Here is a 47,987-nt window from a genome sequence, read left to right as displayed (position 1 = left end):
GTCTACTATATCCCTCTCAATGACTTTTGCCAAACCGCCTAAAGCTCAGTAAATTCAGCAAAGTTCAGGGTTTTGGGGGTTAGAGGCATGCTCTTGCAGGGAGAAGGTAGAGATCAACCTCACTTCTCTTTGCTCATTACTCGCTTCTCTCTAGTTTCCGTCCCCTTGCGGGGAAAAGGTAGGGATCAACGGATCAATGGTCGACGCCATATTGGCATCGGTCAGTAGTCCGGCTGTCGTTTCCGTCCCCTTGCGGGGAAAAGGTAGGGATCAACGACGGGTGGTACCTAGAGGAAGTCGGAGTCCTGGACAAGTTTCCGTCCCCTTGCGGGGAAAAGGTAGGGATCAACTGGGTCTCGCTCCAGACTGAGCTCAATATTTACAAAGGGTTTCCGTCCCCTTGCGGGGAAAAGGTAGGGATCAACTAACGGTCCTATCCCTCCGGTGCAGTATCCATACTGCACAATGTTTCCGTCCCCTTGCGGGGAAAAGGTAGGGATCAACGGTTTCTGGATGATTGAGGACCGCTACGACTGGCATGTGCCGTTTCCGTCCCCTTGCGGGGAAAAGGTAGGGATCAACGGACAATTGAATATGCAAGCTAACCTGTCCGCCATGGACGTTTCCGTCCCCTTGCGGGGAAAAGGTAGGGATCAACCAGACACTGTATTGGCTGATAGAGGAGAGGAATTAGTGTTTCCGTCCCCTTGCGGGGAAAAGGTAGGGATCAACGGAGGCTCTAGGACTTCCGAGACTTGTCTCGCTCGAGATGTTTCCGTCCCCTTGCGGGGAAAAGGTAGGGATCAACGCGTAAGGACAAAACTTCCCAAACCCTCCGTCCTCTGGGTTTCCGTCCCCTTGCGGGGAAAAGGTAGGGATCAACGTTGAGCTCCTCCCCGTATTGGGATAAGGTTGTTCAAAGTTTCCGTCCCCTTGCGGGGAAAAGGTAGGGATCAACGATGCCAAGTCCCCACCTCCAAAGGGGCGAAGTAGCCATGTTTCCGTCCCCTTGCGGGGAAAAGGTAGGGATCAACATTCCCCAAGAGCGCAGAGTCAATGGTGGAAAACTTCGTTTCCGTCCCCTTGCGGGGAAAAGGTAGGGATCAACGCGAGCGCTGCGAGTACATCCGGGATATTGCCCGGATAAGTTTCCGTCCCCTTGCGGGGAAAAGGTAGGGATCAACTTAATTACAGCCAAACAACAGAATAAGTCAATTTGGTAGTTTCCGTCCCCTTGCGGGGAAAAGGTAGGGATCAACAAAAACATGAAGCGGAGTTAACAATCAACGGCCAGTGGTTTCCGTCCCCTTGCGGGGAAAAGGTAGGGATCAACCCTAAATCAATTGGCACGGTTGCAAAGCCCCGGCACGTTTCCGTCCCCTTGCGGGGAAAAGGTAGGGATCAACAAGCTGTCTCTTGCTCAGGTTCAGCAGTTAGAGCAGCTTGTTTCCGTCCCCTTGCGGGGAAAAGGTAGGGATCAACCCCTTTCTGGGCGGTGGCTTGCCACCCCCACCACGTTTCCGTCCCCTTGCGGGGAAAAGGTAGGGATCAACCAGGGAGGTTTGAAGACGTCTTAAAAGAGCTGGGCTTCACGTTTCCGTCCCCTTGCGGGGAAAAGGTAGGGATCAACAAAGGCTGCCACTAAGGCAGCCTTTTTATTTTTAGAGTTTCCGTCCCCTTGCGGGGAAAAGGTAGGGATCAACGCCGGTGCGCTGGCTGCGGTACACCAAGTGGGGATCCGTTTCCGTCCCCTTGCGGGGAAAAGGTAGGGATCAACTCAAACGCGCAGATTTACTGCGTAAGTTCCAAAACGGTTTCCGTCCCCTTGCGGGGAAAAGGTAGGGATCAACGGACTGCCCCGAAATTCCATCGGAATACGACGGGTGGCTAGTTTCCGTCCCCTTGCGGGGAAAAGGTAGGGATCAACGGCACACTTTTCAATAAGGAGTACGACAATGAAAAAACGCGTTTCCGTCCCCTTGCGGGGAAAAGGTAGGGATCAACCCTACGTCACTGCTACATGAAGTACACCCCTTCATGGGGTTTCCGTCCCCTTGCGGGGAAAAGGTAGGGATCAACCCGGTATGAGATATACCGGCGAGTGAAGCGAGGGTGGGTCTGTTTCCGTCCCCTTGCGGGGAAAAGGTAGGGATCAACTGGGATGCTACCTCCTTGAGCTTGGGTAGCAGTATCGTTTCCGTCCCCTTGCGGGGAAAAGGTAGGGATCAACGCTCAGGAGAAGGTCCTGGAGCTGGAGATTGCTCTGGCCCGTGGTTTCCGTCCCCTTGCGGGGAAAAGGTAGGGATCAACAGCTTAGAAGACTCCACCGCTTGCGTCAATAGGCCACGTGTTTCCGTCCCCTTGCGGGGAAAAGGTAGGGATCAACGCTGCATACTTGGCTTACGCAAACGGAATGGCAGAGTATGTTTCCGTCCCCTTGCGGGGAAAAGGTAGGGATCAACGGGAGGATTTACTCCAATCACTTCAATAAATAACTAAAGGTTTCCGTCCCCTTGCGGGGAAAAGGTAGGGATCAACACACCCTACTTCCCCACAATGGCAAGGGACAAAACCCCCCGCAGTTTCCGTCCCCTTGCGGGGAAAAGGTAGGGATCAACGCGTTGTCACCCAGAAGCACGTCGCGGAGCTCCAGCTTGAGTTTCCGTCCCCTTGCGGGGAAAAGGTAGGGATCAACCCCAAAACTAGGATTCGTCATCCTAGAACCCTCCTGTTTCCGTCCCCTTGCGGGGAAAAGGTAGGGATCAACTCAACAAGAAAATCCGCTGCTACATTTACGGTAACAAACGTTTCCGTCCCCTTGCGGGGAAAAGGTAGGGATCAACCTACATGTTGGTGGAATTATTCCACAAAAACTTCCTCGTGTTTCCGTCCCCTTGCGGGGAAAAGGTAGGGATCAACTCGATCACCTCCTCTGCGTCTAGTTCTGGCAGTAGCCCTGTTTCCGTCCCCTTGCGGGGAAAAGGTAGGGATCAACCTTAGTCAACGGACAACACTTCTTTATCTCGTTGCAGGTTTCCGTCCCCTTGCGGGGAAAAGGTAGGGATCAACACGGGATGAGAACTTACACGCACTGGCTAGTGCTCAGGGTTTCCGTCCCCTTGCGGGGAAAAGGTAGGGATCAACGTCATGTCTACTGCTGTATTCTCTCGTATTCCCGCCAAGGTTTCCGTCCCCTTGCGGGGAAAAGGTAGGGATCAACCACCGAAATCCGCCCTGGGCTGACGAACTATACTTCTTGTTTCCGTCCCCTTGCGGGGAAAAGGTAGGGATCAACGCAGAGAACAAATAACATAGATCCTGTCAGTCTAGCGTTTCCGTCCCCTTGCGGGGAAAAGGTAGGGATCAACCAGCAACAACTTGATCACAGAGTTTGACACGGTTGATGATGTGTTTCCGTCCCCTTGCGGGGAAAAGGTAGGGATCAACAGGAACTATCTACACTCCAACGAAAGCACTTCTGTCGTTTCCGTCCCCTTGCGGGGAAAAGGTAGGGATCAACACCTGTGAAGAAGGTCAAAACCGGAGATGGTAGCCGTGAGGCCCTAGTTTCCGTCCCCTTGCGGGGAAAAGGTAGGGATCAACGAGCTGATCGTGCGCGAGGGCGTGGATCTCTTTATCACCCGCCCGTTTCCGTCCCCTTGCGGGGAAAAGGTAGGGATCAACCCTACCCTCGGAAAAGCCTGAATTCATGAGGTTTTCAAGGTGCGTTCGCGAGGGAGTACGGAGATTCCTCGACACAGATATTAACATTGTCCTCGCGGCCAAGCGCAAGCGGGGAAATTGAGCTTGCTACGGCCATTGTGTCACGTTTTTGGGCCAATCGGGGCAAAAGATCTAAAGTTTCCCTTAAAATCTTGTGCCGGCAGAGTCAGGCTGGTGATGGCTCGCCCCGACAGATCGCGCACAAAACTTTACAATTTCGGCCCGGTGGAGCGATCCAACTGTTGCAGGTAGGCGGCGATAACATCAATACCCTCCTGTAAGGGGGCAATTTGGCCGCGGGTAGCCCGGTTGTGCAGTTGTAGAATTGCCCGTTGGTTGCGAATCTTGCCGCGCACAATCACCTTGGCCCACCTCAGCCCCCAGGGGGAGTAGGCCCGCTGATACTGGGCCAGACGGATCTCAGAGTTGGTGGAGAAGGATCCCTGCAGGCGACCGCGAAAACCGCCATCCGCACGCAAAAAAATGGTTTCGATGCCTCGATCCAGCAGTTGGGCCAAAGCTACGCTGGTCAATTGGATCCCGGGCAACACCACCACCAGCTCCACCTCCGCAAGGCGGCAAAGCTGCTCTTGACCACGGCGGCGAATGAGCAGGGTTTGGTTTTGGCAGTGAACCACAGTCCCCGGCTCGGTTAGGTAGAGGGTGGTCATGGGCAGGAAGGTCAAGAAAGCTTCAGGTCGGGGCGATAAAACTGCAGCTCTGCCTGAGCTTCTCGAGCCATCTGTTCCCGGTAGGCCGGGGGAGCGATCACCTCGCCGTTGGGCCGCCAGTCGCGCAGGCGCATGGTGAAATTGGTATCTCCCACCCGCACCCAGGCCCGAAAATAGCGGTCGCTGGCCGGCCTTTGCCGGAGAATGTTCAAAATCTGTTGGCGTTCCTGCACATCCGCCACTGCCTGCTGCACCAAAGCCGGGATCCGCTCGTAGGCAATGGGCTGGAAGGTGGGATGTCGCACTGTGCTTTCCACATAGCGACGGGCAAACTCCGGGGAAAATCGAAGGATCAACAATGCCTTGGGCAGGTAAAAATCGGATCCCCAGGCCTCTTCCCATGCCGCCTGGACTTCCTCTGGGCTGGGCAGCTTCTTTTGCCGTTTGCGGATTGCCAGCTCTGGCGGAATGGAAGGAGCGTCCCAGGGAATCACCGCCAGGCGCTCAGACTGGATCCGATCCAGCCGAAAATTGTGCCAGCCCAGGGATCCTTCGGGGGTGGGAAGCTGGCCAAAGGCTGCCAAATACTTGGCGCGGCGGGCATAGAACAAACAGACTGGGTAAGTGAGAACGTGTCGGATCCCATGTTGGCGGGTGGCGTAGTCAAAACCGATCACCCCTGCTTCTGGGTTGGCCCAAAGGGCTTCTAGCTGGCTTTGATATTCATCCACCCGTTCTTGCTGTTCGTCTGAGAGGATGTACTCAAACCAGACAAAAAGCCGCCGCTGCGAGTGCTGATCGCGCCAGCGGGACGGAGTCCTTTCGCGCCAGCGGGACGGAGCCCTTTGATTTTCCCAGATTTCATCCAGCAAAACCTGCACATCTGGATGTACAAAGGCCACATCGCTGAGGATGTGATAGATCTGTTCCAGTTGATGGCCCGATAAGGTCAAAGCCGATGAAGATACGGGCAGTTGGGGACGATCCCCCGGCGCACGGCAGCGAAAATTATCTCTCCGCCTAGAGTTGGCCTGAATTTGTTGCAGCCAACCCCGGGCAGCCAGGTAATCCAGCTCTTTGCGCAGTGTGCGATGGGTCTTGTGAAAGGGTTGAGCAGATAGCAGCGCTTCCAGATCCGGAACTTCTGCTTTTAAGGCGGCCAATAGGTTGGGATCCTTCAGCCAAAACCTCAAGGGTTTCCAGCAAATGCAGTCAACATCAGGACAGGGTGAAGGGATCCCTTTTGCCAGATCCTGCTTGGGATGCCACGGCGAGAGCAAGCGATCCCGAATGTGGGTATAGCCAAACGTTTCCGGCAGATCCCGCCATCCCTCCTCGCCATACAAGCAATCGAGCAACACCCACAGGCGCACGGCCCGCTCCAGGCGCTCCGCCAACTGCCCGCCGGCCAGCCAGCGCAACACCTCTACCGTCAAAGGCAGCTCAAATCCGCTCATCCGACAGTTCCCTCGGTTTTTGGGTTGACCAGTTGATGGCACTTCAGGCCAGGGATTTTTTTGAAGTAAGGCGCAAACGAGAGCCTGACCACTCTGCCACGATTTGGAATCCCCCACTTCCAATCTCTTCCATACTGAAGTCAACCTGTCTCGTCAAATCTGCCCATGGCTGCTGTGGCACTGCATTTGCTTTCCGGCTGTCTGGCCGCTCGCGCCAGCGGGACGGAGTCCTTTCGCGCCAGCGGGACGGAGTCCTTTCGCGCCAGCGGGACGGAGTCCTTGGACCCTCGAAGATCCCATTCTTCGGAACTGTCTTTTCAGGTCATCGAAATTGAGCTGACCCGACCGGATCGCCTGGTTTTTCCAGAGGATTTGGCTCAGCTTCAGCTGCCTGCCGGGATCAATGCCCAGCTGGGGGTGGTTCTGACGGGGCGGGCCCCCATTTGGCTGTATGGCTGGCTGGTGCATGAGTGCCACTTCACCCGTTGGGTGGCCTGTTATGACCCACGCTTGGGCGCGGTGGTGGTCTCCAGCCATACCCCCGAAGTGCGGGTGGGCCAGGTCATCCCCTGGGTGCAGGGAAGGCCGGGTTCAGAATTGGCAGCGGCGGTGATGGTGGTGGGCCCCCCCGACAGTGGCAAAAGCCGTCTTGCCCGCGCCCTCTTCGAAGCTCTGCTGCCGGAGCATCCCGATATTTATCTGCAACGGGCCCATTGGGATGGGGAAGGCAATTGGACTTTAGACTTGCCACCAGAAGAGGCGAAGATCCTCAAGCACCAGTACCGGGGCTCTTTTACCCCCGAATTTTTCAGCTTCCATGCCCAGGCCATTCTGGCTTTGCGCCGGCAAAAGAGTTTGGTGATTGTGGATGTGGGCGGCAAGGTGGATCCGCAAAAGCAGCCGATCCTGGAAGCCTGCTCCCACTACCTGGTGGTCAGCCGGGATCCCGAGGCTATCCCTCTCTGGCACGAGTTTTGTCGAGACCGGGGCAATTTGCGCTGTGTGGCCATCCTGCACACCTCGCCCGGCCCTCCTCAAGTGCTCAAAGACTCACCTGAGTTGGAAATTCGCTGGGATCCCAACTCTCCTCCCCCCACCGATCGCGCCAGCGGGACGGAGTCCTTACTGCTGCGGGCGGTGCGCCGCCTCATTCACTAGAGCTGCAGGTTCAGAATTGGAGGGGCGGGTCAGCATATATCGCATCCCGGACGCTGGCCGTTTTGGACGAGCGGTTGCACGGCGTTGTGTGCGAGTTCCAAGAGAGGTTTGCGGATCGCCTGACCAGGGGCTGCACCTGATGGCCAAGGTGTGTGGTTTTTGGGTTTTGGGTTGCCTTGTCGCCCTCTCGCTCCGTCAACTGCTCCAGGTTGGATTTACCGGTAAGCCGCCTCTGGGTTGGCTTCATGGCCGTAGAGATAGCTGAGAACCGAGTTGCGCAGGCGGTAGTACTGCGGATCTTCAAGAATCCGCTCGCGATCCCGAGGGCGCGGGAAGGGGATGGTCACGATCTGCCCGATGGTGGCTGCAGGGCCATTGGTCAAAGGACTCCGTCCCGCTGGCGCGATCAGCACCAGGCGGTCGGCCAAAAACAGCGCCTCATCAATGTCGTGGGTAATCATCAAAACCGTGCAGCGATGTTCATCCCAAATGCGCAACAGCTCCTCTTGAAGCTCCTCTTTGGTAATGGCATCCAAGGCCCCGAAGGGTTCATCCAAAATCAGCACTTCTGGACGGATGGCCAACGCACGAGCAATGGCTACCCGCTGTTTCATCCCTCCCGAAATTTGCGAGGGATATTTCTGAGCAGCTTCCCCCAGCCCCACCAAATCCAAATGTTCTTCCACAATTCGATGCTTTTCCGACTGGCTCTTTTGGGGAAATACCGACCGAACGGCCAAATAAACATTTTCATAAACCGTGAGCCAAGGCAACAGGGCATACCCTTGAAACACTACCATGCGCTCCGGGCCAGGAGCTGTAATCGGCTGCCCTTTCAGCTTCACCGAGCCACTGGTGGGCTGGGCAAATCCGGAAACCATATTCAGCAGGGTGGTTTTGCCACAGCCGGAATGCCCAACCAAGCAGACAAACTCTCCCTCGTTCACACTGAGGTTGATATCTCGCAAGACGGGATAATCCCCCTTGGGAGTTGAGTAGGTCTTGCTGACATTCTCAAGGCTTAGGTAGGGTTCTGCGGCTACGTTCGCTGGGGTAGAGGTTGTCAAGAGGGCAGTCATCGTAGGGTGCTCCAACTCATGATTTTCTCACAACGGGGAATGTGCTTTTGCAAGGGCGCCCAAGTGGGTATCTAGAGCAACACAGGACGACGATCTAAGGCAACCTCGGCTACATAAATATCGTGCTTAATCGCCAAACTGTTGAGGTAGGCCAGGGGATCCTCACCATTAAAGGGGATCCCATCGAACAACTGAATGGGCTGCCGCTGGTAAGACACATCCAGCCCCAGCTCGCGGGCTGCCGTGCTGAACACCCCCACCTGACATACCCGCTCTACAATCTCCACCCAGTTGCGGGGGAAGGGCAGATCCCCCCAGCGGGCCATTTGGCTCATCATCCACAGATGCTCGGTGCGGCTGGGACGGTTGCCGGCGCCCAGAAAGAAGCGGTGGTGGGCATATTCCCGCATCGGCCTGTCCAAGTCACAGATTAGGCGCTGGGGATCCCCCAGATGAATGTAGGATGGGTCGGTGCTCAGGTAGGCGCGGCGGCTGAGCAGCTCGCGAATCTCGTCGTGATGGGCCGGGTCTTCACAGTAGCGGCAGGCTTCCAACAGCGCTTTGACCAAGGCAATGTGGGTGTTGGGGTAGGCTCTGGCCCAATCTTCTCGCACCCCCAACACTTTGCCGGGATGGCCCAGCCAAATCTCCAGATCTGTAGCCACCGTAAAGCCACTGCCCTCCAGGGCTGCCCGCAAATTCCAGGGCTCTCCCACACAGTACCCATCGATGTTGCCGGCTGTCAGGTTGGCCACCATCTGGGCCGGGGGCAGCGTTTTCAGCACCACGTCATGATCCGGGTGGATCCCGCCGGCTGCCAGCCAATAGCGCAACAGCAAATTGTGCATAGAGCTGGGATGCACCACCCCAAAGGTAAGCCGACGGCTGGGACTATCCAGAATGTAAGCCTTCAACTGGCTGAGGGTGTGGATCCCTTGCTCATAGAACCGCTTGTGCAAGGTGATAGCATTGCCGTTGCGGGTCAAGGTGAGGGCAGTAACCACCGGCTGAGGCGGGTTATCCCCTCCGCCCAAAGACATCCACACCGGCATACCGGCGGGCATTTGGGCCGCATCCAGATAACCTCCCTGAATGCCGTCTTGGATCCCTCGCCAACTGGTTTCCCGCACCAAATTCACTTCTTCCAAGCCGTGTTTGGCAAAGAACCCTTTTTCTTTGGCCACAGCCAACGGAGCGCAGGCAGTGAGGGGCACAAAGCCGATCTCCAAGTTGATCTTTTCCAAGCCATGCCTGGCCACCACAGTGCTGCGGCGAGCACGCCATTGCTTGATGCGTTTTTGTTGGTTCAAAAAGTAGATGATCTCGCTGCGGTAGCTGTAGTAGCTGGGATGGTTGACCACCTCCAGCCGACGGCGGGGCCGAGGAATGTCAATGGTTAAAATGTTCCCAATTCGGGATCCCGGCCCATTGGTGAGCATGACCACACGATCTGACAGAAGAACCGCTTCGTCCACATCGTGGGTGACCATGAGAGTGGTCATCTGATGTTCTTCGCAGATGCGCATCAACTGCTCTTGCAAGTTCCCGCGCGTGAGCGCATCCAAAGCGCCAAATGGCTCATCCAGCAGCAACACTTTGGGCCGCAAAGCCAGGGCACGGGCAATGGCCACCCGCTGCTTCATCCCCCCGGACAATTGGGCTGGGGGCTTATCTGCGGCATGGCGCAAACCCACCAGATCGATGTGCTCTTCCACGATCTGCTGACGCTCCGCCGGAGAATGGTTTTTAAGAACGGCATTCACCGCCAGCGCAATGTTTTGCCGAACCGTTAGCCAAGGCAAAAGCGAGTAATGCTGAAACACCACCATGCGATCGGGGCCGGGAGCGGTGATGGTATGCCCATCCAAAGCCACGATCCCCCCCGTAGGCAAAGACAGCCCCGCCACCATGTTCAATAGGGTGGATTTGCCACAGCCGGAGTGGCCGATTAAGGAGACAAACTCCCCTCGATGGATTTGCAGATCGATCCCTTTCAGAGCAAGGTATTCCTGCCCTCCGGGCAGAGCAAAAGATTTTTCCACCTGCTCCACACTGACCAATACAGACACAGAAAACCTCCCAACCTATCACCCGTCTAGCCTCAAACCAACCACATACTGACAACACATCCAACACATCATTGGTTGGCTATCTTGTTTTGCAAAACAGACATCAGGCGATCCAAAAGCAATCCCACCGCTCCGATGTAGATGACGGCAACGATGATCTCCGTAACGTAGTTCTGCTGGTAGGCATCCCAGATGAAAAAGCCGATCCCCGGCACACCCGACATCACAATCTCTGCGGCAATAATGGCCAGCCAAGACAGGCCGATGCCGATGCGCAGACCTGTGAACATGTAGGGCAGGGCTGAGGGCAGCAACACCTTAAAAAAGAAGTCCACTTTGGAGAGCTTGAGCACTTTGGAGACGTTGATGTAGTCTTCCGGGATCTGTCTCACCCCCACAGCCGTGTTGATGAGAATGGGCCAAATTGAGGTGATAAAAATAACAAACAGGGCAGCCGGCTCATTGCGTTGCAAAGCAGCCAAGGAAATGGGCACCCAAGCTAAGGGAGCTACCATGCGCAAGAATTGAAAGATGGGATCCAAAGCTCGGTTGATCCACACACTGCTTCCCACCAAAATGCCCAACGTGATGCCCACCAAAGCGGCACTGCAATAGCCGATGGCCACCCTTTGTAGGCTGGCCAAGGTTTGGCGCAGCAGCCCTTGGTCGAGGTCGCTGTTGCGATACAAAGGATGCAGGATCAGATATCGGCTGCGCTCGTCCATCCACACATCCCAAGGCCCCGGCAGCCGAATTAGGTTGGCACTGGCCAAGAGCTGCCAGATGAGCAGGAATCCAACAATACCCACCACAGGGGGGAGAATCTGATCTCGGTACTTCGCCAAATCGAACTTCGCCGTTGCAGATTTTGCCGGAGAAGAAAGTGTCGTCGTCATAGCTCCTAGAGGAGGATAGGGTTTTACAAGGTTCTCTGGTGTTGCGCTTTTGGAACGCCCCGATCGAGGGGTTCTACACCGTGTTGGAGACAGAGCATGAACTGGGATCGGCCTTGCCTTTTCCTTGGAGGGGCAAACACAGGGATTGCAAACTCAACAAAACTCTCACGACAATTAGAAAGCTCAGCGCCCCCACGGCTATCGAGAGAATGAGCTTGTCCCAGCGGGGCTGGGCCGGCCTCTCAAAAGGAGGATCCCTGAAGAGTTCGCGCGGAACGTGAAGTAGAGCCAACATAGCCGATCCTCAACATGGCATTTAAAGTTATTCAAAAAGTGCGAGGCTCATAGCATCCATCAACTTTCCATCGTTTGGGCAGAAAGCTCGGCACCGCTTTTTTCGACCTCGTGGGATCCCACAGGTAGGCAGGATCCCTGTCGCGCGAGAGATTCGAACAAGGAAACGGTAAGCCATGGACTTCCTGCGAAAGAAGGTGAGGAACTTGGCCCAATCAAGCTATTCAGCTAGACCCTTTTGATTTTCAGGCTGTTCAGGTAAGCCTGCGGATCCTGTGGGTCAAACACCACACCGTCAAAGAAACGCTCTGTTCCCCGCGAGGTGTTGTTGGGGATGTTCTTCACCCCCAGTGCCTGGGCGGCCTCACGCCAGAGATCTTCACGGTTCACTTCATCCACCAGACGACGGGCAGTATCCAGATCGGGAAGGAAGCGAGCGTGGAAGCCCCAACGCAGGGATTCCGTCAGGAACCAAAGGTCATGGCTCTTGTAGGGGTAAGAGACGCTGCCCCGGCCATCTTCCCAGTACAAGGGCCCGGCATTGAAATCTTGAACAGCTGGCTTGCCGTCTCCCAATTCGTAGTTGCCTTGAAAGGGAGGGGTGAGAACTTCAACCGGCACATTCAGGTAGGCACGCCCTGAGAGAATGCGTGTCAGTTCTTCTCGGTTGGCCGGATCGTCGCACCATTGCTGCGCTTCCATCACCGCCATCAAAGTGGCTTGTGTGGCCCTGGGGTTTTGTTCTACCCAGTCGGCGCGAATGGCCAAGTATTCTTCGGGGTGAAAGGGCCATATTTGTTGGGTTAGAGCCGCCATAAACCCGATCCCATCGGCCACAATCCGGTAGGGCCAGGGATCCCCCGTGCTAAAAGCATCCATGGTGCCATTGCGCATTCCCTGCACCGTTTCGGCAGAGGGAACCGCCAACAGGTCGATGTCTTGATCCGGATCTACCCCCCCAGCAGCAAACCAGTAGCGGATCCAAAAATCTTGATTGACGTTGGGGAAGGTATGAGCGGCCTTGAATTTGCGTCCGTTGCTGGCGCTGAAATTTTTGAAATTTTTGATGTAGTCTGCAGCTCCAGAAACATCTAGCCCCAAACCCTTGCCAGCATGCATTCCGGCAATGGCAATCCCGTTGCCTTGGGTGATCAGCTGACACAGAACTGCCATGCGCACCGGCCGATTGTTGGTGATGGCGCCAATGTGGATCATGTGAGGCATCGGCATCTGCCACTGGCCACCGTCGATTCCCCCACCCGCTGAGCCGATGACCACATTGTCACGGGCTGCCGGCCAACTGGCCTGTTTCAACACCTCTACACCGGTCATGCCATGCTTGTCGAAAAAGCCCTTTTCCTTGGCGATGATCAGGGGGGCAGACTCCACAATCGGTATAAAGCCTAACCTGAGATTGGGGGTTTCTGGGCCGCTGGCCTGGGCAACCCAGTAGCCTGTGCTGGCCCGTGCTAAGCTGCCACTCACGAGTCCACCCACGGTGGCCGCACCCGCAGACAGCAAAAAGTTACGACGTGACGTCATGCTCACCTCATCGAAAGGATATGTGAAGGCAAGATGGAAGCTTTCCGGTTCAAGTCGCCTGACCCATGGATTTCCTTCGTGAAATCTCAAGAAATCCTTAAATCTCAGCTTGGTTGATATCCTAAGGGCAAATAAATATAGAAACAATACAATTATTATTTTAGTAAGCATAGACTTCCGTTTATCATTGTTGCGATGGCTGAGGTCTCGATGGCGCTTCCTTCGACGACGGCTTGCTCTGGGCAAAACAACTCAACAGATTGGGGATCCCTGCCCCATGCCGGCTATCACTGGGATGGCTGCACAGAGCGGTTTTTTGAGGGCTGGTACAGCCGCGTCACCTTGCCCGGGGATCCGCCCATTAGCTTTGCCTTCATGTACGCCATCGATCCCAAGCGTGGGGGCATGGCTCAGGTGTTGGGGCCAGAGGAGGAGCTGCATTGGCGCACCTTCCCCAATCCCCGCCGCTTTTGGGCCAGCTCAACCCATCTGGCCTTGGGGCACTCAGGGATCCCAGGCCCCGGCTGTCGCGGCCTTCAGGATCCCTTCACCTTCTTCCAGCGCACCGCCAGCGGCTACCAATACACCGCCCACCTCAACCAGGGGATTTTGCCGGATCCCTTGGGCTCTGAGCCCATTCGCTGGCTCTACCGCATTCAACCTCGTTTTGCCTATGGGATCCCACCCCAAGCCACCATGGGGATAGGGTCTTTCCTGCTCATCTTCGAGCCGGGCTGGCAAATTCTCATGAGCCACGGCTTGGCCACCGGCTGGGTGGAGTGGAGAGGCAGGCGCTATGCATTTCAGCAGGCTCCCGCCTACGCCGAAAAAAATTGGGGCCAAAGCTTTCCTCGCCGCTGGTTTTGGATCCAGTGCAACGCCTTTCCCCAACATCCCGGCCTTAGCCTCACCTGTGCCGGAGCTGAGCGGCAGGTGCTCACCCGCCCCGAAGAAGTGGCCCTGATCAGCTTGCATGGGTGGGGATCCCAGCCCTTTTTGGAATGGCGACCCGGATCCGCTCGGCTGACCTGGCAAGTGGATCCCTGGGGATCTTGGCGAATCCGGGGAGAGAGCGCCCTCTGGTGTATTCGGCTGGAAGGGCACACAGGACGGCCTGGCCAAACTGTATTCACTCCTGGCCCAGAAGGGATGCAGCGCAACTGTCGGGATACCCTATCAGGGCATCTGCACCTACAGCTTTGGCAGCGCAACGGCCAAGTCTGGACGCCGGTGATCAAGACCACCAGCCCCCAAGCCGGCCTCGAAGTGGGGGGAGAAGTCCGGCAACCTTGGCAAGGGCAATGTTAACGCTGGCGGATATCTACACCCCCGTTGGACTTTCCAAAAAACGCTCTTGTGCTAGAATGCCTAAGCCACATTGATAGATGTCCATCTCTGTCTCTGGAGAGTACTGGATAGTATCTGAGTAACTATGGACAGATAGTATGGACAGACAGTCAACCGTGGTTGGCCCGCCCCTTTTGCGCCTGTAGCTCAGTGGACTAGAGCACGTGGCTACGGACCACGGTGTCGGGAGTTCAAATCTCTCCAGGCGCGTTTTGGCCCCAGACAGCTTCCGTCTGGGGTATTTACCGTCCCTTGGTTTCGCCAGAACTTGTGCTAGGATTACCCCTATCAAGTCCGCCTTGATGCAGGCGTAGGGAGCCCGAGGATCATGTTTGAACGCTTTACAGAAAAAGCCATCAAGGTGATCATGCTGGCCCAAGAAGAAGCCAGACGGTTAGGTCACAATTTCGTTGGCACCGAGCAAATTTTGTTGGGGTTAATCGGCGAGGGCACTGGGGTCGCCGCCAAAGTTCTCAAGTCCATGGGAGTGAACTTGAAGGACGCCCGCATTGAAGTCGAGAAAATTATCGGTCGGGGATCCGGTTTTGTGGCCGTCGAGATCCCTTTCACTCCCCGCGCCAAGCGAGTGCTGGAACTCTCCCTAGAAGAGGCCCGCCAGCTCGGCCACAACTACATCGGCACTGAGCACCTGCTCCTGGGCCTAATCCGAGAAGGGGAAGGGGTGGCAGCCCGCGTTTTGGAAAACCTGGGGGTGGATCTCTCCAAGGTGCGCACCCAGGTGATCCGCATGTTGGGCGAGACCGCCGAAGTGACGGCGGGGGGGGGATCCTCCAGCCGCACCAAAACGCCCACCCTGGACGAATTCGGCTCCAACCTCACCCAACTGGCCCAGGAGGGCAAGCTGGATCCGGTGGTCGGTCGGACGCGGGAGATCGAGCGGGTGATCCAGATCCTGGGCCGCCGCACCAAGAACAACCCCGTCCTCATTGGCGAGCCGGGGGTAGGCAAAACCGCCATCGCCGAAGGCTTGGCCCAGCGCATCGTGCAGGGGGATGTGCCCGATATTTTGGCCGACAAGCGGGTGATCAGCCTGGATATTGGCTTGCTGGTGGCCGGCACCAAGTACCGCGGCGAGTTTGAAGAGCGCCTCAAGAAAATCATGGATGAGATCCGCAATGCCGGCAACATCATCCTGGTCATCGACGAGGTACATACCCTGATCGGGGCCGGGGCTGCGGAAGGGGCGATTGATGCCGCCAACATCCTCAAGCCTGCTTTGGCCCGCGGCGAGCTGCAGTGCATCGGCGCCACCACCCTGGATGAGTACCGCAAGCACATCGAGCGGGATGCTGCTCTGGAGCGCCGCTTCCAGCCCATCATGGTGGGCGAGCCGACGGTCTCCGAGACCATCGAGATCCTGTTTGGCTTGCGGGAGCGCTACGAGCAGCACCACAAGCTGAAGATCTCCGATGCCGCCTTGGATGCGGCAGCCAAGCTGGCCGACCAGTACATCTCCGACCGGTTCTTGCCAGATAAGGCCATCGATTTGATCGACGAGGCTGCTTCGCGGGTGCGCCTGATCAACTCTCAACTGCCCCCGGCGGCTCGGGAGCTGGATCAAGAGTTGCGGCGAGTGCTCAAGGAGAAAGACGCTGCGGTGCGGGCCCAGAACTTCGACAAGGCTGGTGAGCTGCGGGATCGGGAGATGGAGATCAAGCAGCAGATCCGCGCCATTGCCGCTGCCAAAAAAGCCGAGGAGAGCAGCCGCAGCGAAATGCCTGAGGTAACCGAAGAGGACGTGGCCCAAGTGGTCAGCGCCTGGACGGGGGTGCCGGTGGCCAAGCTGACCGAGAGCGAGTCAGTGAAGCTGCTGAACATGGAAGAAACCCTGCACCAGCGCATCATCGGCCAAGACGAAGCGGTGCGGGCCATCTCCCGGGCCATCCGCCGCGCTCGGGTGGGGCTGAAAAATCCCAACCGCCCCATCGCCAGCTTCATCTTCTCCGGCCCAACAGGGGTGGGCAAAACCGAGCTGACCAAGGCTTTGGCAGCCTACTTCTTCGGCTCCGAGTCGGCCATGATCCGCCTCGACATGTCGGAATACATGGAGCGGCACACGGTCAGCAAGCTGATCGGATCCCCGCCGGGCTATGTGGGCTACAACGAGGGGGGTCAGCTCACAGAAGCGGTGCGGCGCCGCCCCTACACGGTGGTGCTTTTCGATGAGATCGAGAAGGCGCACCCGGATGTGTTTAACCTATTGCTGCAAATCCTGGAGGATGGCCGCCTGACCGATGCCAAAGGCCGCACGGTGGACTTCAAGAACACCCTGATCGTGATGACCTCTAACATCGGCTCGAAGGTCATCGAGAAGGGCGGCGGCAGCCTCGGCTTCGAGTTCAACACCAACGACGAGGATGCCAACTACAACCGCATCCGCAACCTGGTGAATGAGGAGCTGAAGCAGTACTTCCGTCCGGAGTTCCTCAACCGCGTGGACGAGATCATCGTCTTCCGGCAACTGACCAAGGATGAGGTGAAGCAGATTGCCGACATCCTGCTCAAGGAAGTGTTTGACCGCATGACGGAGAAGAAAATCCGCCTTACGGTCAGCGACCGCTTCAAAGACTTGGTGGTGGAGGAGGGGTATAACCCCAGCTACGGGGCACGCCCGCTGCGCCGCGCCATCCAACGCCTGCTGGAAGACATCCTGGCGGAAGAGATCCTGACTGGGCATGTCCGGGAGGGATCGGAGGTGCTCATCGATGTGGATGAGGAGCGCAAGCCCAAGGTGCTGGTCACGGAGCCGGAGCGGGTTCTCTTGCCTCAAGGGGCGGAGTAAAGCTGGCTTTGAGAGGTCCTCAGACTGCAAGGGATCCGTTGGGATGCTGCGGATCCCTTGTGGTCCTCAAGTGTTGTTTTTCTGGTGTTTTTCAGTTGAACAGACCCAGGCGTAGGAGATCTCTGGCATGGTGCAATCGACCTACTACTACTATGGCGGCGCTCCGGTTCGTACCCCACCCCCAGATTTGGCTTCGCTGCTGCTGCAGGAGCGCATTGTCTACCTGGGCTTGCCCCTTGCAGAGGAGTCGAATGCCAACGTCACCAAGCTGATCATCGAGCAACTGCTGTATCTGCAGTACGAGGATCGGGAAAAGCCGATCAAGATGTACATCAACTCGACGGGCACCTATAACTACGACACAGCGGCCTTTGCCATTCTGGACACCATGAACTACATCAAGCCGCCTGTGCATACTATCTGCATCGGCAATGCCATTGGGATGGCGGCCATGTTATTGGCAGCAGGAGCCAAAGGATTTCGGGCCAGTCTGCCCAATGCCACGATCGTGCTCCACCAGCCCTATGGGGGCACCCGTGGACAGGCCAGCGACATCGAAATTCGCACCCGCGAGATTCTGACTTTGCGCAACATGATGCTGGAGCAACTGTCCCGCAGCACGGGCCAGCCTATGGAGCGCATCAAGAAGGACACGGAGCGGCTGTTTTTCATGACCCCAGAAGAGGCCAAAGCCTACGGCCTCATCGATCAGGTGCTGACCAGTTCCAAAGGCGTGCCGAAGTTGGCAACAGCCAAAAACTGAAGCAGAGGGATCCGTCGATGGTTCAAGTTCCCGTACAGCCTTTGACGGTGGGGGAGTACCTACGCCTCACGGACGGGCTTTATGAAGGACGGGTTGAACCTGAAGACGGGTCCATTCGGGAAGCCGAGGAGCGTATGAACACCCTCATTGAGCTGTTTCTGGTTGCGGAATTGCCCAAGTTTTTGCCCATCCAACGCCTGAGCTTGGGCCAAGTTGAGGTCGAAGTGCCCGCAGCCAAGGCTCGGTTTCGCAATCCAGAGGTGATGGCTTTGCATCCCGCTATGTGAGCTTGCTGGGAAACGGTTGCGGAATCCTTGCCTGCACATGCCCCTGCCGCTGTTGGTGGTGGAAGTCGTTTCCCCCGGAGTAGACAATGAAAAACACGATTATCAAGACAAGCGCAAAGATTACGCTGCCCGTGGGATCCCGGAATACTGGATTGTGGATCCAGCCAAGCAGTCCGTTTCCGCGGTGCGCTGGGTTGGCGGAGAATACGAAGGCGAGGTCAAAACTGGATCTGGACGCATTGTTTCCTCGGTTTTGCCCCAGCTGGATTTGAGCGCGGAAGATATCTTACAAGCGCGTCGTTCTGTGTTTCATACTTTGCCAGGAGAAACTTATGCCGATTGGAGTGCCTCGGGTTCCCTACCGTTTGCCCGGCGAGCCCTATAGCCAGTGGATTAGCCTTGACGATCGCCTGTACCAAGAGCGGATTTTGTTTATCGGCGAGCCCATTGACGATAGCTTGGCCAATACCATCGTGGGGGTGATGCTCTACCTCAACTCGCAGGATCCGCAAAAGGACATTGTGATGTACATCAATTCTCCCGGTGGCTCTGTGACGGCGGGCATGGCCATCTACGACACCATGAACCACATCAAGCCAGATATCGTTACGGTTTGCGTGGGCCAAGCAGCTTCAATGGGAGCCTTTTTGTTGGCTGCTGGCACCAAGGGCAAGCGGTTTGCCCTGCCCCACTCCCGCATCATGCTGCACCAGCCTTCGCTGGGCACGATCCAAGGCCAAGCCAGCGACATTGAAATTCGCGCCCGCGAAACTCTGCGAGTCAAACGACGCATGAACGAGATCTTGGCGCAAACCACCGGCCAACCGCTGGAGAAAATCGAGCGGGATGTGGAGCGAGACTTTTACCTCTCGGCCACGGAAGCTCAGGCTTACGGCATCGTGGATCGGGTGATCCAAGAGCGCTCGGAAGCCATGGCCAGCTAAAGGGATCCCCCCCTTTCCCCCAGCAACAGGTCGAGGGGTTGGGAAAGGTTGGGAGGGATCCCTTCAAGGGGTGGAGTTCAGTGGACAACGCTAGGAGAACCGGTCGGATGGGCCAACGGCTCTGGAGTGCAGGACTGGGCTGCTGCGCGGGTCTGCTGCTGCTTTGGCCGGAAGCTTGGGCACTGCCCCCTGCCGATGAGATCCCGGAAGAGGTGTTGCGGGCCCAGCCAGATTTGCGGGCTCGCTCTCCGGTCGATAATCAGCCCCTCACCGCCGCCGAAGCTCTAGAACTCCAGGAAGCCTTGGCAGCTCGGCCCGAAACCGGATCTGTCTCTCCAGAGGTGGAGCGGCTGATCTTTTTGCTCAGGCTGCGCAAAGGGTTTCGAGATCTGTTTCCCTTCCTGTTTTGAAGGTTCAGACCTGAAGAGGAGCCGGTGGGATCCCTTTTTGGTAGCGGTAGGGTCCGGCGCGGGATCCCCAGGTTTGTTGGCCAGTGGCGGCGTCAAAGCCCCGATCCCAGGTGATGAATTCGCTGGGGGTGAGGTCGAACTCGATGTGGATATAGGTGCTATCCCCGGGGTTCAGACGACATTCTCCACCTGGCAGCATTTCGCCGTGGTAGCAGTCTGGGCGCTTTTCCACCAAAATGCGACAACCGGGCAAATGCTCCAGGTCGGCCAAGGAGAGCTGCGCCAAGCGCTGCGGATCCTGAGAGGCACCTGCCCAAGCTGCTTGATCCCGCAATTTGTAGTTCTCGATCCGCAAGGGATCCCCCAATACCTGGAGCACCCGGCTGCGATAAAACTGGCCCGGCGTGTGCTGGTTAAATTGCTCGGTAAAAAAGCCGATCCCCTCCGAGAACAGGTGGGGAAGGCGCACGTACCAAAGGCTGACCGGCACAAACCACACCGGCTCTGCCATCGCCTGGGTGCGGTTGCTGTAGTAGCCCTCCAGCCAGTTGGCCAGGGTGTGCAAGTCGGAAGCGGATTTTTCGTCTACCATAGGGAGCTATGACAAAACTTACCCCCAGCTCTAGCTATAGCATTGCCCTGCGCATTCGCCTGCTCAACCAGCCGGGAGCCCTAGCCCGCGTCACCCAGGCCATTGCGGAAGTGGGAGGCAGCCTCAGCCAGATCGATCTCATCCACCAATCGGCAGCAGAAACGGTGCGAGAAATCTGTGTAGATGCCGTCAGCAGCGAGCATGCTCAGCAAATTTACACCGCCGTTGCCTCCTTGGCCAATGTGAAGGTGGAGCGGGTGGTGGACCGCACCTTTGAGCTGCACCGCGGGGGAAAGCTGCAGGTGGTGGCCAAAAGCCCCCTGGAGAGCGCCGCCGATCTGGCCATGGCCTACACGCCGGGGGTGGGGCGGGTTTCCCTAGAAATTGCTGCCAACCCCGCCGCGGTCTATGAGTACACCATCAAGGGCAACAGTGTAGGCATTGTAACCGATGGCAGTGCGGTGCTGGGCTTGGGGAATGTCGGCCCGGAGGCAGCTTTGCCGGTGATGGAGGGGAAGGCGGCGCTGTTCAAGCGCTTTGCCGATATCGATGCCTTTCCTCTGTGCCTGGCCACTCAGGAGGTGGGGGAAATTGTAGAGACGGTGGTGCGCCTGGCGCCGGGATTTGGCGGCTTTAACCTGGAAGACATCAGCGCCCCTCGCTGCTTTGCCATTGAGTCTCAGCTCAAGGCCCGCCTCAACCTGCCGGTGTTTCACGACGATCAGCACGGCACCGCCATTGTGGTGCTGGCGGCGCTGCTGAATGCCCTGAAAGTGGTGAAAAAGAGCCTAGACGAGGTGCGCATTGTCCTCAACGGGGCCGGGGCAGCCGGCATTGCCGTGACGCAACTGCTGCGGCGGGCCGGGGCAGCCCACATCCTGGTCTGCGACCGCCAAGGGATCCTTAGCCGCTCCCGTTCCGATCTCACCCCCGAGAAGGCGGCCATTGCCGTCGAGGAGAAGGGATCCCTGGCGGAAGCCTTGGTGGGAGCGGATGTGTTTATTGGGGTGAGCGTGGCCAATGCCCTGACAGTGGAGATGGTAGAAAAAATGGCACCGGATCCCATCGTCTTTGCCCTGGCCAACCCGGTGCCCGAGATCCAGCCGGAGCTGGTGGGCAATCGGGTGGCAGTGATGGCCACGGGCCGCAGCGACTACCCCAACCAAATCAACAACGTGCTGGCCTTTCCGGGCGTGTTTCGCGGCGCCCTCGACTGCCGCGCCAAGCAGATCAACACCGAGATGTGTGTGGCTGCCGCTCAGGCCATTGCTGCCTTGATCCCTGCCGAAGAGTTGGATCCCCAGTGGATCATCCCCTCGGTCTTCGACGGGCGGGTGGTTCCTCAGGTGGCCGCTGCGGTAATCCAGGCTGCCCGCCAAACCGGCGTGGCCGGGATCCCTTGAGGGCTACCTAGGGCACCAGGTGACAAGCCACAAAATGCCCCGCGCTCACCTCGCGAAAGGCCGGGGGTGGATCTTGGCCTGTTCCTTCCCTGGGGGGAACTCACACCAGACGACCCAAGCGCTCCCGCAACTCAGCGGCGGCCTGCTCCAGGTGCTCAGGGGTGTAACCGGTGGTCTCTACCCTGACAGCAAGGTGGGTGTCCTGGCTCTCGTGGAGGTGGATCCACAGAATGTGGCGGCCGTCCTCTGTTTTGCGGTTTGCAGCTTTGAGGCTGTTTTTGGGGGCAGAGTAAGCGTGCGGGTCGTAGCGGACCAGATCCACCCAGGGAATGTCTCGCAGGAGTTTTTCCACCTTGACCCAGCTGCGAGGACGGTGGTGGCTGCTGTCGACCTGCAGCTGGATGACTTCGGAGCGAGGTCGGCCTGAAAAGGACTCCGTCCCGCTGGCGCGATCGGGAAGACCTGCCCGAGGGATCCGGGGCTGAACTTCCGGCTGTAGGTAGGGCAGGTAGACCAAAGACTTGTATTGCTCATGGATGTAGCAAACTGGGATCCCCAATTGGCTGCCCACCACAGCCATGATCATGGCTTGGGCTTTGAACCCACCGGTGGCGGCAAAGGTGACGATCCCCTTGGCGCTCTCTGCCAACTGTTTCAACAGCTCGGCCATCCGCTCCAGAGAGGATCCCTCTAGCTCGTAGTCGATGCCGGGAAGGGGCACCAGAGAAACCTGTTGTTGGCCCAGTTCTCTTTCAAAGAAGAGCTTCAAAATCCGGGCACACTCCAGCCCATTGCGGAGTGCAGCAGAACCAAAGCATCGCCGGGGGTGGGATCCAGGCGGTAGTAGGTGTTGGTTAAGGACTCCGTCCCGCTGGCGCGATCGGCGCTGATCAGCTCCAGATCGGTTCTTTTCATCCAGGCCAGCGCTTGCTCCGGATCCCCGATGGTTTTTTGTCCCACCCAGGGGCGCTGCGGCTGCAGGTCTTTGTCAAGGTTGGTGAGCAAGGAGGTGCCCACAGTCATGATGATGGTCTGCATGATAGGCGGTTAACTCAAATTTTTCGAGAGCTCTGTCTTGCTTTGCGCCCAGAGCAGCTGGACTTTGCCGATTCTGCTATCTTCTCTGATATCTTCAAATCTGGAAAGTAACTTCGTTGCCCTTGATGTTGGTGATGGTGGCCTTCAGTTTTTGACCAATCTGGAAGCAGGCTTGGCGGGCCCGCTGTTGGGTCTAGTCTTGTGGGTATTGGTTGTTTTGCTGTGGTCTGTCCTGCTGGGGCTCGTTTGCCGCGCCTTGGGGAACGGCGTCCCTGCGACCAGAGTGGCTGTTGGGCTGGGATCCCTGGTGTGGCGGAGTCTCGCCAGCAGGCATCCCCCCATTCCCGTAGTAGCGGGCCATGCCTAGCCCAGGATCTGCAGCACCTCTGCCGGCCTGTCCTGTAGGGCTACATCTTCAGAGACTACCGCAAGTGGAACATTCATACTGAACAGTATCTGCGCGACCTTTGCTTCGAGACTGTTGAAGAATCTAATCACATCAAAATTCGGTTTTATGGAGATCCGCGCTATCAAATCGTTATGGCTAAAACTCCTGGCGACTGGAGGGCTGGCCGCAATATTTCAAGGACTCCGTCCCGCTAACGCGATCGGGATATTCGCAACCTCATTTTTGGCCTTTGAGATCCTGAAACGAATAAAGTTTAGTTGCAAACCTAACTTTCTCAGGGGGCACGCAGCTGAGAAAAGTTGAACCGAGTCCTGATAGGCTGAAGAAAAGTTGGGATCCCTGCCATGTTCTACCTGCCGGTCTCGCTGCTGTTGTTTTTCATGCTGGTGTTGCTGCTGCCTTTCCTCTGGCTGGGGCTGGCAGTGGATGTGGTGGCGCTGGCGGTGGGAAAGCTGGGGTTCTCGCGGGAGGGAGCGCTGTTACTGCTGCTGGCCATCCTGGTGGGCAGCTCGGTCAATATTCTCCTCTATCGGGTGAAATGCGAGGTGACGCTGGTAGAAGACCTAGCTAGCTTGTGGATGCGGCAGTTCTGGGGGATCCCTTTGACCAAGCTTTCCCAGGAGACGGTGATTGCCTTAAACGTGGGCGGGGGGCTGATCCCGGTGCTCTTGGCCCTATACCAATTTGGGCGGGCCGATAGCGTGCTGATCCTGGCGGTAACGGCGCTGGTAACCTTGGTCAGCTACTATGCTTCCCACGTGGTGCCCGGGAAAGGACTCCGTCCCGCTGGCGCGATCGGCATTCAGATGAATCCTCTAATTGCCCCAGCTACAGCAGCCTTGGCCGCTTTGTTCTGGGCTGGGGATCAGGCGCCAGCGGTGGCCTTTGCCGGCGGGGTTTTGGGTACCCTTATCGGGGCGGATCTCCTGCACTTGCCGGAGGTGTTGCGGCGCAATTGCTCAGGCATTCTCAGCATTGGCGGGGCCGGGGTTTTCGATGGTATTGCCCTCTGTGGCTTGTTTGCCCTGCTGCTGAGCTAAACCAGCAAATAGGTAAGGGAAAGGGTGATGGATTGGGCGGGATCCAGCCAACGCAAGTCGGGATCCCCTTCGGAGGCACGCTGAGTCAACTCCTCGAGGAGCGTTTGCGTCCATTCCAGCGGCCCATTGAGCAACATCGGCGAACGGGCTACCCCCAGTTTGCGGGCCATAGCCTTGAGGGCTTCCAAGCTGGCGGACAGGGGGCGGGTGCTGGCCACAAACAACAGCTCCGTCAGCCCTTGGGCATGACAGGTGAGCAAGTCAGAGCTCACAGCAGAGCGCAGCTCGCCATCGACCTCCGGCAAGGGTGGCAAAGTTAAACTGCTCTTGGCTTCCAAGCGAAGAGGTGTGGTGAAGTTGTCCTGAGGCAGGGGGGCCAGCAGGTGCAGTTGTCCGGTCGGGTCGATCAGCAACAGGTAGCCGAACAGATGCTGATCGCTGTTGTTGCAAAGGGTGAGATGCAAGGGATCCCCTCGCGTAAACCGCTGCATACCCACCTCAGCAGGAGCGGAAGTTGCGGACTGGACAAGGCGTGCCGCCAACGAGGGAGCTAAGGACTCCGTCCCGCTGGCGCGATTGGCAGCTCTACCTTTGACAGCCAACTCCGCCACCACCGCCAAGGAAGAGGAAACCGCATTGAGAGTGGTGCGCAAACGTTTGGCAGCCAGCAGATGGGCAAGACGGGGAGCTAACCGCTGGACGGCCATTGCTGCGGCTTCTCCTGCCGGGCCACAAGAATTCAGGAGCAATTCTCGCCCCGGCCAGAACAGGCTGTAGCTGTTCACTTCCAGAGGCTTGAGCAGGGTGTCCGACCGTTCGCGCCAGCGGGACGGAGTCCTAAAAGCAGCGGCCATTTCCGGGGTGATGCGGCCCAACAAACAGTCCACCTGTCGCTCGCGGGGGTTGGCCGTTTCCATCCAGCTATAGCCGGCAATGGCATTGGTCAGATCCACCTTTTCAATGCGGCCCAGGTTCTCCTCTAGGCCAACCAAAAGCTTGAGCGTGCTGGAGAGGCCGCGCAGCTGCTCCCGCAAAGGTGTGCCCACAGGGGGAAGCTGCCCTTCCGGACTGGCCATCTGAACCTGAGCCAACAGCCCACTGCGAGAACGCATGAGCAGCGGCGTCGGCGAAGAGGCGGAAGGATCGGCGGGAATGGGAACCAAAAGAGTACCCGGCTGCAAACCACACAGGGCCGCCGATGGGATCCCGCCTAACCACACCTGAGCCCGATTCCCCTTCACTTCTTGGACTACCCCGCTCACCCCTGCCTGCGTGGGCGCAAGAAAATAGGGGTGGATGTGTCGAGCAGTGTCTTTGCCTTCCAAGGTGGGGCGTTGGCAGGCGAATAGGCCCAGCTCTCGCCGGCTAACCACTTGGTTAAAGGCCACCAGCAGACGAGTGGCAGGCGTGGTTTCCCACAGGTACTGCGTCAGCAGATAGGTGAGTACCCCAGCATAGAATCCTGGCCAAGCGGCTTCTGCTGCCAAGTCTTGCGGGGTGGTGGCCGAAATCAGCAAGCCCTTGGGCGGAGACGGCCAAACCCGCTGCGGCTCCGATCGCGCCAGCGGGACGGAGTCCTTGGAGTCCGAGATCGCGGCTGGGGGACGGGAACGCAGTTGCAAGTTGCCTCGCACCGACGGCGAGACATAGGTAAAGCCACAGTCCAGAAGGGTGGTGATCTGGGCAGTGCCCAAGCCTTCCAAAAGCCGGAAAAAGCTGTCTAGCTCCATTGCTGCCACTCCCTCAGAGCCAGACAACAGCAGCACCGGCTGCCAACAGTTGGGCGCGGATCCCAGCCGCCACTGGCCATAGCCGCTAAACTGCACCACTACCGTTTCAGCCGTGTGACCTTGACCCCCCAAGTGCTCTGCAAAGGCCGATTGGATCCCAGCCGGCGTGGCTGCCCCATCGGTAAGGGTGAGAATGTCTGCCGGGTCAAAACCAAAGCGATAGAGGAGTAGCTCCCGCTGCAACTCCACATCTGTCAAACACCCTTGTAGCGCGGATCCCTCGCCAAGGTAGCGGTTAATACCGATGAGAACAGCCAGCTTGCGGGAGCCAGCCGCCAAAGCTTGCCCATATCGCTTAGCCCGGCCCCTCAACCAGCCAGGGGATAGGCCAAGACCGGCAGCAACCAGGAGGAGTTTTTGCAGAAAAGACCGCCTTTCCATGTTGACCCTCTGGGCTGACCCCCGGCCCAACGACTACCCCATCGGCCAGCGAGCCACAGCTAAACTTTGCACTGGAATCTGTTGCTGCCTATTTCAGGATATCCCCATCCACACAGCTTTTTCCCGAGATCGAGTGACAGTTTTTGGCGTTTTCTTTGCATTCCTTATCAATCAAACCTCCGCTACTTCCCATGGGGATCCCACGGCAGCGCTCTTCTGTCAGACAAGTCCGTCAGACAGGAGGGAAAGTGTGAGGAAGTCAATACTCAGCGGTTCAGGAAATAGGGCAAGCAAGCCCCACGCTCCGGCCAATGGAAGCGGACGAAGGGAACCAAAATGAACCCAGCTATCCCCAGACAGAACAGGCCAAAGTAGAGGTGGAAAGCCCCGACTGGATCAGCTGGTTCCATCCTTCCCCCTCCTAGGGATCCCAGCGCTAAAGCCAAGAGATTGTTCAAGGCATGAGCCAAGACAGGCAAGGTCAGGGAGCGGGTCTGCAGGTAGAACAGGCCCATCACCAGGCCGAACACCGTCAACCCGACGGGGTTGGGGTGCAGCAGGCCAAATACCCCAGAAGAAGCCAGCAGACCTCTGGAGAGGCCCCACTTGAGGCCCCAGCGGTGTAGCAAGATGCCGCGAAACAGCCACTCCTCCGTTATGGGGGCCACCACCCCAATCGAGAGCCAGCGCAACCCCTGATACACCTGCGGCCAGGCCATTTCTCCATCCTCTTCCCCCAGTGAGTGCAGCATCGACTCCGCCAGCTCCGGCGCAGGCAGGGATACCAGGTAGAGCATCAACAAAGTTGTGCCCAGGGAGAGCACCAGCAAAGCCGGCACCACCCGCAGCAGGGATCCCCAAGGAATAGCAGCCCGCCAGTTGCCCCACAGCCGTCTCATCTGCAGATGGGCTTGCTGCCCCCGTCGCCAGCTCCAGATACAGGTGAGGACAAATGTAGCGCAATAGACAAAGTCGGCCAGCAGAGGATCGTCAGATGGGAGATGAAACAGCTGGGCCAAGGCGATGGCTCCCAAGCCTACCCCCAGGTTGATCACCAAGAAGGCCAACAGCACGTGGCGCGCCTTAAGGGCTGCAAATCCGGTCACACTCGGCTCGGCAGGCCGTAGAGGGGGAGATCCAGACACAGAGGCAGAGAGCGCAGTTTTCCCATTTTAGGTTTGGCGGGGATCCCCAGAGGTGGGCTGCTGTCAACTCCTCGGGGAGAAGACTGAAGATCCTTATTCCGAAGGTTCGTCCCGCCTTTTCAAACCCAATCGCGCAGGCTGGTGGCTGTCTCCGAGGGTCGCCAGGCTGAGCCAGCAAGTTAAGATGTGTTACGGAATCCGTTGGGGCATCTATGGGCGCAACACCGGTAGTGACAATAGCAGCGAGGCAGGATGGCTTGGGTTCTGGGGCTGTCTCCATCCCTCCGGCAGATCTGGGGGTGGTTCCTGAGCCAAGCTTGCGTTACGACCCAGAGCAGTTGGCCAAGCAATATCGAGGGCGCTGGGATCTGGTGGTGCGGCGCCTGTTTCAGTTGATCACCCCCTTTTTGGGCTTGTTGGCCTGGGTGTTTTGGGATCGCTGGCGGGGAGTAGAACTGAAGAATCGCCCGAAACATGCGGCCCGGCTACGGGAGATCCTCACGGAATTGGGGCCGACAGCCATCAAAATCGGCCAAGCCCTCTCCACCCGTCCCGATCTGGTTTCGCCCCTGTTTCTGGAGGAGCTGGCCAAACTGCAGGATGAGCTGCCCCCCTTCGAGAATGCCATTGCTTTTGCCCTCATCGAGTCGGAGATCGGCAAACCCATAGACAAAATCTTTCGAGAGATCAGCCCTGAACCGATTGCCGCCGCCAGCTTGGGGCAAGTGTACCAGGCCTACTTGCACAGCGGGGAGAAAGTCGCCGTCAAGGTGCAGCGGCCCGACTTGATTGGGCGCATCTCTCTCGACATGTATATTGTCCGCAGCCTGGCCGCCTGGGCCAAACGCACTTTCCGCCGCATCCGCAGCGACCTGGTGGGCATCGTCGATGAGTTTGCCGGGCGCCTTTACGAAGAGATGGACTACACGCAGGAGGGCCGCAATGCCGAGCGGTTCCTGGCGCTGTACCGTCACCCCTCCATCTACGCTCCCAAAATTTACTGGGAGTACACCCGCACCAAGGTGCTGACGATGGAGTGGATTGATGGCATCAAGCTGACTCAGGTTGACAAAATCGCTGCTGCGGGGCTGGATGGGCGACACCTGATCGAGATCGGTGTCAATTGCTCCCTCAAGCAGCTTTTGGAAAATGGCTTTTTCCACGCCGATCCCCACCCGGGCAACCTCTTGGCCATGTACGACGGGCGGCTGGCCTATATCGATTTCGGCATGATGAGCACCATCGCGCCCCATCAGCGCTACGGCCTGATCAAGGCGATTGTGCATTTGGTAAACCGAGACTTTGCCGGGCTGGCCCAAGACTACGTGGACTTGGAGTTCCTGGATCCAGATACCGACCTGACTCCCATCATCCCTGCTCTGGAAGCTGTCTTCGCCGAAGCGATGGGCAAATCGGTCTCCGAACTGAATTTCAAGAGCATCACCGATCGGCTCTCGGGGGTGATGTACGACTTTCCCTTTCGAGTTCCCGCCTACTACGCCTTGATCATCCGCTCTTTGCTCACCCTGGAAGGGATCGCCATCGGCCTGGATCCCAACTTTAAGGTGTTGAGCGTGGCCTATCCCTACGTGGCTCAGCGCCTGCTCACCGACCCGGCCCCGGAGCTGCGCGTATCCCTGCGGGAGCTGCTGTTTAACCAGGGGCAATTTCGCTGGAACCGCCTGGAGAACCTGCTGCGCAACGCCGTCAACAGCGAGGATTTTGATCTACAGGGATCCCTGGAAAAGGCCGTTGATTTTATCTTTTCTGAGCGGGGCGCTTTCCTGCGGGAGCGCCTAGTGGATGTGCTCTTTTCCAGCTCGGGATCCCAGGGTGGCTCAGATGGCTTGGCTCATTTGCAGCGTCTGTGGGAACTCCTCAGCAGCAACCCGAGCTTTCAGCCGCTGCAGCTTCTGCCGATTGTTGCCAAGGTGGCTGCCAAACCGGAAGCTCAACAACTGGGCCGTCAATTGGCCTCCCGCTGGTTGCAACGCTCGGCAGCCCGCCTCATCCGCGACCTGCTGTTGCCGGATACAGAAAAGCCCAGTTCACCCTCTTCCCTCAACGGGCGTGGCGGGATCCCTGGGCCAGCAACCTCTGCTTCTACCGCTCAACTTCCCCTTCCGGCCTAGCTCAGGTGCTCTTGGGGGGCAGTATCGCTGTTGGGGTTAACAGAGGCCAGAGCCAGCGTAATCCACTCGGAAAATTCATCGCGGCGGAAAACCTGGGGGCGGGAGCGGGGGCCAAAACGCAGCAGGCTGGGCATGCCGTGCTCCTTGAGTCGAGACTGTAGCCAGGTGCCCACACCGGTTTTGCCATCGTTGGGCATTTCGGTTTGGAAGTCACTGTACATCAATAACAACTGGCTGCGAGATTGGAGCACCGCATTCTCTTGAATTAACTTCGGCAAGGAGAGATGGGTGGCTGAAACTGCCCCTTTGCTCCCTTTGGCCGATTCACGACGACGGTCGCGCGGGCGCGGGTTAGTGCTTTCACGGCTCTTGCGGGTTTTGGGTTCACTAGGCATAGAATCTCCTAAACGACAGAGTGCTCCCCAACGGGGGTTAAAGCGGGAACTCGCAGGCCAAAAGCCGAGCCCGCTGTGAAAGTGGCTCGATGGGTACAGTTCTGGAGAATCGCTGAGAAGAGGGACACCTGCTCTTGAGTAAGCGAAGAAGAACTGCGCTGAGCCGGCACGAAAGGCTGGGATCCCTTCGGCGCAACAGCAGTCCACAGCGGGCCGAGCTCCTGCCAATACATCCAAGGCCTGCCCTTGTTTTTCCTGTCGGAGGCCAGTTTGGCTACCACGAATCCGCAGGGCAAGCAAGCCCGGATGTTACCCCTATATTGACTTAAAAATGGACAAGTGGACAGTCCCTGGCCGAGAATTTAGCTGCTGCGGCGGGAGCTTCGGAAGGAACTAGGCTTGCCCGCCGGTGGCGAGTATCGCTGAGCTACGGGAGCGGCCTCCTACTACACCTGGAAGCGGTTGTTGGTGGTGTCCAAAAAGGAGTTTCACTGGCTTACTGAGATACTATGCGCATTGCCATTGTCGGGTTGGGGTTGATCGGCGGATCCCTGGCCCTCAAACTGACCGAAAAGGGATATCCCGTCTGGGGGATAAGCCGCAACCCGGCCACCTGCAAACAGGCTCTGGAACGGGGTGCTGTCCAAGGCTGTGGAACCGAGTTGGCCCAGTTGGCTCGCTTTGATCCGCAAATGGTGCTGATCTGTACCCCTCTGGAGCAGGTGTTGGCCACGCTAGCCGCCCTGTTGCCTTATTTGTCGGCAGAAACCGTGGTGAGCGATGTCGGCTCGGTTAAGCAGCCCATCGTTGCTCCGGCAACCGAATTGTGGCCCTGGTTTGTGGGGGGGCACCCCATGGCCGGCAAAAGCCTGCAAGGGATCCAAGCGGCAGAAGCTGACTTGTTTCGGGGGCGGCCCTACGTGCTCACTCCCATCGCCGAGACCCAACCTCAGGCTCTCGATGCAATGAAAGAGCTGGTTGTTGCCATTGGCGCAGAAGCTGTCCTCACGGATCCCGCCCGCCATGACCGAGCGGTGGCCTGGATCAGCCATTTGCCAGTTATGGTCAGCGCCAGTTTGATCGCAGCGGTTAGCCAAGAAGGGGATCCCGCGATTCTGGAATTGGCCCGCACTTTGGCCAGCAGCGGATTCCGCGATACCAGCCGTGTTGGCGGAGGGATCCCGCAATTGGGTTTGGAGATGGCCCGCCACAACCGGCAGGCGCTGCTGACTGCCCTGAGCAGCTACCAAGCTCAGCTGCGACAGATAGAGCAGTTGATCGATGGCGAAAGGTGGGACGAATTGCTCCTGGTGCTGCAACGAGCTCAACAGGAATGGCAGCAGTTCCCCGTCAACCATCCTCGCGGAATTCCTCACAACCTGCGCGGTGGGAATGGACAGTAGACGTACTCCCCCAAGACTGGGGATCCCAGGGGGGCGGGGGAGTTCATGCTACCTTGAGCTTATGTGGACAGATCGAGCTTATGTTGAGCACGGCTCAGCTTTGGCTTTACCAACTGGAACAATGGGCAACTGAGCTGGTTCAGTTTCAACTGCAGCACCTTTCTCCCGTTAGTCTGTTGGTGGTGGGTCTGGCGGGCTTGCTCACCAGTCTTTCCCCCTGCACGCTGTCTATGCTGCCGGTGACCATCGCCTACATCGGCGGCTACACCCCCGCTTCTGAGGAAACGGCTGGGGAAGGGCGGCTGCAGGTCTGGGCTCAATCCCTGGGTTTTGCGGCTGGCATGGCTTTTACCCTGACCCTGCTGGGTTTGTCGGCAGCTTTGCTGGGTCGCGTTTACGGACAAACGGGATCCTTTGGGCCCACTGTGGCGGGGGGAATTGCCATCTTGATGGGGCTGAACTTGTTGGAGGTGCTCCCCCTGCGTTTTCCCGATGGGTTTAACCGCCTCGAGATCCCCGGGAAATGGCCCAGGTTAGGCCGGGCAGTGTTGCTGGGGTTAACCTTTGGCCTGGTGGCCTCTCCCTGCAGTACGCCGGTTTTGGTGGCTTTGCTGGCTTGGGTTTCCACCACAGGGCAGCCATGGGTAGGGGGTGGGCTGTTGCTGGCTTACGGGCTGGGGTTGGCCTTTCCCCTGCTCCTGGCGGGGGTGTTTACCGGAGCGGTGAAGCAACTGTTGGCCTTGCGGCGCTGGTCGGGCTGGCTCACCTACGCCAGTGGGGTGATGTTGGTGGGGTTCGGCAGCGTAACAATCTTGTCGGCTTGGGCCTAAGGGATCCCTGCTTCTGCAGGCTAAGATGGGGCTACACCTACAGCACCCTGTTGGGGACTGCACCTTGCCTGGCAAGAGCAGCGGTCTGAATCTTGAGCCGACAAACTTCTCATGGTCATATACTCTCTCCCGCTTGCCCGCTGGGTTTCCTCGCTGCGGCGGTACTTTCGTCATGAGCTGCTGCCGCTGCTGGCGGATCTGCGCCTGGCCATTGGCCTTTTGTTGGCGATTGCGGTTTTGAGCGCCACCGGCACGGTAATTGAGCAAGAGGAAACAGCGGCTTTTTATCAAGCCCACTATCCGGAGCATCCGGCCCTGTTTGGCTTTCTCACGTGGCGGGTGATCCTGAACTTGGGATTGGATCACGTCTACCGCACCCCTTGGTTTCTGGCCATTTTGATCCTGTTCGGCAGCAGCCTTATCGCCTGTTCCTTTACGCGCCAGTGGCCAATGCTCAAGGTGGCTCGCCGTTGGAGCTATCTCACCCGTCCGCAGTCTTTTCAGCGCCTGCCCTTTTGGACGTATCTGCCCCAACAATCCTTACAAGGGCTGCCGCAGCAGTTGCGTCGACAGGGCTATCTGGTGTTTCAGGAGGGCCATTACCTCTACGCCCGCAAGGGGTTAATCGGCAGGATCGGCCCCATCTTGGTGCATGTCAGCATGCTGCTGATCTTGCTGGGGGCGATTTGGGGCAGCATTAGCGGCTTCAAGGCCCAAGAACTCATTCCCAGCGGCGGCGTGGCTTCTATTCAACACTTGACCGGAGCAGGGGATCTGGCTCGCGCTCACTTGCCCACCTGGCAAATTCGGGCCAATCGCTTCTGGATTGACTACGCTGCCGATGGCCGTGTCAAGCAGTTTTATTCCGACCTCTCGATCTTGGATCAGGGTCAGGAGGTTAAACGTCAGACCATTTCCGTCAACCATCCTCTCTCCTACCGGGGTGTGACCCTTTACCAAGCCGATTGGAGCATCGACAGCATCCGCATCCGCATCAACAATAGCCCCTCTTTTCAAATCCCGGTGGTGCCGGTGCGCACCGAGGCAGGCAACAAACTCTGGGGCGCTTTTGTGCCCACCCAGCCGGACATGAGCCAGGGCCTCACGCTGCTGCTGCCGGATTTGCAGGGGACAGCCCTGCTCTACGACACTGAAGGGCAATGGATGGGATCCCTGCGCCAAGGCATGAGCTTGGCCCTCGACGAGGTCGCTCCCCAACGCTTCCCCAACCCCCTCACTCTGTATCTGGATGAGGTGATCGGCGCTACCGGACTGCAAATTAAATCCGATCCAGGGATCCCTGCGGTGTATCTCGGATTTGGCCTGTTGATGGTGGGGGTGGTGATGAGCTACTTCAGCTACAGCCAAATCTGGGCTTTGCAAACGGAGACGGGGCTCTACTTGGGGGGCAAAACCAACCGGGCCTTGGTCACCTTCGAGCGAGAATTCGACCGCTTGGTGGAGCATGACTCTAGTCAATAATAAGCTCAACTATACTGAAAATAATAATAATGTATAATATGTTCAGTACGGATTACTACCAGTTGATCTTTCTGTTTACTTTCGAGTCTGCCAACATGGTAGCCAAAGCAAAGCAGAAAATTGGTAGTAAGACGACACGGAAACTGCGCTTTGGGTATTCTACTCAAAGCTTTGCGGGATACCGCCATTCTGTTTGGAAACAAACAGAATGCTATCGCTGCATAGTTGAACAGTGATGTTCAGCAGTGTTCAGCGTAAATGTATCAGCAACAAAAGGTCGCCTTCTCTCTTTCCCAGATCCCGGTGGAAGCTGAGATTGGCTAGACGCAGCTTTTTCCGGCGAAACCAGCCTCCTGCCCAATAGGGATCCCATCTATACAACCCAGGGATCCAGTGAGCGGCGCTGTTGGCTCCAGAGGGATCCCATTGGTTGAGACGGGCTTTCTCTGGGTTGACTTTGAGGGGATGTTCTGGGGCTTCCCAACATGAAGATGACCCTGAGGAAAATACAAACTACTGTTTCAGCTAGAAATCGCAGGAGCCCCGCACTGTACCCGTAGGGTCAGTGTCGGGAGGAATGCGGAAGTTATGATAGAACCATGACCCAAGTCCTGACCATATCCTGTAAGCTCAAGGTGTCCCCGTCGCAAGCCGCCAAATTGGACGCGACGATGGATGCCTTTGTACAGGCATTGAACTGGGTCAACCAAAACACACCAGAAAAAGTAGTCAACGCAGTCAAACTCCAATCCCTTTGCTACTACGAGATTCGAGCCCGGTTTGGCTTGTCCAGTAACTTGGCTCAACAGGTGTGCAGACGGGTAGCGGGTTCCCGCAAAGTGGCTAAGCAGAAAAAGCGTCCCGTCAAGGAGTTTAAGAGCGGCTTTGTTACCTACGACGCCCGTATCTTTTCGTTCCGTCAAAAAGACTGGACGGTGTCGCTGACCACGGTGGAAGGGCGAGAGCGCTTTGAACTAGCCATTGGCAACTACCAGCGTGGGATGCTGGCTGGTTCCAACCCCAAATCGGCCACCCTAGTCCAGCGGAAGGACGGCTCCTACTACATCCAGATTTGCGTAGAGAAAAACCCGCCCAAGCAACAAGATACCGACAAGGTGATCGGGGTGGACTTGGGCAGGACGGATATCGCCCATACGTCAGAGGGGGACAATTGGAATGGACAGCAGTTGAATCGAGTCCGCGACCACTACTCCAAGCTGAGGGCGGTACTCCAACGTAAAGCCAGTAAGGGCACCCGCAGTTCGCGGCGCAGATGCCGTCAACTGTTGCAACGGCTGTCTGGCAAGGAAAGACGCTTTCAGGCGTGGGTCAATCATCGCATCTCCAAAGCTATTGTCTCTAGGGCAAAGGCGACAAACAGCGCTATTGCTCTGGAAGACTTGACAGGGATCCGGGAAAGGGTCAATCAACAGCCACGCAGCAAAGCCGAACGGCGCAGGGCCAACAGTTGGGCGTTTTATCAACTCCGTCAATTTCTGGAATACAAGGCTCTGCGTGCGGGGGTTGCTCTGATTCTTGTTCCGCCTGCCTACACGTCGCAGACCTGCCACCGGTGTTTGCACATTCATCCCGACCCTGCGCAATCCTATCGCAGTGGAAAGAAGTTTAAGTGTGGGCACTGTGGATGGGAAGGGGATGCGGATTTGAATGGTGCGAATGTGATTGCGCTTTTGGGGGCTGCTGTAAACCAGCCTAGAGGTTCGTGGTTGGCTTGCCAACTGCAGGGCTACCGAAAGCCCGCCCCGTACTGCGAAGCAGTCAGGGTCGGGTAGTTTACTTTCCACATACTTCTCCACATCTCGAAGGTTTGCTTAGAGATTGAGCTAGAGTGTTTCCAGTGGGTTCCTGTGGTGGGCCGCCTTGTTAGGAGGGCAAGACATGAAAGTTGGAGATCGGGTGCGGGTGCGTACCAGCGTGATTGTCTATCACCACCCGGAACATCGCAATCAACCTTTTGACCTCAAAGGCATGGAAGGGGAGCTGAAGGCCGTGCTTCGGGATTGGAATGGCCGCCCGATCAGCGCCAACTTTCCCTTTCAGGTGCAGTTTGACAACAAGTTCCGTGCGCATCTCCAAGCTGATGAGCTGGAGGTGGTTGAGCCGGCCAACTCTGAAGAGCCCGCCGGGACGGCGGCCTAGTTAAGGCCCAACAGCGTGCGGTTGGTTTCCAGAATTGGCCTGATCAACTTGGTTTCTTCGGGGGTGAGGTAATTGGCTATCACTTCTTGTAGGAAGCGATAGGTGGCCTCGCAACTGCGTTGGGTGCGGAAGGCCCGCATTAAGGTCTGGAACCAGTAGAGAAATCGATCTTTGTAGCGTTGCTCATCGTCCAGGAGCATGGCCAAAGCCGAAAGGCGCAGAACCCGAACGGTGTCAGCTTTCCACTTGTTGCTAAAGTCTTCCACCCCTCGCATGAGCAAGTAGGGATCCAGCGCGCGCATTTTCATCTCCACATCCCGGATGATCTGGGCTTCCGCCGCCTGGATCTTGCGATAGGCGCTCAGGCGAAGGTCAAAGGAGGCTAGGTAGGTCTCCATGAACTGCAGCTCCTCATCCCTGAGATACCGTCCGTCGGCAGCGATGCTCAGTTCGCGCAGTTGAGTCAGCATAGGGATCCCTGGGCAAGCTGGAATGAGAATGGAAAAAACACCACCTGTTCTGACTGACGGTCCAGCCTTGGTCTCTCAATCCTATCCCCAAACTCCCGGCCAGAAGAGGGGAATTGCAGGGATCCCCGGCAACCCTCTCAGTCAGGTTAATATTAATTAACAGTCTGTTGCTGCAAGAACCCACTCGACCCCAGATTGTTACCCACAAGTCGCCATCTGCGAGTTCGATTCAAAAACACCCTTTGGGAGGAAACACTTCCGTGAGTCAGAAAGGTAAAAACAAGAAATGGAGAAGCGCGGGGTTATATGCGCTACTGGCCATCGTCTTGATCTCTTTAGCCACCACCTTCTTGGGTACCCGCCCGGCTGAGCGTTTGGAGATCAGCTACTCCGACCTAATCAGCCGCGTCGAACGGGGCGAGGTCAGCAAAGTTTTGGTGGAGACGGCCCCGGATGGTCGCCAAGTTGCCATTGCCGAGGCAGAAATCAACAACCGCGCCACCCAAGTGCAGGTGAATCTGCCCCCCCTTACCCCCGAGTTTGAGAACACCCTGGTTGCCAACGGGGTGGAGCTGGCCGTGCGTCCTGTCCAAGAGGAGGGGCTACTTGGGCGCATTCTCAGCACCTTCTTCCTGCCGGTTTTGCTCTTGCTGGGGCTCTTTTTCCTGCTGCGGCGGGCTCAAAATGGCCCAGGCAGCCAAGCTCTCAACTTCGGCAAATCCAGGGCACGGGTGCAGATGGAGCCGAAAACCCAGATTACCTTCAACGATGTGGCCGGCATCGATCAGGCCAAGCTGGAGCTGGCAGAGGTGGTGGATTTCCTGAAAAATTCAGAGCGCTTCACCGCTTTGGGAGCCAAGATTCCCCGCGGGGTGCTGCTGGTGGGCCCGCCCGGCACCGGTAAGACCCTGTTGGCCCGCGCCGTAGCCGGAGAAGCAGGTGTGCCCTTTTTCTCCATCTCTGGCTCTGAGTTTGTGGAGATGTTTGTCGGGGTCGGCGCTTCTCGCGTGCGGGATCTGTTCGAGCAGGCCAAGCAAAATGCTCCCTGCATCGTCTTCATCGATGAAATTGATGCAGTCGGTCGCCAGCGGGGAGCTGGCTTGGGAGGTGGCAACGACGAACGGGAGCAGACCCTGAACCAGTTGCTCACCGAGATGGACGGTTTTGAGGGCAACTCCGGCATCATCGTCATTGCGGCCACCAACCGACCGGATGTGCTGGATGCGGCGCTGCTACGGCCTGGCCGGTTCGATCGCCAAGTTACGGTGGATCGCCCCGATTTTCAGGGCCGGCTAGAAATCCTCAAGGTGCATGCCCGCGGCAAAACCCTGTCTGCGGATGTGGATTTGGAGAAGTTGGCCCGCCGTACTCCTGGGTTTACCGGCGCCGACTTGGCCAACCTCCTGAACGAAGCAGCCATTCTGGCAGCCCGCCGCAACCTCACCGAGATCTCCATGGACGAGATCAACGACGCGGTGGATCGGGTGTTGGCCGGCCCAGAGAAGAAGGATCGGCTGATGAGCGAACGGCGCAAGGAGTTGGTGGCCTACCATGAGGCGGGCCATGCCCTGGTGGGATCCCTCTTGCCCAACTACGATCCCATCCAAAAAGTGACGATCATCCCCCGGGGACAAGCAGGTGGCCTCACCTGGTTCATGCCCAGCGATGACGACATGGGACTAACCACCCGTGCCCATCTGAAGAACATGATGACCGTTGCCTTGGGTGGGCGTGTGGCCGAAGAAGTGGTCTACGGAGAGTCGGAGATCACCACGGGGGCAGCCAGCGACCTGCAACAGGTGGCCCGCATCGCCCGCAACATGGTGACCCGCTTCGGTATGAGCGATCGCCTGGGAAATGTAGCCCTAGGTCGCCAGTACACCAACATTTTCCTGGGCCGGGAAATCGCCGCAGAACGGGATTTCTCGGAGGAAACAGCGGCCCTCATTGACGAAGAGGTGCGGCGGCTGGTGAACGAGGCCTACCAACGGGCCACCTACTTGATTCGGGAAAACCGTGCCCTCTTGGATCGGATCGCCCGTCGTTTGGTGGAGGCCGAAACCATCGATGGGGAAGAGCTGCAGGCCATCATCGACAACTCTGAGGTGGTGATGCTGCCCCCCGAAGAGGAGCCAGAGCCGCTGACTCTGCCTATGGCCGTCAACGCCAGCGCCTAGTCTCTTTTCCCCAAGCGCAAACCCGGGATCCCTGCTTTTCCTCTTGAGGAGAGAGGGATCCCAATGTTTTGTATGATTTGCGCTGGGAGAGGGGGAGTCCACCCTAGCCGGCAACAGCCGAACCCAACAAAGTCCGGCTCGCCTCTGCTTCCAGGGGCTGAGGCTCGTAGATTTTCAGCACGTACTCCGCTACCATGCGGTCGGTGTTGAAAACGGGGTTGAGCGTGCGGATCGCCTCCTTCATGCGGGCAATCCAGCGGCGCGGGATCCCTTTCTCGTCCCGGTCGTAGAACATGGGGATCACCTCATACTCCAACAAGTCGTAGAGGGAGTTGGCGTCCAAGTCGTCTTGGGCAGCGGGATCCAGACCTTCGATTTCTTGGCCAATAGCCCAGCCATTGCGACCGTTGTAACCCTCCGGCCACCAGCCATCCAGCACCGACAAATTCAATCCCCCGCTGAAGCCCACCTTTTGTCCTGAGGTGCCGGAGGCCTCCAGAGGGCGTCGCGGGTTGTTCAGCCACACATCGACCCCCTGCACCAAATTGCGAGCGACATAGGCATCGTAATTTTCGATGAAGGCGACTCGGTTGGCCACCTCAGGCCGGTTGGACCATTCCACCACCCGCTGGATCAGGCGCTTGCCCCCTTCATCCCGGGGATGGGCCTTGCCGGCGAAGATAATCTGCACAGGGTACTCTTTGTTGGTGAAGATGCGGGTAATTCGCTCCAGATTTCGCAGGATCAAATCTCCTCGCTTGTAGGTGCTGAAGCGGCGGGCAAACCCAATCGTCAAGACCTTGGGATCCAGCAACTGGTTGACCGCTTGGATGCGCTCATTGCTTTCGCCGCGATTGCGCCGGGCCCGCAACACCCGGTGACGGGTAAAAGACACCAGCCGCTCCCGCAGAGCCTCTTTGCGCCGCCACAGTTCTTCATCTGGGATCTCTTCCACCTTGGCCCACAGTTCCGGGTCTGACACCCGCTCCGGCCAATCGGGGCCCAAGTACTGGTCGTAGAGGTTCCAAAAAAGAGGGGAAACCCAGGTACGGGCGTGAACCCCATTGGTAATGGAGCTGATGGGCACCTCATCCACCGATCGCTCGGGGTAGAGCACACGCCACATTTCGCGAGAAACCCGTCCGTGGAGCTTGCTTACGCCATTGGCCGCCCGCGCGTACCGCAAAGCCAGCACCGTCATGTTAAAGCGCTCCCAGGGATCCCCGGTGCGCCGAGCTCCCAAGGCCAAAAATTGTTCCCGCGTCAGGCCCAGTTGAGGCCAGAAGGAGGCAAAGAACGCATCCATCTCATTGGGGCTAAAGGCATCGTGGCCAGCCGGCACCGGTGTATGGGTGGTAAACACACATTTTTCCCGCACCTTGGCCTCCGCCGTCTCGAAGGGGGTGCCCCGCGCCACCTCCTCCCGCAGCAACTCCAGCGTTAGGAAAGCAGCGTGCCCTTCATTCATGTGATAGACCATGGGATCCAAACCCAACTGGCGCAGCAGACGCACCCCACCGATGCCTAGAATGCACTCTTGGGCGATGCGGGTATCGGTGCTGCCCCCGTAGAGGTGGGCGGTAATCCAGCGGTCGATGGGGTCGTTCTCCGGCAGGTCGGTGTCCAGCAGAAAAAGAGGTACCCGGCCCACGTCCGCCCGCCAGGCCCGCGCCTTCACCAACCGCTGCCGCATCGCCACTTCCACCAACAGAGGGCTGCCATCCGGCTGGCGCACCAGAGTCAACGGCAGAGACTCAAACTCAGAGTCTTCGTAAAGCTCCCCCTGCCAGCCATTGTTGTCCAGGCGCTGTTGGAAGTAGCCCTGACGGTAGAGCAACCCGATGGCCACCAGGGGCACCCCCAAATCTGAAGCCGACTTGAGGTGATCGGCGGCCAACATACCCAGCCCGCCAGAGTAGGTGGGCAAAGACTCGTGCAAGCCGTATTCGGCACAGAAATAGGCAATAGGACGCTGCCAGTCGTAGGTTTTCATGGTGCGCTTGGCCCAGGTATCCTCAGCCGTCATGTACTGCCGATAGGACTGCACCATCCGGTTCAACGTGTTGAGGTAGTTCACATCGGTGGCCAAGGCTGCCAACCGCAAGTAGGAAACCTCCTCCAGCATGCGCACCGGGTTGTGGGAGGTTTTTTCCCACAGGGCGGGATCCATTTCCCGGAAAATGGTGAGGTGATCGGGGTTCCAGGTCCACCAATAGTTGCGGGCGATCTCGCACAGGGGCGTGAGCGCTTCCGGCAGCACCGGACAACGTTCGGGAAAAGCAGGAGCTAAGGTGGCAATGGACATAGGACAGATACCTGGGGTTAAAGTTATGGGCTCGAAAAAGAAGAGGTAGAGGTCGATGCTGGTAAACGTATCTCAATTATTATTGAGCCGATCCTGAGGATTCTGAGGGGGGAATTCAAGATCTCTACAAAATCTTCAGGGGACGTAACCCAAATTTTCCAGGGCTTCTCCCGATCTTGCCACAGCAGCGCGGAGCCTTCAAAAACAGGGGTCGCAGGCAGGCCAGCTTTCGATTCCGGCAGAAGCTGCCCGTCTAGAAGCTGCCCGTCTATCGTAAGAGATGGTGCAACATTAGAGTTAACTCAAAGTTAACAAAATCTACAGAACCCCAACGAACCCTTGGGGAACCCCTCCGGTTCAATTAAAATGCTGCTTCTCATAAGCTCTTAAAAACTGCAGCTACTTTTGCTACCAATCGATTATTTTGTTGGCTTCTCCTTGAAGTTGAGCCTTAACGTCCTTCCACCACTGCCAGACTGGTGTTGCGGTAGTAGTGGCTGAGGATCTGTTGGTAAGAGTAGTTTTGGCTGGCCAGGGCGGCAGCTCCCCACTGGCTCATGCCCACCCCGTGCCCGTAGCCGCGCCCCTGAATCTCAAAGAAAGCCGGGAATGTCCCTGCCACAGGAGCCAGGCTGGCCGTAGTGGTGGCCTCCCCGCGCGGGCTAATGGCAATCTTTGTGCTGCGCAACCCAAGAGCCCGACGAAAATCGCCGGCATTGAGATCTTTGATCCCTTGGGATCCCGTCAAGCGCACCGTGATTGCCCGTCCCCACGGGGAGCTGCGCAGTACCTCCACAGAACGAATGGCACCGATCCCGGCAGCCAATTGCTGAATCTGTTGGGCAGGAACGGTGGCCGTCCAGCTAAACACCGGTGAGTGCTGATCGAAATCCGGCACCCCCTGTAAGTAGGGCCGCGACTCTAACCAGACATTGCCTGCATCATCCGTATGTCCCCCCGCAGAGGAGTGGAAAACCGCATTGATCAACTGCCCCTGGTGGATGAGAACCTGCCCGGCGGTCTCACGGGCAGCCGCTTGGGTACGGCTGGATTCGGCAGCCACTCCCTTGTAAACCTGCCAATCAATCCCGTTTCCTAAGTCAAAAGGCTGCTGGGAACGGCGACTGCGGTGGTAGAGGGCATAGGTGCGGGAGGCCACGGCTTGGGCTTTGAGAGCCTCCATGGGAAAACGGTGTCCCATCTCGCTGCCCACCACGCTGGAAACGTAGTCTTCCAAGCCAACTTGGTTGATGGCAATCACCCCGCGCTCGCCAGGGATCAGCTCCACCCAGCCGCGGTACCAATTCTGGTCAATAAACACCAACCCATCGGGGACAGTGGGCTGCAGGTAAAGACGTTCTCCCTGTTGGCCAGCCAAACTGACTGCTGAACCCGAACGGCTGGCCTGCAGCGGTTGCATGGCCTGAACCTCTGCCAGGGGTTGTCCCTGGGCATTCAACAGGCGGGCTCCAGTAGAGCTGCCGATCGTGACCTGAGACTTGTTGACGGCAACAGCCACCCGCAGCAGCACCCGTGCTTGCACCGGAAAGGTCAAGCACAGCCAAGCCCAAACCAGAAGGGCAATACTCCTAAGCCAAGCTGATGGGAGAGGAGAAAAGGAGAGGGCAATAGTCACACACCAATCCTCTGTGAAAGACTACCCGCCGCTGGGCATAGCCAGCGAGGGATCCCAGACAAGTCGGGTTTTGAGAATCCAGGCATAGGGCCGACGCACCCTCAACAACCCAAGCGGCCACCGTTGGGCTCAAGAGATCCCGCACTCGGAAAGCCTTTTTTGAGGCTGGTGCGGGATCCCGGGCAAGGGCCAGCCGAACCCGTTATGACAGTATCAAAAACATCCTGCAGATGCACGACTTCAACCCAGAATTTTCCGCCCCCAGTCTCTCGGTCAGGATTCAGCCGGCTCAGAGGGGATCCCGCGGCGGCGGCAAAACCACTGCTGCAATAGGCGTCGACACTCGACCTCGCAAACTCCGCCGATGATCTCCGGGCAATGGAAGCTGGCGGCAGAAGCTGGCAAATTGAGTACACTGCGCAAAGCCCCGGCCTTGGGATCATCGGCGCCGTAGATTACCTGGGCCAGCCGCGATTGGCTGATGGCCCCGGCACACATGGGGCAAGGCTCAAGCGTGACGTACAGCCGACAGCCCCGCAGTTGCCAATCTCCCAGCCGTTGCCCTGCCTGCCGTAGGGCCAGAATCTCCGCATGGGCCGTGGGATCCCGATCCCGTTCCCGCCGGTTGCTGCTCAGGGCCAACAGCTCTTCCCCTGGCCCGACCACCAGAGCGGCCACCGGAACCTCTCCGGCTTCTCCCGCTTGCTCAGCTTCTCGCAAGGCCAACTGCATCCAGGCGCGGTGGCGCTGCCACAGATCCCACCCTTGCGGCTCGGAGGAATGGAGCATACTCGGATCCCCGATCATTTTGGGCGTTTCGAGCACTGCCTCTGTCCGCAAGATTTGCTAGGGTAAGCACACATACCCCGAACATCCAAAAGTAAAGAGTAGGAATAGATAGAATAGACCAGGAGTGAACTGGGTCTTGATGGCGTAAGTCGGGGGAGCGGGTTCACGCCTTTTGAGTCTTGGCGATACGGCTTAGCTTTGGGAGGGAGCATGGCGCGGATTCTACGGCATACACTTTTGGCGATGGCTCTGTTTGGTGGAGGCGTCGCAGGTGGGGTCTGGCTATCGTCTCGAGCGGGGCAGGAGTGGTTACAGCAAACTCCCCTGGTCACTTGGACGCGACGGGCCAGTGAGGGAGTGGAATCCCTTTTGCCCTGGTCTGAGCCCCGCCCTGAGGCTGCGAATTCTGCTCCTCCCGCCGATGCTGTCCGGCCTTCCAATTTTATTGCTGCAGTCGCCCAAAAGGTCGGCCCAGCGGTGGTGCGCATCGATGCCACCCGCACTGTGTCGAGGGGGGTCAACCCAGAACTGTTCAACCAGCCCCTGTTTCGCCGCTTCTTTGGAAATCAGATACCGCAGTTGCCGCAGGAGTTTCAGCAGGAGGGCACCGGATCGGGCTTTATCATCGACGCCAGTGGCCTGATCCTCACCAACGCCCATGTGGTGGAAGGTAGCGAGCGGGTCAGGGTTCACCTGCTGGATGGGCGCACCTTTGAAGGAGAGGTGAAGGGCTCAGATCCGGTTACCGATATCGCAGTGATCAAAATTGAGGGGGAGAATCTGCCCACGGTTACCCTGGGTAACTCTGACTTGGTGCGACCGGGGGATTGGGCCATCGCCATTGGCAACCCGCTAGGCCTAGACAATACCGTGACTGCCGGGATCATCAGTGCTGTTGGGCGCTCCTCCGGGCAAATTGGGGCTGTCAACAAGCGGGTGACTTTCCTGCAAACGGATGCGGCCATTAACCCCGGCAACTCGGGCGGCCCGTTGCTGGATGCGGAAGGGCGTGTGATTGGGGTGAATACGGCCATCTTCCAGCGAGCTCAGAGCGTCGGCTTTTCCATCCCCATCAACCGCGCCATGGAAATTGCCGAGCAATTGATCCGGAATGGTCGGGTAGAGCACGCTTTCTTGGGCATTCGCATGATCACCCTCAACCCTGACATTGTGGCGCGCCTCAACCGCGACCCCGCTCGCCCCACCACGCTGACAGTGGAAGAAGGGGTCTTGATCGGGCAGGTGATTTCGGGATCCCCAGCTGAGCAAATCGGCTTGCAGGAAGGGGATGTGATCATCGAGGTCGATGGGCAGGCCATCCGCGATGCCGAGCAGGTGCAGCAGTTGGTGGAAGCCGCCGGGGTGGGCAATACGCTGACGCTGCGGGTCATCCGAAATGGACAGGCACGCACCTTCCAGGTGAAGACGGGAGTGCTGCCCGTAGACTTCTAAGCAGTTTTATGTGCCGTCAATTTACTGATCCCCGTGACACAATGGCCCTAGAGGCGGGGGTCAGGTATGGCTTGGGCAGTTGGTGAACAATTGCAAGGGGGACGCTACCGCATCGAGGCCGTTTTGGGGGAGGGGGGTTTCGGCATCACCTACCGGGCCTGGGATAGCGTTCGTGCTGACCAGGTGGTTATCAAAGTTTTGAACGACAGCCTTCGTGAGGATCCCGACTATCCCCACTTCCAGCAGAACTTCATGAATGAGGCGCTGCAACTGGCCCGCTGCCGCCACCCCCATGTGGTGAAGGTGGAAGAAGTGATCTGGGAGCAGGAGCGCTGGTGTATTGTGATGGAGTACATCCGCGGCCAGACTCTGCACCAGCTTCTGCGGCAAAAAGGGCCGTTGCCCCTGCCGGAAGCCCTGCGCCTGACGCGGGAGGTGGGATCTGCCCTGATGGCCTTGCACGAACAGGGGATCCTGCATCGGGATGTGAAGCCATCCAACATCATGGTGCGGGAGGGATCCCAGCAGGCGGTGTTGATCGACTTTGGCCTAGCTCGCGGCTACACCCAAGGTCTGATCCAACGCCACACCTCCTACGGCACCGATGGCTATGCTCCTCTAGAGCAATACGACAGCTTGCGCCGCCGCGGCGCCTTCACCGATGTCTACGCCTTGGCAGCAACCCTCTACACGGCGCTGACGGGGATGGTGCCTATGTGTGCGCCAGTGCGGGCCACAGGCCGCCAGTTGGATACCCCTCGCAGCCTTAACCCCAACATTCCCGAGGTTGTGGAGGCTGCCATTCTCAAAGGGATGGCTCTCCACCCAGAAGAGCGCCCGCAAACCATGGCCGAGTGGCTGGCACTGTTACCGGCAGAAGCCTCTCAACAAGGGAGGAAGCCGGTTGCTTTTGAGCCAGCCATCCGCACCCAAGAGCTGAGGGAGCTGGAGCAGATCTTGGCCCAGCCTCCACAACCCCAAGACGAGCTGGAACAGCTCCTGTCCCGGCACTCGGCGGAAGAGCTAGAGCAACTGGTGGCACCTCCCACCCCTGCCACTGCCAAAAAAGCTGGAAGAGAAGAGGGATCCGGATCCCTGATTTTTCCTGAGGTCTGTCCAGAGGAGAGAGGGAAGGGGGGATCCCTGCCCGGAACTCTCTCTTGGCCAGAGTGGGTGGGGGAAGCAGCCCCTGCCTTGCAAGGTCTGTGGGATCGGCTGCGAGCGGGGCAGTGGGGGGAGGCGGATCGCTGGACGACAGCCCTGATGCTGAAGCTTGCTGGGCGCTCGCAAGTGGGCTTTTTTGATCCCAAGGATGTTCAGGCCTTCCCCTGCCCCATGCTGCGGCTGATTGACCAACTGTGGGTGCGGGCCAGCCATGGGCGCTTTGGCTTTAGCGTTCAAAAGCAACTGTGGCAAGGATGCGACCCCGGAGGAACCTCAATAGGCAGATCGCGATCCTTCTCCGCCTTGCCCCGCGAAGAGTGTATGGGGGAAGCCGTGGGTTGGCGGATCCAAGGTCGCTGGCTGGGGTACGGCGAGCTCAAAACCAGCCTGGATGCACCGCCAGGACATCTGCCTGTCGGCTTTTTTTGGGGCTACTCGGGTGGCTTGCGCTCGGCGCTGCTGACGCTGGATCGAGTGGTGCTGAAAAAGCTAAAAGCCTGTTTCTAAAAAACCTGGCTTGAAATGACTAAAATGGGTAGCCATCAATTCTTGAAAGGGGAGATGCTCTTTTCTTGTGGGTTTTCGCGAATAGCTAGACCCAAGTGAATCAATGCCGTCTCAACGGTATTGACCTGCTCTGCTAAAGTTTTCCACCCTCTTGCCTTTAAGCCATAACATTTGCCAAAGTAAGCTCGAGCTGCTGCAAAGGAAGCAAAGGTTTTTTTAAGAGTCGCTACGGTCCAGGGCTTGGCATTCAGCCGCAGCCAATTTCGTTGACCTTGCTGCTGTTGCTCGGTGATGAGTTGGTCTGTCAAGCTAACAAGCTCAGCATAGTTGCGCCGCGAGGTCGCGATTGCCGTTTCAAGACTCTCGATGAGACCCATGGTTGTTCTCCTGAGGCAACTTCCCTTGATAAGACTCCTGTTCTTTCTCCTGAAGCAACTTTCTAGAACCGGCAGAGAGCAAGTTGGTTTCAAAAACAGACTTGATGTTGTTCAGGTAACTTTGCAATAAGCTCTTAACCCATAGGATGGGAATTTGGTTTACCGCATTCTGAAGCTGGTCGAAGAGATGCTTGAGCTGCTTCAGAGCTACGATAGCATGACCGAGAACTTCTTGCGCTTGAAGCTGCTCTTCCACAAGCTCTCTCATTCTGTTGGCTAGCCGCTGATTCTCAAGTTCTTTCTCGGTGAGCAAACTAAGAGCTGCTTCCTCAGTCTCGACTATTTTAAATTCAAGTTTTTGGTTCTGCTCTTCCAGAAACTCAATCTGCTTAGTTAGTAAATCCGCCTCAACCCTAAAGCTAACACCTCTATTCGCTGGAAAGCTAATAAGTAGGTCGCTGTACTCTTGCTCTTGAAGCTGCAGCTCTCTGAGTACAGGCTCTGCTAGTTCGGATAAGACTTTGTGAGCTAATCCTACTTTCAAAGTATCTCCGCCGCCGTGTCCGGGAATAGGAATTCTTAAATCACCCCGAACAGCCTGCGTGCTATGTCTGGCACGTCGCTGAACAATTTCCCAGCCCCACTCTTTTGCTTGACGCAAAATATCCCGTTTTCGCCAATTCCTTGGAGCCTGAATAATGGCTTGGATATTTCTCTGCTGCTCTATAATTTCATTAATTTCATTTCGCCTCTTGATGAGATACCCTAGCTCTTCTTCGTCGGACATATGATAACATCCTTAGATGAGACTTTCACACTTAGCCTATCCGGTCTTTACGGAGACTAGGGGAAAGTTATGCGGCAAAGCCTTACATCTCAAAAAACATTGATACTAAGAAATATTTTGTAGCTTTGTCCGCGATCTTCCTCAGTAATTCCCAGGACAATCTAGAGGCAGTCAGACTTGGTTCTGCTTGCGAAAAAGGGTGAGTGGCTGGGGTTGGGGAGCTTACAGCCGGCTTGGAAGGGCCAAAAATCACCTGCCGGTGGGCTGTTCCGCGAATACTCAGGCGGCCTGCGCACGGCGCTGCCGATGCTGAAAAGGCTAAAAGCCTGCCTCTAAAAAAACTCCCCTCTCCCAGAGGAGAGGGGTCAGGGGCGAGGGATCCAAGAGCCTTAGTAGCGATGCACCAACTTGTTGATGGGCTTGAAGATGTCTGCCTCAAACTTTTTGCCCTTGAGCATGCGGTTCCAATAGAGCCAGGGTAATAGATGCACCTTGGCTAGGTACATGGAGTAGCGCTCCCGCGTTGGGTCCAGGGGGAAGGAGGGAGCTAGGTCGTGTTGATCTTATGTTAGGATAGAGAGAATAATTTATAGAGGAAAGAGGATGAAGTTGGTTTTTTTAGATGAAAACAAATGGCAGAAGATATTGGCTTTTTTACAGACAGAAGAGAGAGTTAACAT

At 57.5% G+C, this 47,987-nt stretch carries 37 protein-coding genes, 1 tRNA gene, 2 pseudogenes and 1 CRISPR repeat array; of the genes and pseudogenes, 21 read left to right on the top strand and 19 right to left on the bottom strand.

Annotation, left to right across the window (positions count from 1 at the left end):
* Window positions 1-153: 153 nt before the first annotated feature.
* A CRISPR array of direct repeats spans window positions 154-3,684; the repeat unit is 37 nt; unit sequence GTTTCCGTCCCCTTGCGGGGAAAAGGTAGGGATCAAC.
* Window positions 3,685-3,932: 248 nt separating this feature from the next.
* A complete protein-coding gene (gene cas1 / locus ACVWXZ_RS08955) occupies window positions 3,933-4,409 on the bottom strand; it encodes a CRISPR-associated endonuclease Cas1 (protein ID WP_457482414.1) in 477 nt (158 codons plus the stop codon).
* Entirely contained in the window at window positions 4,406-5,851 is a 1,446-nt protein-coding gene (locus ACVWXZ_RS08950) for a TIGR03985 family CRISPR-associated protein (RefSeq protein WP_457482413.1), read from the bottom strand. The genes cas1 and ACVWXZ_RS08950 overlap by 4 nt, the downstream gene beginning before the upstream one ends.
* A 165-nt stretch (window positions 5,852-6,016) precedes the next feature.
* Between ACVWXZ_RS08950 and crn3 the strand changes: the two genes are divergently transcribed.
* Window positions 6,017-7,009, top strand: a complete 993-nt coding sequence (gene crn3 / locus ACVWXZ_RS08945) for a CRISPR-associated ring nuclease Crn3/Csx3 (RefSeq protein ID WP_457482412.1) — start codon at window positions 6,017-6,019, stop codon at window positions 7,007-7,009.
* 215 nt (window positions 7,010-7,224) lie between these two features.
* On the opposite strand, the gene ACVWXZ_RS08940 is transcribed toward crn3, so the two are convergent.
* The 4 genes from ACVWXZ_RS08940 to ACVWXZ_RS08925 all read right to left on the bottom strand — a co-directional run bounded on the left by ACVWXZ_RS08940 (window position 7,225) and on the right by ACVWXZ_RS08925 (window position 12,895).
* Entirely contained in the window at window positions 7,225-8,088 is an 864-nt protein-coding gene (locus ACVWXZ_RS08940) for a nitrate ABC transporter ATP-binding protein (protein WP_457402899.1), read from the bottom strand.
* A gap of 71 nt (window positions 8,089-8,159) precedes the next feature.
* Complete coding sequence (locus ACVWXZ_RS08935; protein ID WP_457482411.1) at window positions 8,160-10,157, bottom strand: nitrate ABC transporter ATP-binding protein; 1,998 nt, start codon at window positions 10,155-10,157, stop codon at window positions 8,160-8,162.
* A 68-nt stretch (window positions 10,158-10,225) separates the two neighbouring features.
* On the bottom strand, window positions 10,226-11,053 hold the full coding sequence (gene ntrB / locus ACVWXZ_RS08930; RefSeq protein ID WP_414357643.1) for a nitrate ABC transporter permease: 828 nt from the start codon (window positions 11,051-11,053) through the stop codon (window positions 10,226-10,228).
* A gap of 522 nt (window positions 11,054-11,575) precedes the next feature.
* Window positions 11,576-12,895, bottom strand: a complete 1,320-nt coding sequence (locus tag ACVWXZ_RS08925) for a CmpA/NrtA family ABC transporter substrate-binding protein (protein WP_457482410.1) — start codon at window positions 12,893-12,895, stop codon at window positions 11,576-11,578.
* A gap of 189 nt (window positions 12,896-13,084) precedes the next feature.
* Between ACVWXZ_RS08925 and ACVWXZ_RS08920 the strand changes: the two genes are divergently transcribed.
* The 8 genes from ACVWXZ_RS08920 (at window position 13,085) to ACVWXZ_RS08885 (ending at window position 19,443) form a co-directional block, all read left to right on the top strand.
* On the top strand, window positions 13,085-14,197 hold the full coding sequence (locus tag ACVWXZ_RS08920) for a tocopherol cyclase family protein (protein WP_457482409.1): 1,113 nt from the start codon (window positions 13,085-13,087) through the stop codon (window positions 14,195-14,197).
* Window positions 14,198-14,372: 175 nt separating this feature from the next.
* A tRNA-Arg gene (locus ACVWXZ_RS08915) sits at window positions 14,373-14,446 on the top strand.
* Between the two features lie 118 nt (window positions 14,447-14,564).
* Entirely contained in the window at window positions 14,565-17,039 is a 2,475-nt protein-coding gene (locus ACVWXZ_RS08910; RefSeq protein ID WP_011432255.1) for an ATP-dependent Clp protease ATP-binding subunit, read from the top strand.
* Window positions 17,040-17,166: 127 nt separating this feature from the next.
* On the top strand, window positions 17,167-17,802 hold the full coding sequence (locus ACVWXZ_RS08905; protein ID WP_414349574.1) for an ATP-dependent Clp protease proteolytic subunit: 636 nt from the start codon (window positions 17,167-17,169) through the stop codon (window positions 17,800-17,802).
* A gap of 17 nt (window positions 17,803-17,819) precedes the next feature.
* Entirely contained in the window at window positions 17,820-18,089 is a 270-nt protein-coding gene (locus ACVWXZ_RS08900) for a hypothetical protein (protein ID WP_457402888.1), read from the top strand.
* A gap of 37 nt (window positions 18,090-18,126) precedes the next feature.
* Window positions 18,127-18,474: a Uma2 family endonuclease gene (locus ACVWXZ_RS08895; protein ID WP_414418101.1), complete on the top strand. Its 348-nt coding sequence runs from the start codon at window positions 18,127-18,129 to the stop codon at window positions 18,472-18,474.
* Window positions 18,422-19,033, top strand: coding sequence for an ATP-dependent Clp protease proteolytic subunit (locus tag ACVWXZ_RS08890; protein ID WP_011432257.1), 612 nt, complete (start codon window positions 18,422-18,424; stop codon window positions 19,031-19,033). Before ACVWXZ_RS08895 ends, ACVWXZ_RS08890 begins: the two co-directional genes overlap by 53 nt.
* 107 nt (window positions 19,034-19,140) lie before the next feature.
* A complete protein-coding gene (locus ACVWXZ_RS08885; protein ID WP_457402886.1) occupies window positions 19,141-19,443 on the top strand; it encodes a hypothetical protein in 303 nt (100 codons plus the stop codon).
* A gap of 4 nt (window positions 19,444-19,447) precedes the next feature.
* On the opposite strand, the gene ACVWXZ_RS08880 is transcribed toward ACVWXZ_RS08885, so the two are convergent.
* On the bottom strand, window positions 19,448-20,035 hold the full coding sequence (locus ACVWXZ_RS08880; RefSeq protein WP_011432259.1) for a chromophore lyase CpcT/CpeT: 588 nt from the start codon (window positions 20,033-20,035) through the stop codon (window positions 19,448-19,450).
* An 8-nt stretch (window positions 20,036-20,043) separates the two neighbouring features.
* Between ACVWXZ_RS08880 and ACVWXZ_RS08875 the strand changes: the two genes are divergently transcribed.
* Window positions 20,044-21,438: a malic enzyme-like NAD(P)-binding protein gene (locus ACVWXZ_RS08875; RefSeq protein ID WP_011432260.1), complete on the top strand. Its 1,395-nt coding sequence runs from the start codon at window positions 20,044-20,046 to the stop codon at window positions 21,436-21,438.
* 100 nt (window positions 21,439-21,538) lie between these two features.
* Here ACVWXZ_RS08875 and ACVWXZ_RS08870 read toward each other — a convergent pair whose 3' ends face one another.
* Window positions 21,539-22,207: a putative CRISPR-associated protein gene (locus ACVWXZ_RS08870; protein WP_457402884.1), complete on the bottom strand. Its 669-nt coding sequence runs from the start codon at window positions 22,205-22,207 to the stop codon at window positions 21,539-21,541.
* On the bottom strand, window positions 22,204-22,461 hold the full coding sequence (locus ACVWXZ_RS08865) for a hypothetical protein (RefSeq protein WP_238376877.1): 258 nt from the start codon (window positions 22,459-22,461) through the stop codon (window positions 22,204-22,206). Before ACVWXZ_RS08865 ends, ACVWXZ_RS08870 begins: the two co-directional genes overlap by 4 nt.
* A 768-nt stretch (window positions 22,462-23,229) precedes the next feature.
* On the opposite strand from ACVWXZ_RS08865, the gene ACVWXZ_RS08860 reads away from it, so the two are divergent.
* Window positions 23,230-23,925, top strand: coding sequence for a DUF1614 domain-containing protein (locus ACVWXZ_RS08860; RefSeq protein ID WP_457402882.1), 696 nt, complete (start codon window positions 23,230-23,232; stop codon window positions 23,923-23,925).
* On the opposite strand, the gene ACVWXZ_RS08855 is transcribed toward ACVWXZ_RS08860, so the two are convergent.
* The gene (locus ACVWXZ_RS08855) at window positions 23,922-26,096 is read right to left on the bottom strand and encodes a caspase family protein (RefSeq protein WP_457439595.1); all 2,175 of its coding nucleotides are present in this window, start codon (window positions 26,094-26,096) and stop codon (window positions 23,922-23,924) included. The two genes, ACVWXZ_RS08860 and ACVWXZ_RS08855, sit on opposite strands and share 4 nt — an antisense overlap.
* Before the next feature lie 266 nt (window positions 26,097-26,362).
* Complete coding sequence (locus ACVWXZ_RS08850; RefSeq protein ID WP_457441693.1) at window positions 26,363-27,202, bottom strand: CPBP family intramembrane glutamic endopeptidase; 840 nt, start codon at window positions 27,200-27,202, stop codon at window positions 26,363-26,365.
* A gap of 251 nt (window positions 27,203-27,453) precedes the next feature.
* Here ACVWXZ_RS08850 and ACVWXZ_RS08845 point away from each other — a divergent pair, with 251 nt between their 5' ends.
* Complete coding sequence (locus tag ACVWXZ_RS08845; RefSeq protein WP_011432269.1) at window positions 27,454-29,373, top strand: ABC1 kinase family protein; 1,920 nt, start codon at window positions 27,454-27,456, stop codon at window positions 29,371-29,373.
* Here the strand turns inward: ACVWXZ_RS08845 and ACVWXZ_RS08840 are convergent.
* Window positions 29,370-29,768: a hypothetical protein gene (locus ACVWXZ_RS08840; protein WP_414330450.1), complete on the bottom strand. Its 399-nt coding sequence runs from the start codon at window positions 29,766-29,768 to the stop codon at window positions 29,370-29,372. The genes ACVWXZ_RS08845 and ACVWXZ_RS08840 overlap by 4 nt on opposite strands.
* A 509-nt stretch (window positions 29,769-30,277) precedes the next feature.
* Between ACVWXZ_RS08840 and ACVWXZ_RS08835 the strand changes: the two genes are divergently transcribed.
* The 5 genes from ACVWXZ_RS08835 to ACVWXZ_RS08815 all read left to right on the top strand — a co-directional run bounded on the left by ACVWXZ_RS08835 (window position 30,278) and on the right by ACVWXZ_RS08815 (window position 35,643).
* The gene (locus ACVWXZ_RS08835) at window positions 30,278-31,171 is read left to right on the top strand and encodes a prephenate/arogenate dehydrogenase (RefSeq protein WP_457439591.1); all 894 of its coding nucleotides are present in this window, start codon (window positions 30,278-30,280) and stop codon (window positions 31,169-31,171) included.
* An 80-nt stretch (window positions 31,172-31,251) separates the two neighbouring features.
* A complete protein-coding gene (locus tag ACVWXZ_RS08830) occupies window positions 31,252-32,001 on the top strand; it encodes a cytochrome c biogenesis protein CcdA (protein WP_457402875.1) in 750 nt (249 codons plus the stop codon).
* A gap of 111 nt (window positions 32,002-32,112) precedes the next feature.
* A complete protein-coding gene (locus tag ACVWXZ_RS08825; RefSeq protein ID WP_457402873.1) occupies window positions 32,113-33,483 on the top strand; it encodes a cytochrome c biogenesis protein in 1,371 nt (456 codons plus the stop codon).
* Window positions 33,484-34,082: 599 nt separating this feature from the next.
* Entirely contained in the window at window positions 34,083-35,276 is a 1,194-nt protein-coding gene (locus tag ACVWXZ_RS08820) for an RNA-guided endonuclease InsQ/TnpB family protein (protein WP_457482408.1), read from the top strand.
* A gap of 106 nt (window positions 35,277-35,382) precedes the next feature.
* The gene (locus ACVWXZ_RS08815; protein WP_414332109.1) at window positions 35,383-35,643 is read left to right on the top strand and encodes a ferredoxin-thioredoxin reductase variable chain; all 261 of its coding nucleotides are present in this window, start codon (window positions 35,383-35,385) and stop codon (window positions 35,641-35,643) included.
* Here ACVWXZ_RS08815 and ACVWXZ_RS08810 read toward each other — a convergent pair.
* Complete coding sequence (locus ACVWXZ_RS08810; protein ID WP_011432275.1) at window positions 35,640-36,113, bottom strand: globin family protein; 474 nt, start codon at window positions 36,111-36,113, stop codon at window positions 35,640-35,642. The genes ACVWXZ_RS08815 and ACVWXZ_RS08810 overlap by 4 nt on opposite strands.
* 260 nt (window positions 36,114-36,373) lie before the next feature.
* Between ACVWXZ_RS08810 and ftsH the strand changes: the two genes are divergently transcribed.
* Window positions 36,374-38,290, top strand: coding sequence for an ATP-dependent zinc metalloprotease FtsH (gene ftsH, locus ACVWXZ_RS08805; protein ID WP_414349995.1), 1,917 nt, complete (start codon window positions 36,374-36,376; stop codon window positions 38,288-38,290).
* Window positions 38,291-38,393: 103 nt separating this feature from the next.
* On the opposite strand, the gene glgP is transcribed toward ftsH, so the two are convergent.
* The 3 genes from glgP to ACVWXZ_RS08790 all read right to left on the bottom strand — a co-directional run bounded on the left by glgP (window position 38,394) and on the right by ACVWXZ_RS08790 (window position 43,020).
* Window positions 38,394-40,595 carry an alpha-glucan family phosphorylase gene (gene glgP / locus ACVWXZ_RS08800; protein ID WP_457482407.1) on the bottom strand — a complete coding sequence of 734 codons (2,202 nt, stop codon included), beginning with the start codon at window positions 40,593-40,595 and terminating at the stop codon, window positions 38,394-38,396.
* Between the two features lie 451 nt (window positions 40,596-41,046).
* Complete coding sequence (locus ACVWXZ_RS08795; RefSeq protein WP_457440891.1) at window positions 41,047-42,231, bottom strand: SpoIID/LytB domain-containing protein; 1,185 nt, start codon at window positions 42,229-42,231, stop codon at window positions 41,047-41,049.
* A 273-nt stretch (window positions 42,232-42,504) separates the two neighbouring features.
* Entirely contained in the window at window positions 42,505-43,020 is a 516-nt protein-coding gene (locus tag ACVWXZ_RS08790) for a nucleoside deaminase (protein ID WP_457441691.1), read from the bottom strand.
* 210 nt (window positions 43,021-43,230) lie between these two features.
* On the opposite strand from ACVWXZ_RS08790, the gene ACVWXZ_RS08785 reads away from it, so the two are divergent.
* Complete coding sequence (locus ACVWXZ_RS08785; RefSeq protein ID WP_457482406.1) at window positions 43,231-44,472, top strand: HhoA/HhoB/HtrA family serine endopeptidase; 1,242 nt, start codon at window positions 43,231-43,233, stop codon at window positions 44,470-44,472.
* A 66-nt stretch (window positions 44,473-44,538) separates the two neighbouring features.
* The gene (locus ACVWXZ_RS08780; RefSeq protein WP_457402862.1) at window positions 44,539-46,143 is read left to right on the top strand and encodes a serine/threonine-protein kinase; all 1,605 of its coding nucleotides are present in this window, start codon (window positions 44,539-44,541) and stop codon (window positions 46,141-46,143) included.
* 35 nt (window positions 46,144-46,178) lie between these two features.
* Here the strand turns inward: ACVWXZ_RS08780 and ACVWXZ_RS08775 are convergent, their stop codons facing one another.
* The 3 genes and pseudogenes from ACVWXZ_RS08775 to ACVWXZ_RS08765 all read right to left on the bottom strand — a co-directional run.
* Window positions 46,179-46,520 carry a hypothetical protein gene (locus tag ACVWXZ_RS08775; protein ID WP_414331053.1) on the bottom strand — a complete coding sequence of 114 codons (342 nt, stop codon included), beginning with the start codon at window positions 46,518-46,520 and terminating at the stop codon, window positions 46,179-46,181.
* On the bottom strand, window positions 46,498-47,307 hold the full coding sequence (locus ACVWXZ_RS08770; protein ID WP_457402860.1) for a hypothetical protein: 810 nt from the start codon (window positions 47,305-47,307) through the stop codon (window positions 46,498-46,500). The genes ACVWXZ_RS08775 and ACVWXZ_RS08770 overlap by 23 nt, the downstream gene beginning before the upstream one ends.
* Before the next feature lie 389 nt (window positions 47,308-47,696).
* A pseudogene (locus ACVWXZ_RS08765) lies at window positions 47,697-47,849 on the bottom strand (NAD(P)/FAD-dependent oxidoreductase); the annotation flags it as partial.
* A 61-nt stretch (window positions 47,850-47,910) separates the two neighbouring features.
* On the opposite strand from ACVWXZ_RS08765, the pseudogene ACVWXZ_RS08760 reads away from it, so the two are divergent.
* Window positions 47,911-47,987 (top strand): annotated as a pseudogene (locus tag ACVWXZ_RS08760) (IS5-like element ISSoc13 family transposase); the annotation flags it as partial.

The sequence above is a fragment of the Thermostichus sp. MS-CIW-38 genome (assembly GCF_054058415.1).
This window is presented reverse-complemented; position numbering and strand designations above follow the sequence as displayed.

Excerpts from the sequence above, each read along its gene's own strand:
- ACVWXZ_RS08950 (WP_457482413.1), bottom strand. The coding sequence starts at position 5,851 with ATGAGCGGATTTGAGCTGCCTTTGACGGTAGAGGTGTTGCGCTGGCTG.
- crn3 (WP_457482412.1), top strand. The coding sequence starts at position 6,017 with ATGGCTGCTGTGGCACTGCATTTGCTTTCCGGCTGTCTGGCCGCTCGC.
- ACVWXZ_RS08940 (WP_457402899.1), bottom strand. The coding sequence starts at position 8,088 with ATGACTGCCCTCTTGACAACCTCTACCCCAGCGAACGTAGCCGCAGAA.
- ntrB (WP_414357643.1), bottom strand. The coding sequence starts at position 11,053 with ATGACGACGACACTTTCTTCTCCGGCAAAATCTGCAACGGCGAAGTTC.
- ACVWXZ_RS08920 (WP_457482409.1), top strand. The coding sequence starts at position 13,085 with ATGGCTGAGGTCTCGATGGCGCTTCCTTCGACGACGGCTTGCTCTGGG.
- ACVWXZ_RS08910 (WP_011432255.1), top strand. The coding sequence starts at position 14,565 with ATGTTTGAACGCTTTACAGAAAAAGCCATCAAGGTGATCATGCTGGCC.
- ACVWXZ_RS08905 (WP_414349574.1), top strand. The coding sequence starts at position 17,167 with ATGGTGCAATCGACCTACTACTACTATGGCGGCGCTCCGGTTCGTACC.
- ACVWXZ_RS08900 (WP_457402888.1), top strand. The coding sequence starts at position 17,820 with ATGGTTCAAGTTCCCGTACAGCCTTTGACGGTGGGGGAGTACCTACGC.
- ACVWXZ_RS08895 (WP_414418101.1), top strand. The coding sequence starts at position 18,127 with ATGCCCCTGCCGCTGTTGGTGGTGGAAGTCGTTTCCCCCGGAGTAGAC.
- ACVWXZ_RS08890 (WP_011432257.1), top strand. The coding sequence starts at position 18,422 with ATGCCGATTGGAGTGCCTCGGGTTCCCTACCGTTTGCCCGGCGAGCCC.
- ACVWXZ_RS08885 (WP_457402886.1), top strand. The coding sequence starts at position 19,141 with ATGGGCCAACGGCTCTGGAGTGCAGGACTGGGCTGCTGCGCGGGTCTG.
- ACVWXZ_RS08880 (WP_011432259.1), bottom strand. The coding sequence starts at position 20,035 with ATGGTAGACGAAAAATCCGCTTCCGACTTGCACACCCTGGCCAACTGG.
- ACVWXZ_RS08875 (WP_011432260.1), top strand. The coding sequence starts at position 20,044 with ATGACAAAACTTACCCCCAGCTCTAGCTATAGCATTGCCCTGCGCATT.
- ACVWXZ_RS08865 (WP_238376877.1), bottom strand. The coding sequence starts at position 22,461 with ATGACTGTGGGCACCTCCTTGCTCACCAACCTTGACAAAGACCTGCAG.
- ACVWXZ_RS08860 (WP_457402882.1), top strand. The coding sequence starts at position 23,230 with ATGTTCTACCTGCCGGTCTCGCTGCTGTTGTTTTTCATGCTGGTGTTG.
- ACVWXZ_RS08855 (WP_457439595.1), bottom strand. The coding sequence starts at position 26,096 with ATGGAAAGGCGGTCTTTTCTGCAAAAACTCCTCCTGGTTGCTGCCGGT.
- ACVWXZ_RS08845 (WP_011432269.1), top strand. The coding sequence starts at position 27,454 with ATGGGCGCAACACCGGTAGTGACAATAGCAGCGAGGCAGGATGGCTTG.
- ACVWXZ_RS08840 (WP_414330450.1), bottom strand. The coding sequence starts at position 29,768 with ATGCCTAGTGAACCCAAAACCCGCAAGAGCCGTGAAAGCACTAACCCG.
- ACVWXZ_RS08835 (WP_457439591.1), top strand. The coding sequence starts at position 30,278 with ATGCGCATTGCCATTGTCGGGTTGGGGTTGATCGGCGGATCCCTGGCC.
- ACVWXZ_RS08830 (WP_457402875.1), top strand. The coding sequence starts at position 31,252 with ATGTTGAGCACGGCTCAGCTTTGGCTTTACCAACTGGAACAATGGGCA.
- ACVWXZ_RS08825 (WP_457402873.1), top strand. The coding sequence starts at position 32,113 with ATGGTCATATACTCTCTCCCGCTTGCCCGCTGGGTTTCCTCGCTGCGG.
- ACVWXZ_RS08820 (WP_457482408.1), top strand. The coding sequence starts at position 34,083 with ATGACCCAAGTCCTGACCATATCCTGTAAGCTCAAGGTGTCCCCGTCG.
- ACVWXZ_RS08815 (WP_414332109.1), top strand. The coding sequence starts at position 35,383 with ATGAAAGTTGGAGATCGGGTGCGGGTGCGTACCAGCGTGATTGTCTAT.
- ACVWXZ_RS08810 (WP_011432275.1), bottom strand. The coding sequence starts at position 36,113 with ATGCTGACTCAACTGCGCGAACTGAGCATCGCTGCCGACGGACGGTAT.
- glgP (WP_457482407.1), bottom strand. The coding sequence starts at position 40,595 with ATGTCCATTGCCACCTTAGCTCCTGCTTTTCCCGAACGTTGTCCGGTG.
- ACVWXZ_RS08790 (WP_457441691.1), bottom strand. The coding sequence starts at position 43,020 with ATGCTCCATTCCTCCGAGCCGCAAGGGTGGGATCTGTGGCAGCGCCAC.
- ACVWXZ_RS08785 (WP_457482406.1), top strand. The coding sequence starts at position 43,231 with ATGGCGCGGATTCTACGGCATACACTTTTGGCGATGGCTCTGTTTGGT.
- ACVWXZ_RS08780 (WP_457402862.1), top strand. The coding sequence starts at position 44,539 with ATGGCTTGGGCAGTTGGTGAACAATTGCAAGGGGGACGCTACCGCATC.
- ACVWXZ_RS08775 (WP_414331053.1), bottom strand. The coding sequence starts at position 46,520 with ATGGGTCTCATCGAGAGTCTTGAAACGGCAATCGCGACCTCGCGGCGC.
- ACVWXZ_RS08770 (WP_457402860.1), bottom strand. The coding sequence starts at position 47,307 with ATGTCCGACGAAGAAGAGCTAGGGTATCTCATCAAGAGGCGAAATGAA.